A 50,125-nucleotide genomic window follows, 5' to 3' on the forward strand; every position below is an offset into this window, starting at 1 on the left:
ATAGGCGCGGACGATCTATCGCCGAACGCTTACGGCACACAAGCCCGCGCCACAGCCTGTGTCCCCTGCCCAAGCAAGCTGATCAACCCACAGGGCAGGCTCCCGCGCCATTGCAGATAGTCATGGCCGGCAGGTAACTCCACCTGTTCCACCCGGTACCCCTTGGCTTTCAACACATCGCGCAGATGGCGGTTGGTATCGAGGATCCTCGGTCCCTCGAACAGCCCCGCCTGCAGGTAGAACCGCAACGGCTGACGCGGCGCCTTGACGTACTCGCGGGTCAACCAGCCAGGCTCTTCACCGGCCATCGGCCACCAGTAGGAGCCGGACATACTCAGCACATTACCGAACAATTCCGGGTGCCTGAGGCCCATGTAGGCCGACGCCAGGCCGCCGTAACTGGACCCGGCGACCACGGTGCGCGAAGCCGGCGCCGCCAGTCCCTGGCGGCTGGCCCAGGGCATCAGCTCTTCGGCCATGAACCGGGCGAACAGTGGGTTGGGCGGCAACTCCCGCTCGCGGCTTTCACTGCTGGGGTTGGCGATGATCAGCGCCACGGTGGGCGGGATCAGGCCGTCGGCCATCAGGTTGTCGAGTATCGTCGGGGTCGGCACCTGGCGGGTGTAGGCATGGGCATCGAACAGCACCAGCAAGGCCTGGTCAGCCTTGCCCGGGCGCCAGCCCGCCGGGCGGTAGAGGTAGATATCGCGCTCGTTGCCCAGCACCTCGCTGGCCAGGCGCTTGCGCTCCAGGCTGCCACGGGCCACCCCGGCACGCTCGGCGACCCAGGGCTGGGGCGCCGCATCCGCAAGCTCCAGGCGTGAGCGCGATAACCAGGCATCGCCGCTGGCGTCGGCAAAGGTGTTGGGGTTGAGCGGGTCGCGCCGGGTGCTGGCGAGGATCACCCGACGGTCGTCGGATACCGGCACATCCGGCGCCATCTGGTAACTCAGGCGGGTGGCCGCTGGCACCTCGAAGCTGTGGAACCAGACATCGCTCGCACCCAGCCGGGACAAAGGTTCGTGATTGCCTGTGGGGGCGCCGAACATCCGCACGTTGTCCCGCGCCCCACGCCAGAGGAATGTGACCAGGCGCTTGCCGGGTTGTCCGGGGACAGCCTCGACCAAGGGCGTTCCCTCACTGGCGCGTGCCTGCCAGAACGCCTCGCTTGCGCCACCCGCTGCCAGGTGCTGCTGCAAGGCGCTCAGGGTCGGGCTGAGCAGGGGCACAGGCGTGCGGCGTTGCTCGCCGACAGGCAGGACCTGCTCCAAGCTCAGGCTGAAGCGCGCCGCCGGGCGTATCGCCAGGGGTTCGGCGCGCACCGCGTAGCGACCATCCTGCGGCGCGACGAAGAGGAACTCGCGGGGCTGGTCCAGACCGTCGATCAGCAGGCGTACCGGGCGCCCTTCAGCGTCCAGCAGGCGCAGGCTGATATCACCGTCGACCCGGCCACGCACCAGGTCCCCGGCCTTGAGCGCCAACTGCCAGGTTGGCGAATGCGCTGCGTCGACCTGGCCAGCGACCGATTTTCCAACCTCAAGATCGGCGTGCGCGGCCGCCAGGGCCGCATTCGAGCACAGTGCAGCCAGCAGCCATGCACCACTCAAGCGCTTGAATCGCTGCATGCCCACCTCAGAAGTCGACGCTGGCGGAGAGTTTGAGCGTGCGCGGTTCGCTGACGGTGGCGTAGCCGTCGTTGAACACGCCGGCCCAATAGGCGCGGTTCTCGACGTTCTCCAGACTGGCACGCAGGGTCACCTCCTTGCTCAGCACCTTGGTCGCATAGCGCGCGCCGAGGTCGTAGCGGGTCCACTGCGGGATCTTCAACTGGTTGGCGGAATCGAGGTACTGGGAGCTGCTGTGAATACCCAGGACGGTCAGGGTCAGGCCCTCGACCCCGGGCAGGTCCCACTCGGCGCCGAGGTTGGCCGACCAGGCCGGCACGCCGCGGGCGGTGTTGCCGTCCATGGCGCCATTGGCGGTCTTGCTCAGCACCGCACGGGTGTAAGTCACGCCACCGAGCAGGCGCACGCTGGGGACGACTTCGCCGAACATCGTCCACTCAACCCCTCGGTTGCGCTGCTCGCCGTCATCGTTGTAGCGATTGCTGGGCTTGTCGTAGATCATGCTGGGCTTGTCGATCTGGAACACCGCCAGCGTGTGGGTGAAGTCGCCCAGGTCCCATTTCACCCCGGCCTCCATCTGCTTGGCGACATAGGGCGCGAACTGCTCGCCGTAGTTGGCGGCCTTCTGGTCGGTGACCATGCCGCCCTGGGTCAGGCCCTCGATGTAGTTGGCATACAACGACACCGGCGCTTCCCAGGGCTTGAGCACGATGCCCACGGCCGGAGTCAGCTTGCGCTCGTCGTACGCAGGGTTGCTCATCTTCTGGCGCACGCGCTGGGAACGCACCCCGAGGGTGAGCAACACCCGCTCGTCCAGGAAGCCCAGGGTATCGGCCACGGCAAAGCTCGACAGGGTGTTGTCGCCGGTCTTGGTGCTGCTGCCGTGGTCGCCGGCGATGATCGCCTTGCCCGGGTGGTAGATGTTGGTGGGGTACTTGGCTCCGGTGACCGTTGGCGCACGGCCGATGTCCTGGTGCAGCAAGGTGGTGCTGAGCACCATCTGGTGGCTGACCGGGCCGGTCATGAAGTTGCCGCGCAGACCGGCCTCGGTAGACAGGCTGTGGGTGTAGCCGGCCTGGTTGTAGGTTTCCCCCGTAGCCGTGCCGTCGGCCTTGTTCACCACCACCCGCGTACCGTTGAGGAAACCATCGTAGCGCGTGCGCGCGCCACCGACGCTGGCGTAGGCGCTCCAGCTGTCATCGAGCTGGTACTCGCCATGCACCACCACGGCCTTGCTGATCTGCCGGGCGTGGATGCCTTCGAGGATGTTGGTGTCCGGCTTGGGTGCGCGGGTTACGTGGTTGAGGCCGCTGAAGCCGGCCATCATCGGGCTGCCGTTTTCCAGTTTCTCGTGGTTTTCGTAGGCATCCAGTTCGAGCTTGAAGTCATCGCCCCGATAGTCCAGGGCCAGCGCCGCCAGGGTACGGTCCTTGGACTGTTCGTCGACACCCGTGTCGCCGCTGCCGTAGACGCCATTGAAGCGAATGCCGAAGCGGCCATCGGCGAAGCGCCGGCCGACATCGATATGCTCGGCGACATAACCATCGGACACGTAGCTGGTGGTCAGGCGGGTCAACGGCGCATCGCCGGCGCGTTTGGGCACCAGGTTGACCACCCCGCCGACACCACCGTTGGGCGCCATGCCATTGAGCAGCGCGCCCGGTCCCTTGAGCACTTCGACGCGCTCGAGGAATTCGGTCGGCACGTGACCATCGGGCGCCAGGCCGTAGAGTCCACCCAGCGCCAGCTCGGTGGAGTCCAGGGCATAGCCACGGATCATGAAGTTCTCGTAGGCATGCCCTTCACCGGTGCTGAAGCGAATCGACGGGTCGTTGCGCAACACCGCGCCGACCGTGCCGCTCTGCTGGTTCTCGATGGTCTTGGCGGTGTAGGCGGTGACGCTGAAGGGGGTGTCCATCAGGTCACGGTTGCCCAGCATGCCGATGCGCGCGCCACGGGCCACCTGGCCACCGCTGTAGCTTTCCGGCAGGTCGCTGTTGAAGCCCGAGGCATTGACCGTGGTCGCCCCCAGGGTCAGGGCACCCTGGTCGGTCGGGCCGCGCAGGATGATCACGCCGTTTTCTTCCACCGCCACCAGGTCGCTGCCGGCCAGCAGCTGGCGCAGGGCCTGCAACACCGTGTAGCGGCCCTGCAAGGCAGGCGCGCTGCGCCCGGCCAGCACACGGCTGTCGGCGGCGATCGCCACCCCCGATTCATGGGCCAGGGCATGCACCGTGGCCTCCAGCGACTGCCCCGGCAGGTCGAGGTTCAGCGGCTGGCTATCGGCCAGGGCCAGGCCGCTGCCGCCGAGGGCGCAGGCCAGGGCCAGGCGCCGCAGGGTGCCGGGGAAGCGGGGGGTGAAAAGCGACATGATCGGTCCTTGCAGGAGGTGGGTTCACAGCTGATGACGCGGCAGCGGCGGTTTACCCCTCAAACTTTTTTGGGCGTCAGCGCGGCACGACCAGACGCTCGCCACCCTGCTCCAGCAGCCTGACCGGCAGGATCCCCGGCAACGCCTCGAGCAACACCTCGGGGCGGTCGCTCGGGAAGCTGCCCGTCAATCGCTGGTTGGCCACCCCCGGATCGACCCGAACGGTCCGCCCGACATAGGCATTGAGCTCGCCGATCACCTCGACCAGCGGCTGGTCGGTGAACGACCACCAACCCCGCTGCCAGTGCGCCAGGTCCGGGCCAAACCGGCCACCGGCACGCAAGCTGCCCAGCCGCCCCTGGCCATCCAGGCAGATGCGTTCGCCGGCCTGCAGCACCTGCTCGCCACCTTGCAGGTCGCACACCTGGACCCGCCCCCTGGCCACCGCCACCTGGACCCGGTCGCCACGGTCACTGACCGTGAAGGCGGTGCCCAGCACCTGCACCAGGCCCAGGCGCGTGCTGATCAGGAACGGTCGCCACAGCTCATGGGCGACATCGAAGAACACGTTGCCGTGCAGCAGCAGGACCTGGCGCTGGCCATGATCGAAACGCACGCGCAGGTTACTTTCGGCCGCCACCAGCAACTGGCTGCCGTCCGGCAATGCCAGCGCCTGCGGCGCTTGCGCGTGGGCCGTCTGCAGGTCCTGCTGGAACGCTGCGGTGCGCTTGTACATCCAGCCCAGCCAGCCACCGGCAGCCAGCAGCAAGGCCAGCGCGCCGCCCTGGCGCAAAACCCGCCGGCGACCGACATCGCAGGCCTGCGGCTGCAACGCGCCACGCAGCTGCGGCGCGAGGCGGTGAACCAGCTGCCAACGCTGCTCGGCTTCCAGCCAGGCGCGCTCATGCTCGGCGCTGCGCCCGCGCCAGCGCTGCGCCAAGCCGTGAGTCTTGCGCACGCGCTCCGGATCGTCCCCTTGCAGCGCCGCCAGGTAGACCAGCGCCTGTTGCACCTTGCGCGGCGCAGCCGGCTCAGTCATGAAGGCTCGCCAGGCGCAGCTCGGACAGGTCGAAGACCGCCCGGGCGATATGCAGCTCCACCGACTTGGCCGACAGCGCCAGGGCCTCGCACACCTCACGGTGACTGTGGCCGTGCAGGCGCACGCGAACGAACACCTCGCGGCGCAGCCTGGGCATGCGTTCGATGCGGGCGATCAGGTGCTGCAGCTGCTCGCGCGCGATCATGATCTCTTCCACGCTGGGGCTGAGCCAATCGGCCCGCGCCAGCCAGTCTTCCAGCGCCGCCAGTTCGGTGCTGCGCCGACGGTACTGGTCGATGCACAGGTTGCGCGCCGCCTGGAACAGCAAGGCCCGGGCATTGATCACCGGTGCGTTGAGCGCGTGGGCATAGGCCTGGGCGAAGCTGGACTGGGCGATATCGGCGGCGTCGTCAGGATTGCGCAGCCGCCCGCAGAGGTAGCGGCGCAGATCGCTGTAATGGGCGAGCAGATCATCGACGGCCGCCTTGAGGGCAGGCTGGGCGTGCCAAACGCGGGAAAGGGAGGTCATTGCGGATGTGGCGAGGGCCGTTAATAGGAATTCCTATCATTCTCACACATGCCAATCGGCCATCGCTAGTGTCCTGTCTCGGAAATACGTTCTCTTTTGGCGAGTGGCTTGGGTGTTCGGCCAAGGCGCCGCGACGAGTCATAGCAGGGCTATGGCGAGGAGTGGCAACGCCGGCCGGGCGCCCAAGACGCCGCCAAAAGTGAACAGCTTATTTCCGAGACAGGACACTAGCATCATCTTGTCGATCAGTAACCCAGCTTGCGCAGCAACTGGCCCTCGTTCTGCGGCAATGGCCGGCCGTAGAAGCGCATCAGCTCAGCGGCGCGATTGGTGAAGATGCCATCGACGCCGGCTTTCATCGCCTTGTCGAAGTCCACCGCCTCGTCGAGGGTGTACACGTGCACCAGCAGGCCCTTGGCATGGCTGGCCTGGTTCATCCAGGGCTGGATCAGGTCGGAATAACTCTGCTCGCCCAGGTGGCTGCGGACCGCCGAAGGGCCGGTGCCGATGGCGCCGCCGGCCTTGGCGTAGTCGAGCCAGCGCTCGAACTCGGCACGATCCTTCGGTTGCTGGCGGGCGTAGAAGGCCGACTTGTCCTGCTCGCCGGACTCGGCGAAGTCCTGCCCGGAGGCCGGTTCGATGCTGCCCTTGGCCACCCACAGCAAGAGGATCTTCGGCACCTGCGGCATGGCTTGGTGCAGCAGCTTGAGGCTGTTGCGGTCGAAGGTCTGCAACACCACCCGGCCCGGCTTGTCGAGCCAGCCGCGGGCTTCGAGGCGTTTCTTCAGGTCCTGTTCGATGCCAGGGAACTGGGCCGGTTCCTTGGTCTCGATGTACAGGCCGGGGTGACGCTCGGGGTTGCCTTCAGCGATGTCGATCACCTCGTCCAGGGTCAGGATGCGCTGGCCCTTGAACGCATCCCGGGCACGCTGGGGATAGGCCTTGTTGAACCAGCTGCCGGCATCCAGCGCCTTGAGCTCGGCCAGGGTGAAGGCGCTGACCGGGCTGGCCTTGCGCTCCGGGTAACGTTCGGCGACGTCGCTGGTGCGCGCCAGCACATCGTCGTGGACCACCACCAGCACGCCATCGCGGGTGCGCTGCAGGTCCATTTCCAGGTAGTCGGCGCCCAGTTCACGGGCCAGCAGGTAGGCAGGGGTGGTGGACTCGGGCGCGTCGAACGAGGCGCCGCGGTGGGCGATCACGGCCGGGTGAGGGATGTCCTGGGCGCTGGCGAGGGCCTTGCCATCAGTGGCATGGGCGGCAGTGCTCGCCAGCAGGGTGGCCAGGAGAAGGGTCTTGTACATGGGTAGTCCTTTGCAGATCGGGGCCAGCCTCTGGAAGCGCCGGCAAGGTCAACGGTGCAGTCCTTGAAGGCGCAAGCCTCGCACACTCTGCATGACATGCTAAAGTCCCCGGCGTTTTCCGCCCCACCCAACGGACCGCCCATGCCCGCACTCGACGCCCACCTGCCCTCCTGGGCCGACCTCAACCAGCGCCACCCCAGCACGGCCCTGCTGCTGGGCAACGGCGCCAGCCGCGCGCTGTGGAAACCGTTCGGCTACTTCTCGTTGTTCGAGCAAGCCCAGCAGGTGCGACACAAGGCGCTGGGCGTGAGCGACCAGGCGCTGTTCAAGGCCCTGGGCAGCGAACTGTTCGAGCCGGTGCTCAGCACCCTGAACACCACGGTACGGGCCAACGCCGCGCTGGCGATCAACTCCACCGCGCCGCTGAACCGCTACTACTCGATCAAGGAAGCGTTGATCCACGCGGTGCGCGCCGTGCACCTGCCCTGGCCGCTGTTCCCCGACGCGACACGTACGGCCATCAACCAGGCGCTGCGCCAGTACCGCACCGTCTACACCAGCAACTACGACCTGATCCTGCCCTGGGCCGTGGCCCAGGATGCGCAAGGTTTCGCCAGCCTGTTCGACGAGCAGGGTTTCTTCGATGTGCGCCGCAGCCAGGTCGAAGGCATTCGCGTGCTGCACCTGCATGGCGGCATGCACCTGCTTAAACTACCCGACGGCAGCACCCGCCAGCGCGGCGCGGAACAGGCCGAGCTGCTCGAAGGCTTCGCCGTCAACATCCCCGGCGAAGTGCCGCTGTTCGTCAACGAGAGCCGCAGCGAGGACAAGCTGCGCGCCATCCGCAACAGCGACTACCTGTCCTGGAGCCTGGGGCAACTGGCCCGCGAACAGGGTGGCCTGTGCCTGTTCGGCCAGCACCTGGATGCCAGCGACCAACACCTGCTCGAGGCCATCCGTCAGGCACGGCCCCAGCACCTGGCCATCGCCATCCGGCCATTGAGCGAGGCTTCGATCATCAACCAGAAGCAGCACTTTATCGACCGCTTCGCCGATCTTGCCCAGGTTCCCCTGCATTTCTTCGACTCAGCCAGTCACCCCCTCGGGCTGGCAGAATTGGCGATCGCCGTGCCCGTCAACCACGCTCGTCGGCGCTGAATCGATCACTTTGCAAATGTAAATAATTCTCGATAAGATCCGCACCCTTTCCTCCACGCCAGCCCGGAAAGCGTGCATGCAGCGCCCCAAGCCCGACCCTGTCGCCCACGGTTTCTATGCCGACATCCTGCATTTCCTGCGCAAGCGCATGGACAATGCCAGCGATGCCGCAGACATGACCCAGGATGTGTTCGCCCAGTGGCTGGGCTACCGGGACCGGGCCAAGGTGGAGCAGCCGCGCGCGTTCCTGTTCCAGGTGGCCCGCAACCTGCTGAGCGACCATTGGCGACGGCAGAAAGTCCGCCACGCGGTGCTGGCCGACGACACCCTGCCCGAGGCACATGACACTCCCGCCAATGACCCGCTGGACCACGCCCAGCAGCAACAGCGGCTGAATCAATTGCGCCAGGTGCTCAGCGAACTCTCGCCGCGACGCCGCGAAGCCCTTATGCTGCACCGTTTCGAAGGCCTGACCCAGGCCCAGATCGCCGAACGCATGAACATTTCCGTCAGCATGGTCGAGAAGCACATCGCCGCCGCCCTGCTGCAATGCAAGCAACGCCTGGACAGTGACAACGGCACGGAGCAGTTCCCATGACCCCCACCGACGAGCTCGACCCGCGCCCGATCGACGCCCAGGCGGCGAGCTGGTTCAGCCGCAACCGCAACCAGCCTTCGCGCCAGGAGCGCAAGGCGTTCGCGCTGTGGATGCAGACGCCCGAGCACACCCGCGCCTACCGCCAGTTCGAACAATTGTGGGATGACCTGGCCGCGCTCAAGCAGGCCAACCGCCCCGTGCCCTTGCCGGTGCGCCGCGCACCACGCTGGCGCCCGGCCCTGGCAACTGCGGCGGCCCTGCTCTGCGCGGTGCTGGCGGGCAACCTGGGGGCGGGCAGCACCGCCTTCAGCCAGCGCATCGCCGCCGGCCAGGCCTTGCAGACCCTGCAACTGCCCGACGGCAGCCAGCTCTACGTCAACGCCCAGACCCGCCTGCGCCTGGACTTCAGCGCCGAACGGCGGCTGATCCACCTCGACCGCGGCCAGTTGTACATTGAGGTCGCGCCCGACAAGGAACGCCCATTGTTCGTCGACGCCGGCAGCGGCCGGGTGCGCGTGGTCGGTACCGGCTTCGACCTGCGCCGTGGCGAGCGTGAACTGGTGGTGGCGGTCGCTCACGGCCAGGTGGCGTTCGATACGCCGGGCGAACGACAACCGCCCGTGCTGCTCGGAGCCCGTCAGGGTGCCACCTACGACCTGGCGCGCGGCAGCCTGACACGCCACGAACTCGGTGAGCAGCAAGTCGCCGACTGGCGCGAGGGCCATGTGAGCTTCCGCAACCGCGAACTGGCCAGCCTGGTCGACGAGCTCGGCCTGTATCGCCAGCACCCGGTGGTGCTGGCCGATCCGGCGCTCGGCCGCTACAAGGTGTCCGGCAACCTCGACGTGCACGACCCGGACGCCCTGCTCAATGCCCTGCCGGCGCTGTTGCCGGTCAAGACCACCTTGCTCGCCGACGGGCGCCTGCGCATCGAGCGACGCTAAAAAAATAATTTGAGAATTTTTATCATTCGCAGGTGAGGTTTTGTCGCAACGCCGCGTCTTCCTCCCCGCCTGCCGCGTGATGGCGGGCTTTTTCCGGCCTTTTGCCGTTTGGGGGAATTCATGTTGTCCGCGTTGCGTCCATTGCACTGCCTGCCTGCCCGACCCACCCTGCTGGCCCTGTGCCTGGCCATGAGCCTGGCCGCCGAAGCCGCGCCGGTGCCCTTCGACCTGCCGGCGCAACCGCTGGCCCGTTCGCTGAGCCAGCTGGCCCAGCAGGCCAAGGTCCAGCTGCTGTTCGACGAGGCCCTGCTCGGCAGCGCCCAGGCACCGGCGCTCAAGGGCGACTTCGAGGCCGAGGCGGCCATCGGGCGCCTGCTGGTGGGCAGCCGCTTCAGTGTCGTACGCATGGGCAACACCTACGTGGTGCGCCTGCGCGAGGACGCCCCGAGTGCCGACAACAGCATCCAGCTCGGCGCCTTGAGCATCGTTGGCGACGGCAAGCAGGTGGAGCCCGGCAACGTCGGACGCTCGACCCTCGACCAGGAACAGATCGACCGCTACCAGCCGAACAACATCCCCAGCGTGCTGGCCACCTTGCCAGGCGTGAACATGGGTGGCTCGGCCAAGCCCGGCGGCCAGACCATCAACATCTGGGGCCTGGGCGACGCCGAGGACGTGCCGATGACCCTCGATGGCGCGCCCAAGAGCGGCTTCGAGCGTTACCAGCAAGGCACGATCTTCATCGAGCCGGAACTGATCAAGCACATCGAGGTGGAGAAAGGCCCGCACTCGGTGAAGACCGGCAACGGCGGCTTCGGCGGCAGCGTCAACATGGAGACCAAGGACGCCGGCGACCTGCTGCAGGAAGGCCGCAACAGCGGCGCCATGCTCAAGTATGGCTATGCCAGCAACGACCATCAGCAGATCTACAGCTCGGCGCTTTTCGGCCGCAGCGATGACCGGCGCTTCGACGGCCTGGTCTATTACACCAAGCGCGACGGCGGCAACCTGAAAATGGCCGACAACCTGCCGGACCCGAACAACCAGTGGCCGGTCAACCCCAAGCGCGTGCCCTACAGCGCCCTGGACCTGGACGGCATGCTGCTCAAGGGCAACGTCCACTTCACCGACGAGCACAGCCTGGGCCTTTCCTACTCGCGCTCCGAAACCGACCGCTGGACCACCTTCGCCGCCACCGCCTACCCGGCGCCCCCCTCGGCGGCGGACATCAGGAAGTACGGCTACGAAGGCTCTCTCAAACGCTTCCTGGCCTATCGCACCACCATCGACACCACCTGGTCGGCCACCTACAAGTACCAGCCCATCGAGAATCCGTGGGTCGATTTGCAGGTGAAATACTCCGAGTCCGACACCAAGCAGACCGACGAGCGTGAAGCCACGGCGTTCTTCCAGCCGTCCACCGGTGGTCGCAAGATGGACACCGAGTACAAGGACCGCATGCTCGATGTGAAGAACACCAGCAGCTTCCTCACCGGTCCGCTGGAACACGCGCTCACCGCAGGCGTGCAGGTTCGCCGCCACGATCGCGACACGCAGATGTGGATGCCCGGCAAGACCTATGAAGTGCCCAAGTACAACTATGGCCACTACCAGCCGTACTTCATGCCCAGCGGCCAGGTCGACAGCCAGGGTTACTACCTGCAGGACGCGGTCACCCTGGGCAGCGTGACCATCACGCCGTCGTTGCGCTATGACCACGTCACCAACGAGGGCAAGCCCAACCAGGCGCCCTACTACAACAACCCGGCGGCCGGCCACGACTACAGCGACAAGACCTACAGCGGCTGGTCGCCACGCCTGTCGCTGTTCTGGAAGGCCACCGAGCAGACCGTGCTGTTCGCCGACTACAGCAAGACCTGGCGCGCCCCCGTGCTGGATGAGCAGTACGAGGTGCAAGGCGTGGGAAGCCGTACATCCACCAGCCGCAATCTCGACCCGGAACGTATCACCGGCGTGCGCGTGGGCAGCATCAGCGATTTCTCCAACGTGTTTGTCCAGGGCGACAGCGCCCAGGTACGCACGACCTTGTTCCGCAACAAGATCACCGACGAGATCTTCAAGGCCACCGGGGTCGGCTGCCAGGAGCAACTGGCCACCGGCGGCAGCATCGCCAACACCTGCGGTGGCGGCCTGATGGGCAACTACCGCAACATCGGCGACGTAGAGTACAAGGGCTTCGAGATCGAGACGTTCTACGACTCCACCTACCTGTTCGGCGCGGTGTCGTACGCCTGGATGGAAGGTCGCCACGAGGGCGCCTACACCAACCCTTGGGGCCCCGACGTGTGGGCCAAGGATGTGCCTGCGCCGAAATGGATCACCACCCTGGGGGTCAAGATTCCGTCCTGGGACGCCCGTGTCGGCTGGACCGCGCAGTTCGTCGGCGCCACCCACCACCTGCCCAGTGACAAGTACTTCGAGGGCCCGGCCAGTGCCCTGGGCGACCGCTACTACGACAACTTCGGCAATGAGAAGTACGAGATTCACGGCCTGTTCGCCAACTGGAAACCCCAGCAGCCGTACCTCAAGGGCACCGAGGTCAACCTGACCGTGGACAACCTGTTCAACAAGGCCATCCGGCCGGAGCTGTCGGGCGAGAACGCCTACACCCAGGGGCGCAATGCCAAGATCAGCGTGACCCGGTTCTTCTGATCCTGCGCAACGGCGATGATGCAATGGACTGCATCACCTGCCACTCGCCACCCGTTCCTGGGCCCTGGCGACATTCACCTGCATCGCCACGACAGCCAGTTCATGGAGCGCCTGGGCAACGGCGTGGGTACCCCGTTCCTGCATCCAGGCCAGGATGTCGGCCAGGTGCCAGAGCGAAAGGCTGCCGTCATGCACCGGGGCCGGGAAAGTGCGGTGATGCGTGAGCATGAGCTTGCGCATGTTCTGTCGGGACACCCCCACCAGCGCCGCCACATCGGTCAGGCCGACCAGGTCCGGACTGGCTTCGATCAGGCGGGCCTCCGGCAAGACCTGCCGGACATTCTCCAGGGCGCTGTGCATCGCTTCCCGCGCAGTCTTGCCCTCGCGGGCGAAGGCCAGGGCCAGGCGACCGGGCTGACCGCTACCGACCACCGCGTCATCGCAACCGGCCTCTCCCAGAAGCTCGATCAGTGCATCGACATCCACGCCGTCGTGCAATTGGTACTTGAGGGTGAATTCGTACTCCATCACTTTCGCTCCACTGGCTGATTGACGATCCCACGCATCGACGTGCAGTTGTCCACGACCCGGCGCAACTGGCGAGCGAAGGTGCCCGGATTTCTGGGTGTGCTCCACACGCTGGTGATGCAGAACTCGCCACAGCGGCATTCGCGGTCGTTGTTGGGGCAATAGATCCGCCCCCAGCAATGGCCGCCCCGCACCGTGACTTTCCAGCCCTGCGCCTCAGCGTGTGTCAGGGACTGCTCGACTTCCTTGTTTGGATGGAGAGGACGGGCCATCGATTGAGCTCCAGTATGGGCATGGGAATAAGGTTGTCAAGTGACAACCATGCGACGCCGACGGGCGTCACCACAAGCCAGACTAGGTGCCAGAGAGGCTGCAACAGGCTCAGAAAGACTCTTTCGGAAACGGCCTAACCGAAACTGGGAAGGTGCTGTAGGTTCAATCACCCAGCAATCAGACCATCCGCCTGCAGCAGGGTTTCCAGGCAATGCTCGCGTACCCCATAGAACGCCTTGAGCTCGGCGATCTTCTCCAGCAGCGCGGCATTGTCCTGGGGCTGTCGGCGCTTGACCGCAAGAATCATCTTGTTCTTGTTGGTGTGCTCGAGCGAGATGAATTCGAACACCTTGGTCTCGTAGCCACAGGCCTCAAGATAGAGCGCGCGCAGGCTGTCGGTGAGCATTTCGGCCTGCTGCCCCAGGTGCAGCCCGTATTGCAGCATCGGTTGCAACAGGCCGGGGCTGCGCAGTTGCGGACGAACCTGCTTGTGGCAGCACGGCGAGCACATGATGATCGCGGCGTTGCAGCGAATGCCGGTGTGGATGGCGTAGTCGGTGGCAATGTCGCAGGCATGCAGGGCGATCATCACGTCGATGGCCTCAGGCACCACGCTGCGCACATCACCGCATTCGAACACCAGGCCCGGATGCTCCAGGCGCGCGGCGGCGGCGTTGCACAGCTCGACCATGTCTGGACGCAACTCGACCCCGGTGACCTGCGCCTCACGCCCGAGGGTATTGCGCAGGTAGTCGTGCATGGCAAAGGTCAGGTAGCCCTTGCCCGAACCGAAGTCGGCGACTTTCAGCGCCTGCTGCGCATCCACCGGCGCACCGCTCAAGGCATGGTCGAAGACTTCGATGAACTTGTTGATCTGCTTCCACTTGCGCGACATCGACGGGATCAGCGCGCCCTGCCCATCGGTCACCCCCAGGTCGCGCAGGAACGGTCGCGACAGTTCCAGGTAGCGCTTTTTCTCGCGGTCGTGCCCGCCAGCCCCCGCCTCACGCGGCGCCGGCTGGGCCAGGTGACGGCGCAGCATCGGTTTGCCCTTCTTGCTGAACTCCAGTTGCACCTCGCCGGCGGCGGTGAACAGGTGCGCGTTGCGAAAACTCTCCGGCAGCAGCTCGGCCACCAGCGCCAGCGCCGGGTCCAGCCCCAGGTTGCGGGTGATGTCGCGGGTCTGGTGACGGTAGACCAGCGACAGACAGGCCTGGCCCTTGATCTGCACCGGCTTGGCGATGATCCGCTGCAGGGTCTGGTCGGCGCCGACATGACGGGCCAGCACCAGCTTGCTCAGGCTGCCATCAGCCAGGGCATCGGCTAGCAGGCTCAGGAACTGGGCACGCGGGTCCGGCGCGGTGGGGGCGGAAGAAGGGGACGACATGGGAACGGGTGCCTCGGAATGCGGGGGCGCGATGCGCAATGCCTGGCATTCTACGTCGATGTCAGGCCATCGCGAACCCCTGTGGGAGCGGGCTTGCCCGCGAAGCCGATAACTCGATGCATGACACCGGCTTCGCCGGTGTTCGCGGCGCAAGCCCGCTCCCACGACAACAAGCATTGATTCAGACCACGAGAATCAGTCGAGAATCACCAGGCGGTTGGGCAGCTCGTTGCGCGCATGGGTGGGCGGCACGTGTTCGCTGAGCAGCTCGCCGCAGGCCTCGATGCACTCGACGAAACCCTGCAGGGTATGGCCCTGGCGCACCTGATCGGTGAAGCGGGCGACGATCGCCTCGCGTGCCTGCTCGGGCAGGTGCCGGGCAATGCCCTCATCAACCAATATCTCGACATGACGCTCGGCTTCGCTGACGAAGATCAGCACCCCCGTGGCACCAGCGGTACGCTGCAGGTTGAGCTCGAGAAACTGCTGGCGGGCCAGGCCCGACGCACGCCGGCGCCGCAGCATCACCGGCACCACCCAGGCCGCCAGGCGCGGGTGGCGCAACAGCAGGCACAGGCTGATGAAGGTCAGCATCTGCGCCAGCAGCAGGCCATTGACGCCAATGCCGCCCAGCCACAGGTGCAACGCGCCAGGGATCAGCAAGGCCAGCAGGGCGGCCCAGAGCAGCGGCAAGTAGGGAAAGTCGTCGGCGCGGCGGGCCAGGACGGTCACCAGCTCCGCATCGGTACGCCGCTCGGCGCGGGCGATCGCCTCGGCGATCTGGCGCTGTTCGTATTCGGTCATGCCATCGTCTCTCGAGCGTTCTTATCGTTGTTATCCCGGCAATCGGGTGGGCGAGAGTGTATCTCAACAAACGCCTCATATAAGGCATAATCCGCGACTGCGCCGGATCATGGATGAATGATCCACAGAACCGCCAGCGGACGCGACAATAACAGGCGTACGAAACGTCTCGGCCAGCCGCATATCACTCGACAACGGAATTGATGATGAAACTGTCTTTGCTGGGCCTGGCCATGGGCCTTGCCAGTCAGGCGGCCCTTGCCGCCCCAACCGCCGCGCCCCTGCAAGACAAGCAGGCGTTCATCGACCATCTGGTCGGCCAGATGACCGAGGCCGAGAAGATCGGCCAACTGCGCCTGATCAGCATCGGCCCCGAGATGCCCCACGAGAAGATCCGCGAGGAAATCGCCGCCGGACGCATTGGTGGCACCTTCAACTCGCGTACGGCCCCCGAGAACCGGCCGATGCAGGACGCGGCCATGCGCAGCCGTCTGAAGATCCCGATGTTCTTCGCCTACGACACTATCCACGGCGAGCGCACCATCTTCCCGATCGGCCTGGGCCTGGCCTCGTCCTGGGACATGGACGCCATCGCCAAGGTCGGCCGCACCTCGGCCATCGAGGCCGCCGCCGATTCGCTGGACATGACCTTCGCGCCGATGGTCGACATCGCCCGCGACCCACGCTGGGGCCGCACCAGTGAAGGTTTCGGCGAGGACACCTACCTGACCTCGAAGATCGGCCAGGTGATGGTCAAGTCGTTCCAGGGCTCGAGCCCGGCCAACGCCGACAGCATCATGGCCATCGTCAAGCACTTCGCCCTGTACGGCGCGGTGGAGGGCGGGCGCGACTACAACACGGTCGATATGAGCCTGCCGAAGATGTACAACGACTACCTGCCGCCCTACCGCGCCGCGCTCGACGCCGGTGCCGGCGGGGTGATGGTGGCGCTGAACTCGATCAACGGCGTGCCGGCCACCTCCAACACCTGGCTGATGAACGACCTGCTGCGCAAGGAGTGGGGCTTCAAGGGCGTGACCATCAGCGACCACGGCGCCATCCAGGAACTGATCCGCCATGGCGTTGCCCGCGACGGCCGTGAGGCCGCCAAGCTGGCGATCAAGGCCGGCATCGACATGAGCATGAACGACACCCTCTACGGCGAGGAGCTGCCAGGGCTGCTGAAGTCCGGCGAAGTCAGCCAGGCCGAACTGGACCAGGCGGTGCGTGAAGTGCTGGGCGCCAAGTACGACATGGGGCTGTTCAAGGACCCCTATGTGCGCATTCCCAAGGCCGAAACCGACCTGAAGGACTACTACGCCGAAGACCGCCTGCACCGTGACACCGCCCGCGACGTGGCACGCCGTGGCCTGGTGCTGCTGGAGAACCGCGAGCAGACCCTGCCGCTGAAAAAGGCCGGCACCATCGCCCTGGTCGGTCCCCTGGCCGATGCGCCGATCGACATGATGGGCAGCTGGGCCGCCGACGGCAAACCGCAGCACTCGGTCACCGTGCGCGAGGGCTTGCGCCGTGCCGTGGAAGGCAAGGCCAAGCTGGTCTACGCCAAGGGTTCGAACGTGACCGGCGACAAGGCCATGTTCGACTACCTGAACTTCCTCAACTTCGACGCACCGGAAATCGTCGATGACCCACGTCCCGCCGCCGTGCTGATCGACGAAGCGGTCAAGGCCGCCAGGCAGTCGGATGTGGTGGTGGCCGTGGTCGGCGAGTCCCGCGGCATGTCACACGAATCGTCGAGCCGCACCACCCTGGAGATCCCGGCGGTGCAACGTGACCTGATCAAGGCGCTGAAGGCCACCGGCAAGCCCCTGGTGCTGGTACTGATGAACGGCCGTCCGCTGTCGATTGCCTGGGAGCGCGAGCAGGCCGACGCCATCCTCGAGACCTGGTTCAGCGGCACCGAAGGCGGCAACGCCATCGCCGACGTGCTGTTCGGCGACTACAACCCGTCCGGTCGCCTGGCCATCACCTTCCCACGCTCGGTCGGGCAGATCCCGATGTACTACAACCACATGCGCATCGGCCGTCCGTTCACCCCGGGCAAGCCGGGCAACTACACCTCGCAGTACTTCGAGGAGCCCAACGGCCCGCTGTACCCGTTCGGCTACGGCCTGAGCTACACCAGCTTCGAGCTGTCGGGGCTGGCGCTGTCGCAGAAGGAACTCAAGCGTGGCGGCACCCTGCAGGCCAAGGTTACGGTGAAGAACACCGGCAAGCGTGACGGCGAGACCGTGGTGCAGCTGTATATCCAGGACCAGAGTGCGTCAATGAGCCGCCCGGTCAAGGAACTGAAGAACTTCCAGAAAGTCATGCTCAAGGCCGGCGAAGCGCGAACCTTGACCTTCGACATCAGTGAGCAGGACCTGAAGTTCTACAATGGCCAACTGCAGCACGTCGCCGAAGCTGGCCAGTTCAATGTGCAGATCGGCCTCGACTCGCAGGCGGTGCAGCAGCAGAGCTTCGAGCTGCGTTAAGCAGGTTCGGCCCCTTCGCGGGGCAAGCCCGCTCCCACAGGAACATCTGCAATCCTGTGGGAGCGGGCTTGCCCCGCGATGAGGCCGGCACAGACAACCGAGATCCCGGATCCGCCCCATGCCCTCATCCTTCCGCGCCCTGCGCCTGGGTTTGATCATCCTGCTGATCCTGGTCGGCACCACCCTCAGCGCCGGCTGGGCCATGCACCAGGCCAAGCGCCAGGCCATGGAAACCGACGCCCGCCGGGCCAGCGAGCAACTGGGCCTGTATGCCAACGCCCTGCACACCCTGATCGAGCGCTATCGCGCCCTGCCTGCGGTGCTGGCGCTGGATCCGGAGCTGATCGCGGCCCTGCGCGGTCCGATCACCGAGCCGGTGCAGGACGCCCTGAACCGCAAGCTCGAACGCATCAACGGCGCCGCCAACTCCTCCACCCTGGAGCTGCTCGACCGCACGGGCCTGGCCATCGCCGCCAGCAACTGGCGCCTGCCGACCACCTATGTCGGCTCCAACTACGGCTTTCGCCCCTATTTCAAGCAGACCCGCAGCCAGGGCAGCGGCCGGTTCTATGCCGTCGGCGTGACCAGCGGCGTGCCGGGCTACTTCCTGTCCAGCGCGGTAAACGACGAACATGGCCGCTTCCTCGGCGCCATGGTCGTCAAACTTGAGTTCCCGGAGCTGGAACGCGAGTGGCGCCAGGGCAGCGATATCCTGCTGGTCAGCGATGCCCGCGGCATCACCTTCATCGCCAATCAGGACGGCTGGCGCTACCGCGAGCTGCAACCGCTGTCCGGCGCCGACCGCGCCGAACTGGCCGAAACCCGCCAGTACGACAAGCAACCGCTGGTGCCCCTGCAGCACCAGGCCCTGACCCGCTTCACCGACACCAGCCACCTGACCCGCGTGCAAGGCCCGGATGGCACCGCCGAGTACCTGTGGGAGCGCCTGCCCCTGGAGGCCGAAGGCTGGACCCTGCACTTGCTGCGCAAGCCGCAGGTCGCCGAGGATGGCCGCAACGCCGCCCTCGCCGCTGCAGCCATCTGGCTGAGCCTGGTGTTCGCCGCGCTGTTCGTCAGCCAGCGCCTGCGCCTGGCCCGCCTACGCCAACGCAGCCGCGAAGAGCTCAAGCGCCTGGTCGAGGAGCGCACCCGTGAGCTGCATACCGCCCAGGAAGGCCTGGTGCAATCGGCCAAGCTGGCGGCGCTGGGGCAGATGTCGGCAGCCCTGGCCCACGAAATCAACCAGCCGCTGACCACCCAGCGCATGCAGTTGGAAACCCTGCGCCTGCTGCTCGACCATGGCCGCCATGACGAAGCCCGCCAGGCCCTGGAGCCGCTGGAGCAGATGCTGACCCGCATGGCCGCGCTCACCGGCCACCTGAAGACCTTCGCCCGCAACAGCCCCGGCGGCCTGCGCGAACGTCTGGACCTGGCCACGGTGGTCGACCAGGCGCTGCACCTGCTGGATACCCGCATCCGCGCCGAAGGCGTCGAAGTGGCGCTGTACCTGGCCCGCCCGGCCTGGGTCCGCGGCGACGCGATCCGCCTCGAGCAGGTGCTGATCAACCTGCTGCGCAACGCCATCGACGCCATGGCCGACAAACGTTACAAACGCCTGGAGATCCGCATCGAGGCAGACGATGGGCAATGGCGCCTGAGCGTGCTCGATTCCGGTGGTGGCATCCTCGACTGCGACCTGGACCGGGTCTTCGATCCGTTCTTCACCACCAAGCCGGTCGGTGAAGGGCTGGGCCTGGGCCTGGCCATCTCCTATGGCATCGTCATCGACGCCGGTGGCCGCCTGCAGGTCGAGAACCTGCCGGGCGGTGCCCGCTTCAGCCTCACCCTGCCCCGCGACCTGGAGCCTGTATGTTGAATTCGGTGATTGTCGTCGACGACGAAGCGAGCATCCGCACCGCGGTGGAACAGTGGCTGAGCCTGTCGGGCTTCAGCGTGCAACTGTTCGCCCGCGCCGAAGACTGTCTGGACAGGCTCGAGCCGCACTTCCCCGGGGTGATCCTCAGCGACGTACGCATGCCCGGCATGTCCGGCCTGCAACTGCTCGAACAGCTGCAGGCGAACGACCCCGACCTGCCGGTGATCCTGCTCACCGGCCATGGCGATGTGCCCATGGCCGTGGAAGCGATGCGCAATGGCGCCTATGACTTCCTGGAAAAGCCGTTCACACCACAGCACCTGATGGGCAGCCTGCGCCGGGCCCTGGAAAAGCGCCAGCTGGTCCTGGAGAACCGCCACCTGCATGAGCAGGCCGACCTCAAGGCGCAGCTGGAGAACACCCTGCTGGGCATGTCCCAGGGCTTGCAGCAACTGCGCCGCCAGGTGCTGGAGCTGGCCGGCCTGCCGGTCAACGTGCTGATCCGCGGTGAAACCGGCAGCGGCAAGGAGCGCGTGGCGCGCTGCCTGCACGACTTCGGCCCGCGCGCCGACAAACCCTTCGTCGCCCTCAACTGCGCGGCCATTCCCGAAACATTGTTCGAGGCCGAGCTGTTCGGCCATGAGAGCGGCGCGTTCACCGGTGCCCAGGGCAAGCGAATCGGCAAACTGGAGTACGCCAATGGCGGTACCGTGTTCCTCGACGAAATCGAAAGCATGCCACTGGCCCAGCAGGCCAAGCTGCTGCGGGTGATCCAGGAACAGAAGCTTGAGCGGCTGGGCGCCAATCAGAGCATCAGCGTCGACCTGCGCATCATTGCCGCGACCAAGCCGGACCTGCTTGAAGAAGCCCGCGCCGGGCGTTTCCGCGAAGACCTGGCCTATCGCCTGAACGTCGCCGAACTGCGCTTGGCGCCCCTGCGCGAACGGCGTGAGGACATCCCGCTGCTGTTTGAGCATTTTGCCCGCGGCGCCGCCGAACGCCTGGGGCGCAGCGCCCCACCGCTGAGCGGCGCGCAACTGGCGCGCCTGCTGGCCCACGATTGGCCGGGCAATGTGCGCGAGCTGGCCAATGCCGCCGAACGGCATGCCTTGGGGTTGGGCTCGCCGGCTTTGGAGGTCGCGTCCGGCGGGCAATCCCTGGTCGAGCAGATGGAAGCGTTCGAGGCCCAGTGTCTGCGCGCTGCATTGCGTCAGCACAAGGGTGAGATCAAGGGCGTGATGGAGGCACTGCAACTGCCGCGGCGCACACTCAATGAAAAGATGCAGCGGCATGGGTTGGCGAGAGAGGACTTTCTTGAGCGCGAATGAGCGGATTCTTGCCTATCCATTGGCGAGAACAAGCGAAATTCCGCTCACTCACTGATCCTCCGAGGCACTTCTTCGCGGGGCAAGCCCGCTCCTACAAGGATATGCATTACCCGCAGGTTACAGGGGTTGCGTGGGAGCGGACCGGCTCACGATGCACCCAAACGGATCACTGCGCCCCCACCTGGCACACCTCCTGCAAAACCCTTCTCAAGCTGCGCCTCGAGCGCGCTCCACAAAAACAACGAGAAGGTATCCCTGATGGATAACGCCAGCACTCTGCCCACCGGGGCGGCCGTTGCGCCCGCCGCGCAAAAGTCCACCGCCAGTCGCCTCAAATCGATCTTCAGTGGTTCCATCGGCAACATGGTCGAATGGTACGACTGGTATGTCTACGCCGCATTCTCGCTGTACTTCGCCAAGGCCTTCTTCCCCGCCGGCGACACCACCGCCCAACTGCTCAACACCGCCGCGATCTTCGCCGTGGGCTTCCTCATGCGCCCGATCGGTGGCTGGCTGATGGGCCTGTACGCCGACCGCAAGGGCCGCAAGGCGGCACTGATGGCTTCGGTGCTGCTGATGTGCGCAGGCTCCCTGGTCATCGCCCTGACCCCGGGCTACGAGACCATCGGCGTCGCTGCGCCAGTCCTGCTGGTCATCGCCCGCCTGATGCAGGGCTTGTCGGTGGGTGGCGAATACGGTACCTCCGCCACTTATCTGAGCGAGATGGCCAGCAAGGAACGCCGTGGCTTCTTCTCCAGCTTCCAGTACGTCACCCTGATCTCGGGTCAGCTCATCGCCCTGGCGGTGCTGATCGTCCTGCAGAACACCCTGACCACCGAGGAGCTGTATGCCTGGGGCTGGCGCGTGCCGTTCGTGATCGGCGCGCTGTGCGCGGTGGTCGCCCTGTACCTGCGTCGCGGTATGGAAGAAACCGCGTCCTTCACCAAGAAGGAAAAATCCAAGGAAAACCTGATGCGCACCCTGCTGCGCCATCCCAAGGAGCTGATGACCGTGGTCGGCCTGACCATGGGCGGAACCCTGGCCTTCTACACCTACACCACCTACATGCAGAAGTATCTGGTCAACACCGTGGGCATGAGCATCAGCGACTCGACCACCATTTCGGCGGCCACGCTGTTCCTGTTCATGTGCCTGCAACCAGTGATCGGCGGGCTGTCCGACAAGATCGGTCGACGCCCTATCCTGATCGCCTTCGGCGTGCTCGGCACCCTGTTCACCGTGCCGATCCTCAGCACCCTGCACACCATCCAGACCTGGTGGGGCGCGTTCTTCCTGATCATGGCCGCGCTGATCATCGTCAGCGGCTACACCTCGATCAACGCCGTGGTCAAGGCCGAACTGTTCCCGACCGAGATCCGCGCCCTGGGCGTCGGCCTGCCGTACGCGCTGACCGTGTCGATCTTCGGCGGCACCGCCGAGTACGTGGCCCTGTGGTTCAAGAGCGCCGGCATGGAGACTGGCTACTACTGGTACGTCACCGCCTGCATCGCCTGTTCGTTGCTGGTGTACGCGACTATGAAGGACACCAAGCAGCATTCGCGGATCACCACCGACTGATCCCTCCTCGCAGAACTGAAAAGGGGCGCTCCGGATGACCGGGCGCCCCTTTTTTAATGGATTGTGAGCCAAATAATAGCGTCATTCGGCTCACATCATGAGCCGAATGACGCTATTATTTGGCTCATGAACCCAAAAGCGCACACGGCTGCAGACACCGTCTGGGTCTGGCAGCAGGCCGACTGGCCCGACGTTCGTTGGGACGCGTCGCAACTGGCAACCTTGCTCAGGGACTGCGTCCAGGCGCAAGGCTGCCTGCTTGGCAGAGCGGGGGCGGTGACCGAGGCCAATGCCAACCTCGATACACTCGATACCCTGCTGCAGAACATTGTCACGTCCTCGGCCATCGAGGGTGAGCAGCTCAATGTGGAGTCCGTGCGCTCTTCCCTGGCCCGCCGGCTCGGGATTGCCGAGCCAGGAACGACCACGACACGCAGCGAGGGCCTGGCCGAGTTGATGGTGGATGCGACCATGGGCTATGTTCGGCCACTGGATCAGCAGCGCCTGTTCCTGTGGCATCGCTGGCTGTTCCCCGAGCATGACACTACGCTCGCACCGCCCATGCCAGTCGGCGCATGGCGCGACGATGCCCCGATGCAGGTGGTGTCGGGTCGTATCGACAAACCCAGGGTGCATTTCGAAGCACCGCCGCGTGCCGGCCTGGAGCAGCAGGTGCAGCAGTTCCTCGACTGGTTCGAGAGAAGCCGCAGTGATCGGCAACTCGACCCCCTGCTACGCGCGGGGCTCGCCCATTTCTGGTTCGTCACCTTGCACCCCTTCGCCGATGGCAATGGCCGCCTGGCCCGCGCCATCACAGACCTGGCATTGGCCCAGGGCGAGCAGCGGGCGGTCCGTTTCTACGCCATGTCCAGCAGCATCCTGGAAGACCGGGCCGGCTACTACGCAGTCCTTGAAAGCAGCCAGCGCGGCGGCCTGGACGTCACACAATGGTTGGCCTGGTTCCTTGCCACCTTGCTGCGCAGCCTCCAGCAAGCGCTGGCGCGCATCGACCGGGTGCTGGCAAAGGCACGCTTCTGGCTGATCCATCGCGGCGACGGCTTGTTGCCCGAACAGGTCAAAGTGCTCAATCGCCTGCTCGACGGTGGCCCTCGCGGCTTCGAGGCGGGTATCAGCGCCAGCCAGTATCAGGCTGTGGCCAAGGTCTCCAAGGCCACAGCCACCCGGCACCTTGCCGACCTGCTGGACAAGCACTGCCTGGTTCGTCTGCCCGGCGGCGGACGAAGCACCCGCTACAGGGTGAATACCCAGGAGACATGAGCGGGGCTGCTCAACGAGCACTCTGAAAAGCTCGACCGCTCGCTGAACCTCGCATCACGGGTAACAGGCCTCCCTCTCGTGAAAAGCCGCCTCCTCCCTTAATTCCCAATTAACTGCCTGGGCTCATTCTGAAATGGCCCTGCCACCGCCTGGCCCTCCCGAAAACCGATGGGAGCGGTGCTGGGCGGCGGCCGGGGCGCCAATGGCAACTTCCTGCAGTTACCCGCGCCAAAAACAATCGACTTAATCGATTCTTATACGTGGTTTTTTGCGCTTTTTAATCAAATTAATAGGCGTAGCATTAAACCCATAGAAACAACAACCCCAAGCAATCCACCGGAGCAACGGCCATGAAAAACCAACTGATCCTCACCCTCGCCCTCTCTGTTCTGTCCACGGGTGCCTTCGCCGAAGACGGTTTCGACCGTACCGGCGCCCACACCTTCGCTGCCGTGCAGAGTCAGTCGGCTATCTACGCAGAAGATGGCTTCGATCGTACCGGTGGGCAGCGCTTCGCCGAAGACGGCTTCGACCGCACCGGCGGCCAACGCTTCGCCGAAGACGGCTTCGACCGCACCGGCGGCCAACGCTTCGCCGAAGACGGCTTCGATCGCACAGGCGGCCAACGCTTCGCCGAAGACGGCTTTGATCGCACCGGCGGCCAACGCTTCGCCGAAGATGGCTTCGACCGCACCAACGGCCACCGCATCAGCTGATCGCTGATGCGCGCAACCAGCCCGGCTTCGGCCGGGCTTGATCATTTGCAGCCGGGCCAAGCCTTGGCACACTAGGCGCCTTGTCTCCCACCAGGAAGGGCCTCGCGGCCTTGCGCAGATGTACTACTACGAACCCGCCAAAGGCCACGGCCTGCCCCACGACCCGTTCAACGCCATCGTCGGCCCACGGCCCATCGGCTGGATCTCCAGCCACGACCGCGAAGGCCGCCTGAACCTGGCGCCCTACAGCTTCTTCAACGCCTTCAACTACATCCCTCCGATCATCGGTTTCTGCAGCGTCGGGCGCAAAGACAGCCTGAACAACATCGAGCAGACCGGTGAGTTCGTCTGGAACCTGGCCACCCGTCCGCTGGCGCAGCAGATGAACCAGAGCTGCGCCGCCGTGGCGGCGGATGTCGACGAGTTCACACTCAGCGGCCTCACCCCGACCGCCTCGAATGTGGTCAAGGTGCCGCGCGTGGGCGAAAGCCCGGTGAGCTTCGAATGCAAGGTCAGCCAGATCGTCCAGCTCAAGCGCGCCGACCAGGAAGTGGTTCCCAGCTGGCTGATCCTCGGTGAGGTGGTGGCGGTGCACATTGCCGAGCACCTGCTCAAGGACGGCATCTACGACACCGCCGCAGCCGAGCCGATCCTGCGTGGCGGCGGCCCGGCCGACTACTTCGCGCTGGGCGAGCTGTTCAAGATGGCTCGCCCACAGGTCTGATCAAAAGACCAGTTCACCTTCCTCGCTCACGCCCTGCAGGCGTTCGAGTTCGGCACAAGCGGCCTGGTCGGCCGCGATCGCCGACTGGAACACCTGCCCGTCCAGCACTTTGTGAAAGCGCGGCGCGCCGCCCATGACCAGGGCCTTCACGGCGATCGCCGCGTGGTAGCCGCCGCCTTGCACCGGAACCATTGCCGAAACCGCTTCGAAGTGGGGGAATTCTCTACGTGCCATGTCGCTTTGCGCCTGTGTGATCGAGGGGCGGCATTCTACACGTTAGGCGAAGGTATGCAGGTCCAGGCTGCTGACCACCTGCTCCTGCACCAGCTCCCCGAACACGTCGAGGGTGGGCGAAGCGAAATAGCCACTCATCGCCTGCTGGTCGCACCAGCTGCCGCTGAGCAGCCACAGGTCGGCATCGACCTGCGAGCGCTGCACGCTGAAGCTCAGGCAGCCCGGCGCACGTCGCGACGGCTCGAGCAAGTCGCGCAGGCGCACGCCGAGTTCTGCGGATCGACCGTTGCTGGCGCGGATGAAAGCCAGGTGTGTGACCGGTTGTTGCTGGGTCATGAACGATCTCCTTGAAGCGCTACGGACGGGAAAACCAGGCTGCCAAGGTTAGAGGTTCGCCCGCGCGGGACGTTAGGCCATTACTGCCGGCCGATTGCCTGATCCTGCAACGCGGCAGGATCAGGCAATCGATCTGCAGCTTTCGACTAGCGCCTGCCATTGCCCAAACCTATGCTGCGTCGGTCAGCAGAGGAATCCCGCCATGAGTTCATCCACGCCCCTCGATCCGCTTCTGGAACAGCAACGCCAGGAGCTGGCCGGGCTGATCCGACGTCACGCCAACGGCCCCTATGGCGCGGTGTCGGCCATCGAAGACCTGTACCTGACTCGCTATGAAGAAGATGTGCGCGGCATGCCGGCCCTGGCGCAACCGGCCTTGTGCATCCTGGCCCAGGGCAGCAAGACATTGTTCCTGGGCGACGAGCGCTATACCTACGACCCGCTGCACTACATGGTGGTCTCGGTAACGCTGCCCATCACCGGCGCCCTGCTCGAAGCCAGCCCCGAGAACCCCTGCCTGGGTTTGCGCCTGGACATCGACCCGGCGCAGATCAGCCAGCTGATCGCCGAGAGCGGGCCGATACTGGTCCCCGGCCAATCCTCCGGCCGAGGGCTGTTCGTGGAGAAAAGCGATCCGCAGTTGCTCGACACGCTGCTGCGCCTGGTCCGCCTGCTCGACAGCCCACGAGATATTGCCGTGCTCGCCCCACTGGTGCGCCGCGAGCTGATGTATCGCGTGCTGCGTGGCCCCCAGGGCTGGCGGCTGTGCGAGATCGCCCTGTCCAGCAGCCAGACCCACCGGGTATGCCAGGCCATCGCCTGGCTCAATCGGCATTACCAGGAGCCCTTGCGCATCGAGGACCTGGCGCGCGAGGTCAACCTCAGCACCTCGACCCTGCACCACCGTTTCAAGGCCGTGACCTCAATGAGCCCGTTGCAGTACCAGAAGCAGCTGCGCCTGCAGGAGGCGCGGCGACTGATGCTCAACGACGGGCTGGAGGCCGCGGTGGCTGGCTACCGGGTAGGTTATGAAAGCCCGTCGCAGTTCAGCCGCGAGTACAGCCGCCTGTACGGCGCGCCGCCGATTCGCGACGTGGCGCGCCTGCGCGCCAGCGCCAGCTGAAAAGAGACAAACATCGGGCGACTGTAGGAGCGGGCTTGCCCCGCGATCGAGGGCAAAGCCCTCGCTGCAGCTTCAGCCCTGAACCGCCCGCTGCCACTGACCTTGATCCACCTGGATCAAGGTCGGCCCCCTGCGCTCCACCGCCCTGCCCAACGCTGCCTGCAGTTGCGCCACATCACCCACGTCCTCTGCCTCGGCCCCCAACGCCCGCGCCACGCCAATGAAGTCCGGGGTATGGATGTCCACGCCGACCGGCTCGATCGCCCGGTTGACCATGTACTTCTTGATCTCCTCGTACCCCTGGTTGTTCCACAGCAGCACGATCAATGGCACCTGCGCCTCGACCGCGCTGGCAAGCTCAGGCAGGGTGAACTGCAGCCCGCCGTCACCGATCAGGCACACCGCCGGCGCGCGTACGGCGGGCGACTCGGCGCTGCCCAGCCAGGCGCCCATGGCGGCCGGCAACGCGTATCCCAGCGTGCCGTAACCAGTGGAGGCATTGAACCAGCGACGCGGCCTGGCCATGTCCAGAGTCAGGTTGCCGGTATAGACCGGCTGGGTCGAGTCGCCCACCAGGATGGCGTCCGGCAGGGTCTGCAGGATGCTGGTCAGCAGACGGGTCTGGCTCAGGGTCGGCTGGTCCCAGCTGGCCGCGTTGTCCTGGCGCAGACGGGCGGCCCGCGCCGCTCCCCAATCGCTTTCGCGCGGCGGTTGCGCCTGCAGGTTCAGGGCCACCAACAGCGCTTCAATAGCCTGGGCGGCATCCGCTACCAGGGCAAGTTCGGGCAGGTAGTTGCGCACCGTCTGGTCCGGGTCGATATCGATCCGCAGCAGGCTGCCGGGGATCTCGAAACCGCCCTTGAAGGTCACGTCGTAGTCGGTTTCGGCCAGTTCGGTGCCGATGGCCAGCACCACGTCGGCCTCGGCCACCAGCGCACGGGTGGCCGGCAGGGTCTGGGTCGAGCCGATCTGCAGCGGATGGTTCGCGGGCAACAACCCCTTGGCGTTGATGGTCAGCGCCACCGGCGCCTGCAGGTGCTCGGCCAGCCGCGCCAGCCCGGCGCCCGCCTCCAGCGCACCGCCACCGGCCAGGATCAGCGGACGCCGCGCCTTGGCCAGGCGCACGGCCATGCGTTGCACGGTCTGTGGCGCGGCGCCGGCCCGGGTGGTGCGCACCACGCGGCCCGGCAACAGGTGATCGGCGGGTTCCACCAGCACATCCAGCGGGATCTCGATATGCACCGGGCGAGGTCGGGCGCCATCGAACACGGCGAAGGCGCGGGCCAGCACCTCGGGCAGGTCATCGGCGCTCATCAGCGTGTGCGAGAACGCCGCCACCCCCGCGACCAGGCCAGCCTGGTTGGGCAGCTCGTGCAGCTTGCCGCGTCCACCGCCCAGCTGGCTACGCGATTGCACGCTGGAAATCACCAGCATCGGGATCGAGTCGGCATAGGCCTGGCCCATGGCGGTGGTGATGTTGGTCATGCCCGGGCCGGTGATGATGAAGCACACCCCAGGCTTGCCCCGGGTACGCGAGTAGCCGTCGGCCATGAACCCGGCCCCCTGCTCGTGGCGCGGGGTGATGTGACGGATCGAGGAGGCGGCCAGGCCGCGGTAGAGTTCCACGGTATGCACGCCGGGAATGCCGAAGACATGATCGACGCCATAGCCTTCGAGGAGTTTGACCAGCACTTCACCACAGGTTGCCATCATCGAGTACCCGATTCTTGTTGAGACCTGTGCTCATGGAACCAAGCGCCGACTACCGCCACAATGCAAAAAAACACATACTAGCCATGACCTCACATCATGGCTTGTCACAATGAAACGCCTGCCGCCCCTCCCCGCCCTGCACACCTTCCTGGTGACCGCCCGGCACTGCAACTTCACCCGCGCCGCGCAACAGCTGCACATCACCCAGGGCGCGGTCAGCCGGCAGATCGCCGGGCTCGAGGAGCACCTGGGCTACGCGTTGTTCCAGCGCCAGGCCCGGGGCCTGGCGCTGACCCGCGAAGGGCAGGACTGGCTGCCCCGGGTGCAGCAGATCTTTGCCCTGATCGAGCAAGGCGTGCGCGAGGTCGGCGGGCGTAGCGCGACACTGCAGCTAAAGGCGCCGACCTGCGTGATGCGCTGGCTGCTGCCACGCTTGCTGGAATGGCAGGCACTGCGCCCGGACGTGCCGGTGGAGTTGACCACCACGGTGCAGCACGGCGTGGATTTTCGCCGCGAGGGCTTCGATGCGGCCGTGGTGTATGGCGCGGCGCCGAACCATGGGCTGCAGGTACGCAAGCTGTTCGATGAACAACTGACGCCGGTCTGCGCGCCATCGGTATCAAGCGACCTCTTGCAGTTGCAGGACCTGGCGCGGCAGATGCTGCTGCACCCCTCGCGGGACGAACACGACTGGCAGCTGTGGTTGCAGGCGGCCAACGCCGGGTTCGAGCCCCAGGGGCCGAAGCAGCACTTCGAGACGTTGGACATGGCAATGGCCATGGCCTCCCAGGGGACGGGGATCGCCATCGGCGATTTCTCGCTGATCGGCGACGACCTGCGCACAGGCCGGTTGTGCATGCCGTTCGAGCTGAAGGTGACGACCGGGAAGGGCTATTACCTGGTGAGCCCGTCGAAGACCATGCCCACGGGGCTGGTCGAGTTGGTGGAGTGGCTGCAGACGCGCGCCTCAAGCCTTGCGCAACCTTTGTAGGAGCGGCCTTGTGCCGCGAAAGGGCCGCATAGCGGCCCCGGCGATATCTGATTTGTCGCTGAAAGCCTGGGGCTGCTGTGCAGCCCTTTCGCGGCACGAGGCCGCTCCTACAGGGTACCGCGCGACTCAGTAGCCGACCGTGAACCGCGCCCGCGAGTGCGCCGGTTTCTCCAGCTCGTCGAGCATGGCGATGGCGTAATCGGCAAAGGTGATCCAGCTCTTGCCATCAGCGCCGATCAGCAGGTGGTCCTTGCCCAGGGTGTAGTGCCCGCTGCGCTCACCTTCGACGAACTCCGCCGACGGCGACAGGAAGGTCCAGTCCAGGGTCGGCTCGCGGCGCAGCGTTTCGAGGAAGCGCACCCCGGCACTGGCCTCGGCCTTGTAGGCCTCCGGGAAGTCCGGGCTGTCGATCACCCGGTGCCCGGACGGCAGCAGCAGGCTGCCGGCACCACCCACCACCAGCAGGCGCTTGACCCCGGCACGCTTGACCGGCTCGATGATCGCGCCAGGCTCGAGGGTGGAGAAATGCGCCGCGCTCAACACCGCATCGCAGCCAGTCACGGCCGTCTGCAGGGCGGCGCTGTCCTTGGCATCCAGCGCCTTGACCGTCACGCCGTCACGGCCTTGCAGCTTGCCCGGATCCCGAGCGATGGCCACCACACTGTGGCCACGACGCAGGGCCTCTTCCAGCAACTGGCTGCCGGCGCGCCCGGTGGCGCCGATGATTGCGATCTTGCTCATGGGAAACACTCCAACAGGTTGAAAGGGATTACCACTTCATCTCGCCCTTGGCGACCTTGGCCCCCAGTTCCAGGGAGCTCTCGTCGGCAAGGTTCGGGTAGCGTTGCTTCATCGCCGCGATCAGCGCGGTGGAATCGGCGGCCTTGGCGGCTTCGGTATCGAAGTCACGAATGTAGCCGGTGGTGAAGCGCACTGCGTCCAGCGAGCGGCTGCTGTCGCCCAGGTAATGCCCGGGGATCACCGTGCGCGGGGCCAGCTGCTCGATCTTCGTCAGGGTGCTCAGCCAGTCGGCGTGGGATTGCGCGGTCTGGGTGTCGGCCATCCACACGTGGATATGTTCGGAAACCACCACGCCACCGACCACTGCCTTGATCGAGGGAATCCAGACGAAGCTGCGGTCCGGCTGTGGACCGTCCAGGCCGACAACCTCCAGTGCCTGGCCTTCAAGCTCCAGGCGATTGCCCTCGAGGACCTGCGGCACCACCAGGCGTGCCGGCTTGTCCGCGCCCATCTGCGGGCCCCAGTAGGCCAGCTTGGCGTCCATGGTCTTGCGGATGTGCTCGACCGTGGCGGCCGAGGCGACCACCCGGGCCTTGGGAAACGCCTGGGTGATGGTGTCCAGGCCGAAGTAGTAGTCGGGGTCGCCATGGCTGACATAGATGGTGGTCAGCTGCTTGCCGCTGGCACGCAGGCGTTCGACCACCTGCTCGGCCTGGCCTTTGCCGAACTGGGCGTCGACCAGGATGGCGTCGTGGGCGCCGCTGACGATCACCGAACTGACCGGGAAGATCGCCGCGTGGCCAGGGTTGTAGGCTTCGAGCTTGAGCGGTTCGCCGGCCATGGCCTGGCCGCCGAGGGTTATACAGGCCAGCAGCAGGCCGCGCAGGGGGGTGAGGAGAGACATCGCAAGATCCTGTGAGTGGGACGATGCAGGCAAGCTTAGTTGCCCGAACCAATACAAAAAATGCGATGCTTCGACATAGTTTGTTTCTGAAATCGGACAGATCATGGATCGCCTCAATGCCATGCGCGTATTTGTCACCGTCGTCGACCTGGGCAGCCAGTCCGCCGCGGCGGATCATCTGGAGCTTTCCAGGCCCGTGGTCTCACGCTACCTGGCGGAGCTGGAGGACTGGGTCGGCGCGCGCCTGATGCAACGTACCACGCGCAAGCTCAGCCTGACGGCCGCAGGCCTCGAGACCCTGCCCCGCTGTCGCCAGCTGCTGGAGCTGGCCGGCGACCTGCAGAACGCCGTGCGCCAGCCGGACGACGCGCCCCGTGGTGAACTGCGCATCAGTGTCAGCACCTCATTCGGCCAGGCCCAGCTGGTGGATGCGCTGGCCGCCTATGTCAAACGCTACCCCGGGGTGAAGGTGGAACTGCAGATGCTCGACCGCACCGTCAACCTGGTGGACGAGCGCATCGACCTGGCCATCCGCACCAGCAACGACGTCGACCCCAACCTCATCGCCCGACGCCTGAGCGTGTGCCGCTCGGTGGTCTGCGCCAGCCCCGCCTACCTGCGCGAGCACGGCACGCCGCGCCAGGTCGAGGAACTGAGCCGGCACAACTGCCTGACCCATGCCTACTTCGGTCACAGCCTGTGGCATTTCGAGGTGGACGGGCAGAACGTCGCCGTGCCGGTGCAGGGCAATATCAGCGCCAACGAGGCCATGACCCTGCAGAAAGCCGCCCTGGCCCACGCCGGCATCGCCATGCTGCCCACCTACCAGGCGGCTGCTGCGTTGCGCAATGGCGACCTGGTGCGGTTGCTGCCGTACGCCAAACCACGAGAGTTGACGCTCAACGCTGTGTACACCTCGCGCAAGCACATGCCGGCGACACTGCGCAGCATGCTGGACTTCCTGGCGCAGCGGTTCGGCGACGAGCCGGAGTGGGACAAGGGATTGAGCTGAGTCCAGGCCATGCAGATCCGCGCACAAGGCCTATGCTTGAAGGTATCACCTGTTGCACCAACAGGAGGTCCGCACCATGAGCATCAAATCCAGGCGTTGCGCCCTCGTCTTTGCCCTGGTCGCGGTGGCCGGGCTCTACGGCTCGGCCTGCTGGCGGGTCGAGCTGCTGCGCAGCCAGCCCAACGCGGCCGCCAGCTGCGTCCACGAGCACTGCGTCCCTCATAGCGCCACGCTGAGCGCCGTCAGGTAGAGAGGATCACTCCTCGACGCTCATGTACTCTTTCGCCCAGCGGATGTAGTCCTCGGGCTGGGTGTAGGTGTGCGAAAGCTCGGTGGCGCCGAGGTTGTCCGATTTGTGCTGCTGGCCGCGCTGCTGGCGCAGGCAGTCGTAGGTGGCCTTGATCGCGGCGAAGTAGGCGGCATGGCCATCGACCACGATGCGCACGCCCAGGCGCGCCAGGCGCTCGTCGTCACGCAGGTTCGGGTTGGCGTAGGTGACCAGCATCAGCGGCACGCTCAGGTGCTCGGCGATCTGCTCCAACTGCTCGAAGTCCTTCACCCCCACCATGCAGATGCCATCGGCGCCGGCCTTCTGGTAGCTCTGGGTGCGGACGATGATTTCCTCGGTGGTGAGCACGCCGGCATTGGTCCGGGCGATGATCGCCAGCGCCGAATCGACACGCGCCTCCAGCGCCGCACGAATCTTGCCCACGCCCTCCTCCACCGAGATCAGGTCGGTGGACTTGCGACCGAACTGGGCCGGCAGCAAGGTATCCTCGATGGTCAGCGCGGCCACGCCGGCGCGCTCCAGTTCGATGACCGTGCGCATCACGTTGAGCGCATTGCCATAGCCATGGTCGGCATCGGCCAGTACCGGCAACTGGGCGACGCGACCGATGCGGGTGGCCTGCTCGACGAACTCGCTGAGGGTGATCAGGGCGAAGTCCGGCGCGGCCAGGACCTGCAACGAGGCGACCGAGCCGCCGAGGATGCCGACTTCGAAGCCCAGGTCCGCGGCGATACGGGCGGACATCGGGTCGAAGACCGAAGCGGTGTGATAGCACGAACCTGAAGCAAGCAGTTCGCGGAAGGCAAAACGCAGATCGTGGTGGGAAGCCTTGGGCATGATCACTCCGCTTGTAATGAAATTTGTGAACGGCTGACAACCGACCCCTGAATCGGGTCTACCTGACTGTTCCAACCGTCGCCATCTGGGCGGTCATGCTCGACATGCAGGCAGAGGAATAGAAGGTGTGGACATACAGCGACGCGAAATCCTGCGGCAAATGGCTGCACCATGCTGGTGCAGGCCCCGGATTTCAGCCTCTGCGGCCTAGCCACGATATCACGCGGCCATGCAGCACTGGATGAATGCGCCAATGCCGATCTTGCATAGGGGATGCACGGAGTACATAGGTAGCTATGTAACTCAGGGTACAATTGTCTCGCTGGTGGCAGTGGGATTGCCCCGCGATGGCCACACCGCACTGCATGGCACCGGCTTGGCCGGTGTTCGCGGGACAAGCCCGCTCCTACAAGAAAAAGGAACCGAACGTGACCGCCGCCCTGCCCCCCACCGTCCTGCGCAGCGTCCTGACCGCCCTGATGCTGGCGATCTTCCTCGGCGCCCTCGACCAGACCATCGTCGCCGTGTCCATGCCGGCGATTTCCGCGCAATTCAATGATGTCGGGCTGCTGGCCTGGGTCATCTCCGGCTACATGGTGGCCATGACCATCGCCGTGCCGATCTACGGCAAGCTCGGCGACCTGTATGGCCGGCGGCGCATGATCCTCACCGGCACTGCCCTGTTCACCCTGGCCTCGGTGGCCTGCGGCCTGGCCCAGGACATGCCGCAGCTGGTGCTGGCGCGGGTGCTCCAGGGCATCGGCGCTGGCGGCATGGTGTCGGTGAGCCAGGCGATCATCGGCGACTACGTGCCGCCCCGCGAGCGCGGCCGCTACCAGGGTTATTTCAGCAGCATGTATGCCCTGGCCAGTGTCGCCGGGCCGGTGCTCGGCGGCTGGCTGACCGAGTATCTTTCCTGGCGCTGGGTGTTCTGGATCAACCTGCCGCTGGGGCTGGTGGCGCTCTGGGTGATCCACCGGGCGTTGGACGGTTTGTCGGTCAAGCGCCGCGAGGCCCGGGTGGACTACCTGGGCGCGGTGTTGATGATCCTCGGCCTGGGCAGCCTGCTGCTGGGCATCACCCTGGTCGGCCAGGGGCATGCCTGGCTGTCGCCGCAGGTGCTGGCGCTGCTGGGCTGCGCGCTGCTCGGGCTGCTGGCATTCATCGCCCACGAGCGCCGTTGCCGTGAGCCGCTGCTGCCGCTGGGCCTGTTCGGCAACCGGGTCGCGGTGCTGTGCTGGTGCGTGATTTCCTTCGCCAGTTTCCAATCGATCTCGCTGACCATGCTCATGCCCCTGCGCTACCAGGGCATCACCGGGGCCGGCGCTGACAGCGCGGCACTGCACCTGCTGCCGCTGGCCATGGGTCTGCCCATCGGTGCCTTCACCGGCGGGCGCATGACCAGCCGCACCGGCCGCTTCAAGCCGCAGATCCTCACCGGTGCGCTGCTGATGCCGCTGGCCATCGCCGCCATGGCGCTGACGCCGCCGCAATCGGGGTTGCTCAGCGCACTGTTCATGCTACTGACCGGGATCGCCTGCGGCCTGCAGTTCCCCACCTCGCTGGTGGGCACGCAAAGCGCGGTGGACAGCCGGGACATCGGCGTGGCGACCAGCACCACCAACCTGTTCCGCTCGCTCGGCGGGGCGATGGGCGTGGCGTGCATGTCCAGCCTGCTGCTGGCGCTGCTGCATCAGGGCGGCTTGGAGATGCTGGGCAACCCATTGCTGGGCAGCCTCAAGGCGGGCGAGGCGGATCCGCAGACCCAGCTGCGCTTGCTGGAAACCTTCCGCGACCTGTTGCTGGTCAGTGCCGGGGCTTCGCTGATCGGACTGCTGGCGGCGCTGGCACTGCCGGACCCGCAGTTGCGTGGGCGCTGAGGATTGTGGGCTTGCCCCGCGATAGGTCCGCCCTGGCGACATCATGGCCTGAGAGGGCTCATCGCGGGGCAAGTCGCATCGGCGCACCGCCGCTCCCACGTTATTAATTCTGCGTTAATAGGATGGGAGTAACACTTCCTCACAATCCTTAACAAAGTGTCATTTGCGCAAGCCCGGGCTCAAGCGCAGCATATCCAGCCCGGTATCGACCCATTTTTCGACATCGGCCAACAGATCGAAGCTGTCCGGCAGCAGCAGCCAGCGGCCGATCAGGCCATCCACATAGGCAAACATGGCCACGGCAGCCCGATCGATATCGAGCTCCCCGGGCAACTGGCCACGACGTACGGCATTGCCCAGGGCCAAGGCGATGCTCTGATGGCAGTCCAGCACCGCGCCCTGGCGTTGCTGGCGAATCTCACACATGTCGTCGGTGAACTCGCACTTGTGATGCAGGATTTCATTGATACGCCGGGTACGGGCATCGAGCACCAGCTCGTTGAACACTTGCAGCAACAGCTTGCGCATGCAGCCGAGCGGGTCGAGTTCGTCCTCGCTTTCACTGGCCCGGGCCAGGTGGTCATGGGTCTCGTGCAGGCTGTCGAGCAGCGCCTGCACCAGCTCCGCCTTGTTGCTGAAATGCCAGTAGATTGCCCCGCGGGTCACCCCCGCGAGCTCGGCGATGTCGGCCAGGGTGGTGCGCGCGACCCCGCGCTTGTAGAAGGCCTTTTCCGCCGCCTCGATGATCTGGGCACGGGTTTCCTGGGCTTCTTCTTTGGTTCGACGGACCATGGCAGTACAACCTCATCAGGCCCCGCCTGCGCATCCGGCGGGCGGGAATCAGGCCGGGGCAGGCGCTACATGGGCCGCTCCCGGGTGCATGTGGACGATCCGCGGCGACTCACCGACGGTATTTACAAACAACCATGAATGTAAGTATATTCCTTAGCAAGCTATTTATCCACCGGATAGCGTTTTTCTCATAAGACACTTCCACTATATTCTTGAGCTCCCTTGCTCCTGCGACCCGAGGATCCTCATGCAATTCAAGCCAGCCGTAACCGCCCTGGTTTCCGCCGTGGCCCTGGCAACCCTGCTCAGTGGCTGTAAGAAAGAGGAAGCCGCGCCAGCGCCCCAGGCTCCTCAGGTCGGCGTCGTGACCGTGCAACCGCAAGCCTTCACCCTGACCTCGGAACTGCCGGGGCGCACCAGCGCCTACCGTGTGGCCGAGGTTCGTCCGCAGGTGAACGGCATCATTCTCAAGCGCCTGTTCAAGGAAGGCACCGACGTCAAGGAAGGGCAGCAGCTCTACCAGATCGACCCGGCCGTCTACGAGGCGACCCTGGCCAACGCCCAGGCCAACCTGCAGGCTACCCGCTCGCTGGCCGAACGCTACAAGCAACTGATCGACGAGCAGGCCGTCTCCAAGCAGGAATACGACGACGCCAACGCCAAACGATTGCAGGCCGAGGCCTCGCTCAAGAGCGCCCAGATCGACCTGCGCTACACCAAGGTGCTGGCGCCGATCAGTGGCCGCATCGGTCGCTCCTCGGTCACCGAAGGCGCCCTGGTGAACAACGGCCAGACCAACGCCATGGCCACCATCCAGCAGCTCGACCCGATCTACGTCGACGTCACCCAGTCCACCGCCGAGCTGCTCAAGCTGCGCCGTGACCTGGAAGGCGGCCAACTGCAGAAGGCCGGCGACAACGCCGCCCAGGTGCAGCTGGTGCTGGAAGACGGCAGCCTGTTCAAGCAGCAGGGTCGCCTGGAGTTCTCCGAAGTCGCGGTCGACGAGACCACCGGTTCCGTCACCCTGCGCGCGATCTTCCCCAACCCCGACCACACCCTGCTGCCCGGCATGTTCGTCCATGCGCGGCTCAAGGCCGGGGTCAACGCCAACGCCATCCTGGCCCCGCAACAGGGCGTGACCCGCGACCTCAAGGGCGCGCCGACCGCGCTGGTGGTCAACCAGGAGAACAAGGTCGAACTGCGCCAGCTCAAGGCCAGCCGCACCCTGGGTAGCGACTGGCTGATCGAGGAAGGCCTGAACCCGGGCGACCGTCTGATCACCGAAGGGCTGCAATTCGTGCGACCGGGCGTCGAGGTCAAGGTCAGCGAAGCCACCAACGTCAAGAAGCCGGCCGGCCCTGCTCAGGCCAACACGGCCAAAGCCGACGCCAAAGCGGAGTAAACCATGTCGAAGTTCTTTATCGATCGCCCGATCTTCGCCTGGGTGATCGCCCTGGTGATCATGCTGGTCGGCGCCCTGTCGATCCTGAAGCTGCCGATCAACCAGTATCCGAGCATCGCCCCGCCGGCCATCGCCATCTCCGTGACCTACCCGGGCGCCTCGGCGCAGACGGTGCAGGACACCGTGGTGCAGGTGATCGAGCAGCAGCTCAACGGTATCGACAACCTGCGTTATGTGTCGTCGGAAAGTAACTCCGACGGCAGCATGACCATCACCGCCACCTTCGAGCAGGGCACCAACTCCGACACCGCGCAGGTCCAGGTCCAGAACAAGCTGAACCTGGCCACCCCGCTGTTGCCGCAGGAAGTGCAGCAGCAAGGTATCCGCGTCACCAAGGCAGTGAAGAACTTCCTGCTGGTGATCGGCCTGGTGTCCGAAGACGGCAGCATGAGCAAGGACGACCTGGCCAACTACATCGTCTCCAACATGCAGGACCCGATCTCGCGGACCGCGGGCGTCGGTGACTTCCAGGTGTTCGGTGCGCAGTACGCCATGCGCATCTGGCTGGATCCGGCCAAGCTGAACAAGTTCCAGCTGACCCCGGTCGACGTGCGCACCGCCGTGGCCGCGCAGAACGTCCAGGTCTCGTCCGGCCAGCTCGGCGGCCTGCCGGCACTGCCGGGTACCCAGCTCAACGCCACCATCATCGGCAAGACCCGCCTGCAGACCGCCGAGCAGTTCGAGAAGATCCTGCTCAAGGTCAACAACGACGGTTCCCAGGTCCGCCTGGGGGATGTCGCCACGGTCGGCCTGGGCGGCGAGAACTACGCCATCAGTGCCCAGTACAACGGCATGCCGGCCTCGGGCCTGGCGGTCAAGCTGGCCACCGGCGCCAACGCCCTGGACACCGCAAAGGCGCTGCGCACCACCATCAGCGACCTGGAGCCGTTCTTCCCGCCGGGCGTGAAGGCCGTGTTCCCGTATGACACCACCCCGGTGGTCACCGAATCGATCAGCGGGGTGATCCACACCCTGATCGAGGCCGTGGTCCTGGTGTTCCTGGTGATGTACCTGTTCCTGCAGAACTTCCGCGCCACCATCATCACCACCATGACCGTGCCGGTGGTGTTGCTGGGTACGTTCGGCATCCTTGCCGCCGCCGGCTTCAGCATCAACACCCTGACCATGTTCGCCATGGTCCTGGCCATCGGCCTGCTGGTGGACGATGCCATCGTCGTGGTGGAGAACGTCGAGCGGGTGATGTCCGAGGAAGGGTTGCCGCCCAAGGAGGCGACCAAGCGCTCCATGGAGCAGATCCAGGGCGCCCTGGTGGGTATCGCCCTGGTGCTGTCGGCGGTACTGCTGCCAATGGCGTTCTTCGGCGGTTCCACCGGTGTGATCTATCGCCAGTTCTCCATCACCATCGTCTCGGCCATGGGCCTGTCGGTGCTGGTGGCGCTGATCTTCACCCCGGCCCTGTGCGCCACCATGCTCAAGCCGCTGAAGAAGGGCGAGCACCATGTGGCCAAGCGCGGCTTCTTCGGCTGGTTCAACCGCAACTTCGACCGCAGCGTCGTCGGCTACGAACGCAGCGTCGGCACCATCCTGCGCAACAAGATCCCGTTCCTGCTGGCCTACGCCCTGATCGTGGTCGGCATGATCTGGTTGTTCGCGCGCATCCCCACCGCGTTCCTGCCCGAGGAAGACCAGGGCGTGCTGTTCGCCCAGGTGCAGACCCCGGCCGGCTCCAGTGCCGAGCGCACCCAGGTGGTGGTCGACCAGATGCGCGAGTATCTGCTCGACAAGGAAGCCGATACCGTGGCATCGGTGTTCACCGTCAACGGCTTCAACTTCGCCGGTCGTGGCCAGAGCTCGGGCATGGCGTTCATCATGCTCAAGCCGTGGGACGAGCGCTCGAAGGAGAACAGCGTGTTCGCCCTCGCCCAGCGCGCGCAGATGCACTTCTTCAGCTTCCGCGACGCGATGGTGTTCGCCTTCGCCCCGCCGGCGGTGCTCGAACTGGGTAACGCCACCGGCTTCGACGTGTTCCTCCAGGACCGCGCCGGCGTCGGCCACGCGAAACTGATGGAAGCGCGCAACCAGTTCCTGGCCAAGGCCGCGCAGAGCAAGATCCTCAGCGCCGTGCGTCCGAACGGGCTGAACGACGAGCCGCAGTACCAACTGACCATCGACGACGAACGCGCCAGTGCCCTGGGCGTGACCATCGCCGACATCAACAACACCCTGTCGATCGCCCTGGGCGGTAGCTACGTCAACGACTTCATCGACCGTGGCCGGGTCAAGAAGGTCTACATCCAGGGCGAGCCAAACTCGCGGATGAGCCCGGAAGACCTGCAGAAGTGGTACGTGCGCAACGGCAAGGGCGAGATGGTGCCGTTCTCCTCCTTCGCCAAGGGCGAATGGAGCTATGGCTCGCCGAAGCTGTCGCGCTACAACGGCGTTGAGGCGGTCGAGATCCTCGGTACCCCGGCACCGGGCTACAGTACCGGTGAGGCCATGGCCGAAGTCGAGCGCATCGCCGGCGAACTGCCAACCGGCATCGGCTTCTCCTGGACCGGCATGTCCTACGAGGAAAAACTCTCCGGCTCGCAGATGCCGGCGCTGTTCGCCCTCTCGGTGCTGTTCGTGTTCCTGTGCCTGGCAGCGTTGTACGAAAGCTGGTCGATCCCGATCGCGGTGGTGCTGGTCGTGCCGCTGGGCATCATCGGTGCACTGCTCGCCACCAGCCTGCGCGGGTTGTCCAACGACGTGTACTTCCTGGTCGGCCTGCTGACCACCATCGGCCTGGCGGCGAAGAACGCCATCCTGATCGTCGAATTCGCCAAGGAACTGCACGAACAGGGCAAAAGCCTGTACGACGCGGCCATCGAGGCCTGCCGTATGCGTCTGCGCCCGATCATCATGACCTCCCTGGCGTTCATCCTCGGCGTGGTACCGTTGACCATCGCCAGCGGCGCCGGCGCCGGCAGCCAGCACGCCATCGGTACCGGTGTGATCGGCGGCATGATCAGTGCGACCGTGCTGGCGATCTTCTGGGTACCGCTATTCTTCGTCGCAGTGTCGTCGCTGTTCGGCAGCAAAGAGCCGAAAGAACACGCCACCCCTGAAACTCCACGTTATGAGGCTGGGCAATGACCAAGTCTTTGTTGTCCCTGGCGGTAACCGCCTTCATCCTCGGCGGCTGCTCGCTGATCCCCGACTACCAGACGCCTGAGGCGCCGGTGGCGGCGCAGTGGCCGCAAGGCCCTGCGTACTCGCCGACCGAGTCGGCCAACGTCGCCGCGGCCGAGCAAGGCTGGCGCCAGTTCTTCCACGACCCGGCGCTGCAGCAGCTGATCCAGACCTCGCTGGAAAACAACCGCGACCTGCGCGTCGCGGCGTTGAACATCGACGCCTACCGCGCCCAGTACCGTATCCAGCGCGCCGACCTGCTGCCGGCCGTGACGGCCAATGGCAGCGGCAGCCGCCAGCGGATGCCGGCCAACATGTCGCAGACCGGCGAATCCACCATCAGCAGCCAGTACTCGGCCACCCTCGGTGTCAGCGCCTATGAGCTGGACCTGTTCGGCCGTGTGCGCAGCCTGACCCAGCAGGCCCTGGAAACCTACCTGTCCAGCGAGCAGGCGCGCCGCTCCACGCAGATCAGCCTGGTGGCCAGCGTGGCCAACGCCTACTACACCTGGCAGGCCGACCAGGCGCTGCTGAAGCTGACCGAAGAAACGCTCAAGACGTACGAAGAGAGCTACAACCTGACCCGCCGCAGCAATGAGGTGGGCGTGGCTTCGGCGCTGGACCTGAGCCAGGCCCGCACCGCCGTCGAAGGCGCGCGGGTCAAGCTGTCGCAGTACCAGCGCCTGGTCGCCCAGGACCTGAACAGCCTCACCGTGCTGGTGGGCACCGGCGTGCCGGCCACCCTGCCCAAGCCGCTGGAGCTCAATGCCGACCAGCTGGCCGAAGTGCCGGCCGGCCTGCCGTCCGACATCCTGCAACGTCGTCCGGACATCCAGGAAGCCGAGCACCTGCTCAAGGCCGCCAACGCCAACATCGGCGCCGCCCGCGCCGCGTTCTTCCCGAGCATCAGCCTGACCGCCAACGCCGGTACCCTGAGCCCGGACATGGGCGGGCTGTTCAAGGGTGGCTCGGGCACCTGGCTGTTCCAGCCGCAGATCAACCTGCCGATCTTCAATGCCGGTAGCCTCAAGGCCAGCCTGGACTACTCGAAGATCCAGAAGGACATCAACGTCGCCAAGTACGAGAAGACCATCCAGACCGCCTTCCAGGAAGTCGCCGATGGCCTGGCCGCACGCAAGACGTTCGAAGAGCAGTTGCAGGCGCAACGCGACCTGGTGGCGGCGAACCAGGACTACTACCGCCTGGCCGAGCGTCGCTACCGCATCGGCATCGACAGCAACCTGACCTTCCTCGACGCCCAGCGCAACCTGTTCAGCGCCCAGCAGTCGCTGATCGGCGATCGCCTGTCGCAGCTGGTCAGCGAGGTCAACCTGTACAAGGCCCTCGGTGGCGGCTGGTACGAACAGACCCAGCAGCAGGCCTCGATCCAGACGCCGAAAGGCTGATTGGAGCGGTAACGGCATCAAGCCCACCCTTGCGGTGGGCTTTTTGTTGCCCGCACGGGCCTCATCGCGGGGCAAGCCCGCTCCCACGTTGCTCTTCAACCTGAGGTATCGCAACGTGGGAGCGGGCTTGCCCCGCGATGCCGGTCGGCCAACATTACGTTCGATAATCGCCCCATTCCGCGTTCCGCGAATTGCCTCGCCCCCACCCTCCCCCGCACCATCGCCCACGCAACGTTGCACAAGCTCTCTCTAAAGACGCCCGACCCTGCGGCCCGCACCCGCAGCGCACCGGCTCGCCCAATAAAAACAAGAGATCCACGACAGATGAGCACTTTGCAACCCGCACGCCAGCTGCTGCCGGGCCTGTTGGCCCTGTCCTGCGCCTTGCCCGCCGTCGCCGCCGAAAGCGGTTTTCTGGAAGACGCCAAGGCCAGCCTCAACCTGCGCAACTTCTACATCAACCGCAACTTCGTCGACCCGGCCAACCCCCAGGGCAAAGCCGAGGAATGGACCCAGAGCTTCATCCTCGACGCCCGTTCCGGCTTCACCCAGGGCACCGTTGGCTTCGGTGTGGACGTGCTGGGCCTGTACTCGGTCAAGCTCGATGGCGGCAAGGGCACGGCTGGCACCCACCTGCTGCCGGTGCATGACGATGGCCGCCCGGCCGATGATTTCGGCCGCCTGGGCGTGGCCTTGAAAACGCGCCTGTCGCAGACCGAGCTCAAGGTCGGCGAGTGGATGCCGGTGCTGCCGATCCTGCGCTCGGACGATGGCCGCTCGTTGCCGCAGACCTTCCGCGGCGGCCAGTTCACCTCCAAGGAGCTCGACGGCCTGACTCTGTATGCCGGCCAGTTCCGTGGCAACAGCCCACGCAACGACGCGAGCATGGAAGACATGTTCATGCAGGGGCGCGCCGGCATCACCTCCGACCGCTTCAACTTCGCCGGTGGCGAATACAGTTTCAACGACAAGCGCACGATGGTCGGCCTGTGGGACGCCCGCCTCAAGGACATCTACCGCCAGCAGTACCTGAACCTGCTGCACAGCCAGCCCCTGGGCGACTGGACCCTGGGCGCCAACCTGGGCTACTTCCTCGGCAAGGAAGACGGCAGCGCCCGCGCCGGCGATCTCGACAACCGCACTGCCTCGGCCATGCTCTCGGCGCGCTACCAGGGCCACACCTTCTACGTCGGCCTGCAGAAGGTCAGCGGCGACGACGCCTGGATGCGGGTCAACGGCACCAGCGGCGGTACCCTGGCCAACGACAGCTACAACGCCAGCTTCGATAATGCCAAGGAGCGCTCCTGGCAGGTGCGCCATGACTTCAACTTCGTCACCGTGGGCATCCCCGGGCTGACCCTGATGAACCGCTACATCAAGGGTGACAACGTGCATACCGGCGGGGTGGACGATGGCAAGGAGTGGGCCCGCGAGACCGAGCTGGCCTATGTGGTGCAGGCCGGGACGTTCAAGGACCTGTCGGTGAAATGGCGAAACTCGACCATGCGCAGGGACTTCAGCAGCAATGCGTTCGACGAGAACCGGTTGATCGTCAGTTATCCGCTGAACCTGCTTTAGCAGGTCTGGCCTCTTCGCGGGTAAACCCGCTCCCACAGGGACAGCACAGCCTTGGAGTCCAGTGTTATACCTGTGGGAGCGGGTTTACCCGCGAAGAGGCCGGTGGCCACACTAAAGAATCTAAAGGAATATATAAATCAAATAACATTCTTTGACGTTATATATGGCAACCCGCTAAAACCGAGCCCTGATCCCCGCACCAGAGCCCGAGCATGGACCTCCGTCAACTGCGCTATTTCATCGCCCTCACCGAATACCGCAGTTTCGTCCGCGCCGCCGAAGCCATGGGCATCACCCAACCTGCCTTCAGCCGCGCCATCCAGAACCTCGAGCAGACCTTCGGCTGCGCCCTGGTCGATCGCGCCAACAAGTCACTGCCCCCTACCCCCGAGGGGCAGGTGGTACTGCAACACGCCCGCCGCCTGGTGCAAGGCGCGGCGCAGTTGAACAACGACGTGCTGCAGATGACCAAGCTCGATGCCGGCGAACTGCATTTCGGCAGTGGCCCGGCCCTGGCCGTGCGCCTGGTGCCCCAGGCCCTGCAACAGTTCATCGATCGCCACCCAGGCATCCGCACCGCGCTGCTGGTGGACAACGCCGAACGCCTGAGCCAGGCGCTGCGGCGAGAGCAAATCGAGTTCTTCGTCGATGACGTGCGCCCCTTCGAGGCCGATCCGAACTTCCACACCGAAGCGCTGACCCCGCGCCCCGGCCTGTTCTTCTGCCGCCCGGGTCACCCATTGCTGGCCAAGGACAGCCTGTCGACCAACGACCTGTTCGCCTACCCACTGGCCAGTGCGCTGCTGGCGCCGGGCGTGCGCAAGCGCCTGGCCAACCTCAGCGGACGCAGCGACTTCACCCCCCACCTGCAGACCGAGCACCTGGCGGTGCTGCGCAGCGTGGTGCTGGCCAGCGACGCCATCGGCACGGCCAGCGAGGAGGCGGTGGCCGAGGACCTGGCCACCGGCGATCTGGTGCGCCTGCACTGGCGCAACCTGCCGCCGGGCCTGGAGGTCCTCAGCGTGCGCTGCGGGGTGATCAGCCGCAGCGGCTATCGCCTGTCACCGGCGGCGCGGGCGATGATCGACACCCTGGTCAGCCTGGATGCTGCCCCATCGCCCGCAGACGCCGGGCATCGACAATCTCCACCTCGCCATAGCCCAGGCGCACCACGCCGGACTGCTCGAAGCTCCTGAGGATCTGGTTGATGGTCTGGCGCGACAGCGACAACATCAGCGCCAGCTGTTCCTGGGACACCTGCAACCGCCACTGGGCGACATCGCGCTCGCCATAGCCTTCGGCCATCTGCAGCAGGCGCTGGGCCACCCGCGGCGCGGCGGCCAGCAGGCTCTGCTGCTCCAGGGCAACGAACACCCAGCGCAACTTGTGGCTCATCAGCAAGGCCAGGTCGCGCCAATGCACAGGCTCGCGCGCCAACCACTCGAGCAGCGGCGCCTGGGGGATCCACAGCAGGCGCGTCGACCCTTCGGCATAGGCGTCGTGGGTACGCGGCTGGCCGTCGAACAGGCTGATCTCGCCAAACCAGTGGGGCGACTCGACCAGCGTCAACAGTGCCTCCTTGCCCTCGCTGCTGACCGCGCCGACCCGCATCGCCCCCTCCAGCACCGCATACAGGCCACAGGGCGCATCGCCACGCTGGAACAGGCATTGCCCCGGCGCCAGCTCGCGCGCACGGCCCAGGGCCAACAGGCTATCCTGAACGGTAGTGGGCAATTGCCGGAACCACTGACCATGCAGCAGCTGGGTACGCGGATCGTGCATGGTGCCTCGCAAAACGAACTCTGTCGGCCAGGCGACAGACGACGGTGACTGAACAGGGGCAAGCTGCGCTCACCCCTGATGGAGGAACAACAATGAAAAACCTCGTCGAGCACCTGAGTCAATACGCGGCCTACCACCGCGATCCACGCAACATCGCCACCCACTTCATCGGCATTCCGTTGATCGTGCTGGCGGTGACCATCCTGCTGTCGCGCCCCGGCTGGGACCTGGCCGGCGTCTGGCTGTCGCCGGCGCTGTTGCTGGCGGGCTGGTCGGTGTGGTTCTACCTGCGCCTGGACCTGCGCTTCGGGCTGGTGATGGGCCTGCTGCTGGGGCTGTGCCTGTGGGCCGGCCAGGCACTGGCCGTGCAGAGCACCGGGCTGTGGCTGAGTGCCGGGCTGGGTGCGTTCGTGGTGGGCTGGATCATCCAGTTCGTCGGACACTGGTATGAAGGACGCAAGCCGGCGTTCGTCGATGACCTGAGCGGACTGATCATCGGGCCACTGTTCGTGGTGGCGGAGCTGGCGTTCATGGCCGGGCTGTGCCCTGAGCTGAAAAAGGCCGTGGAGGCCAATGCCGGGCCGGTGGCCATCCGCCAGAAGAAAGCGGCGATCTGACCCCACCTCGAGGCCTGTAGGAGCGGCCTTGTGCCGCGAAAGGGCCGCAAAGCGGCCCAGCAGTTTCAGCGCCCCCCGCGATGGGGCTGCTACGCAGCCCATTCGCGGCACAAGGCCGCTCCTACAGGGAAGCGCGCAAGCCTACAGCCGCGACTCCACCCCCAGCTCATCCCACACCGACTCGGCCAGGTGGAACGTGGCGTTGGCCGCCGGGATCCCGCAGTAGATCGCGCTCTGCATGATCACTTCCTTGATCTCTTCGCGCGTCACGCCATTGTTGCCGGCGGCGCGCAGGTGCAGCTTGAGTTCGTCGTTGCGGTTCATGCCGATCAGCATGGCGATGGTGATCAGGCTGCGGGTATGCCGCGCCAGGCCGGGGCGCGTCCAGATATCGCCCCAGGCATGCCGGGTGATCATCTCCTGGAACTCGCCGTTGAAGTCGTTGAGCTTCTCCAGGCTGCGGTCGACATGGGCGTCGCCCAGCACCGCACGGCGTACCTGCATGCCCGCCTCGTAGCGTTGTTTCTCGTCCACGGTGTACTCCTCAGCGGCTCGACAGGAAGTCGAGCATACGGCGGCTGAACGGCGCGCCGATCTCGACATTGGACAGGTGCGCCGCCGCAAACTCCACGTACTCGGCGCCGAGGATGCCGGCCTGCATGAAGCGACCGTGCTCGGGGGTGGTCACCGCATCGGCGCTACCGGCGACAATCAGGGTCGGCACCTGGATCTGGTTGAGCTGGTCACGGAAATCGGCATCGCGCACCGCGGCGCAATTGGCCGCGTAGCCCTCCGGCGAGGTCTGCGCCAGCATCTGGCAGATGCGCAGGGTACGCTCCGGTTCGGCGGCGGCGAACGCCGGGGTGAACCAGCGGGCGATGGAGGCATCGCGCAAGTCGGCCATGGCCTGCCGGCCCCCCGCGAGCACGGTGTCGATGCGGGTGTTCCACACTTCGTCACTGGCGATCTTCGCCGCCGTGTTGCACAGCGCCAGGCTGAGCAGGCGGTTACCCGCGTTGATGCCCAGCCACTGACCGATCAGACCACCCATGGACAGGCCGATGAAATGGGCCTTCTCGATATCCAGGGCGTCGAGCAGGGCCAGCACGTCGCCACCGAGTTGCTCGATGCTGTAGGGGCCCTCGGTGACCAGCGAACCGCCATGCCCCCGGGTGTCGTAGCGCAGCACACGGAAATGTTCGGCCCAGGCCGGGATCTGCGCATCCCACATGTGCAGGTCGGTGCCCAGCGAGTTGGACAGGACCAGCACCGGCGCATCGTCCGGACCGTCGAGTTGGTAATGCAATGCGCCATCGGCCAGTTGCAGGTGCGCCACAGCGGTCTCCTTTCAGGCAGTGAATCGTTGATGTTCGGCCACGGCGCGTGCCACCCAGACACGCGCCTGGCCGAGGTAATGGGCAGGGTCGAGCAGACGGTCGAGCTCCTCAGCGGACAGTTCGGCGCTGACCTGCGGTTCGTCGCCCAGCACGGCACGCAGGTGGCGCCCCTCGGCCACGGCGCGCTGGCAGCATTGCTCCAGCAGGTGATGGGCACGCTCGCGCCCCAGGCGCTGGGCGAGCACGATACTGACCGCCTCGGCCAGCACCAGGCCCTGGGTCAGGTCCAGGTTGCGACGCATGCGGGCGGCGTCCACCTCCATGCCCTCGGCTATCAGCTGCGCCTGGCGCAGGGCGCCGGAGACCAGGCAGCAGATTTCCGGCAGGGTTTCCCATTCGGCATGCCACAGGCCGAGGCTGCGCTCGTGCTCCTGGGGCATCGCGGTGAACAGGGTCGAGACCAGCCCCGGCACGCGGGTGGCGGCACCGATCAGCACCGCCGCGCCCACCGGGTTGCGCTTGTGCGGCATGGTCGAGGACCCGCCCTTGCCCGGCGCGCCGGGCTCGAACAACTCACCCGCCTCGGTCTGCATCAGCAGGCTGACATCCCGGCCGAACTTGCCCAGGCTGCCGGCGACCAGGCCCAGTACCGAGGCGAACTCCACCAGGCGGTCCCGCTGGGTGTGCCACGGCTGTTCGGGCAAGGACAGTTTCAACTGAGCGGCCAGGGCCTCGGCCACCGGCAAGGCCTTGCTGCCCAGCGCCGCCAGGCTGCCGGAGGCGCCGCCGAACTGCAGCACCAGCAGGCGCGGGCGCAGTTCCTTGAGGCGCTGGCGATGACGGGTCAGGGCGCCAAGTACACCGGCCAGCTTCATCCCCAGTGTCACTGGCGTCGCATGCTGCAGCCAGGTGCGCCCCACCAGCGGCGTGTCGGCATGCTGCAGCGCCTGGCGGGCCAGGGTGTCGGCCAGCTTGCCGAGGTCGCGGTCGATCAGCGCCAGGGCGTCACGCAGTTGCAGCACCAGGCCGCTGTCCATCGCATCCTGACTGGTTGCGCCCAGGTGCACGTAGCGCTCGGCCTCGGGCACGCCGCTGGCGACCACCTTGCCCAGGGCCTTGACCAGCGGAATCGCCGAGTTGCCGGCAATGGCGATGGCATCGGCCAAGGCACGCACGTCATAGCGCTCGGCCTTGCAGGCCGCCTCGATGGCGCTCACCGCGGTGTGCGGCACCAGTCCGGCACCCGCCTCGGCACGGGCCAGGGCGGCCTCGAAATCGAGCATGCCCTGCAGCCGGCCACGGTCGGAGAAGATCTCGCGCATGGCCGGCGCGGTGAAGTAGGCATCGAACAGTTGGTTGCTCATGCAACGTCCTTAGTGATCATGGTGCAGGTACGCCGCTTGCTTGGGCAGGCGCAGGCTGAACAGGAAGGCCACCGCCATCATCGCGGTCACGTACCAGTAGAAGGTGTTCTCCATCCCTAAGGTTTTCAAGCCCAGTGCCACGTATTCGGCGGAACCGCCGAACACCGCGTTGGCCACGGCATAGGCCAGCCCTACCCCCAGCGCACGGACCTGCGGGGGGAACATCTCGGCCTTCACCAGGCCGCTGATGGAGGTGTAGAAGCTGACGATGCACAGCGCCAGGGTCACCAGCACGAAGGCCATGAACGGGCTGCTCACGGTCTTCAGCGCCATCAGCAACGGCACGGTGAAGATCGTCCCCAGGGCGCCGAACAGCAGCATCGAATTGCGTCGGCCAATGCGGTCGGAGAGCATGCCGAACACCGGCTGCAGGATCATGAACACGAACAGCGCGCCGGTCATGACGAAACTGGCGCTCTTGGCGTTCATGCCGGCGGTGTTGACCAGGTACTTCTGCATGTAGGTGGTGAAGGTGTAGAAGATCAGCGAGCCACCGGCGGTGTATCCCAGCACTGTGATGAAGGCGGCGGCATGGTTGCGAAACAACCCGCTGATGGTGCCGGCGTCCTTGTCCTGGCGGGTCTCGGCGCTGCTGGTCTCCTTCAGCGAGCGACGCAGCATCAGCGAGATCAGCGCGGCGATGGCGCCGACCACGAACGGGATGCGCCAGCCATAAGCGCGCAGCTCATCCTCGCTGAGCAGTTGTTGCAGGATCACCACCACCAGCACCGCCAGCAATTGGCCGCCGATCAGGGTGACGTACTGAAACGAGGCGAAGAAGCCGCGCTGGCCGCGCAAGGCCACTTCGCTCATGTAAGTGGCGGTGGTGCCGTACTCGCCGCCCACCGACAGGCCCTGGATCAGCCGTGCCAGGAGCAGCAGCGCCGGTGCCCAGGCGCCGATGCTGGCGTAGGTGGGCAGGCAGGCGATGATCAGCGAGCCGCCGCACATCATCAGCACCGAGATCATCAGCGAATTCTTGCGCCCGTGACGGTCGGCCAGGCGGCCGAAGATCCAGCCACCGATGGGGCGCATCAGGAAGCCTGCGGCGAACACACCGGCGGTGTTGAGCAACTGCACCGTGGGGTCGTCGGAGGGGAAGAAGGCCGGGGCGAAGTAGATCGCGCAGAAGGCATAGACATAGAAGTCGAACCATTCGACCAGGTTGCCCGACGAGGCGCCGACGATGGCGAAGATCCGCTTGCTGCGTTCTTCGCCGGTGTAATAGCTGGAAGTCATGGTGTTTTTACTCCTGGGAGGTCACTGCAAAGTCTAGACATACCCAGTAACAATCTCGTTCCCTGCCG

General features: G+C 65.7%; 43 protein-coding genes. 22 read left to right on the forward strand and 21 right to left on the reverse strand.

From position 1 onward, the window contains the following. Nucleotides 1-29 precede the first annotated feature (29 nt). From POF53_RS20675 to POF53_RS20695, 5 genes are all read right to left on the reverse strand, one after another. Nucleotides 30-1,625, reverse strand: a complete 1,596-nt coding sequence (locus POF53_RS20675) for an alpha/beta hydrolase (protein WP_498969217.1) — start codon at nucleotides 1,623-1,625, stop codon at nucleotides 30-32. A 7-nt stretch (nucleotides 1,626-1,632) separates the two neighbouring features. Continuing rightward, nucleotides 1,633-3,996 carry a TonB-dependent siderophore receptor gene (locus POF53_RS20680; protein WP_498969219.1) on the reverse strand — a complete coding sequence of 788 codons (2,364 nt, stop codon included), beginning with the start codon at nucleotides 3,994-3,996 and terminating at the stop codon, nucleotides 1,633-1,635. A gap of 76 nt (nucleotides 3,997-4,072) precedes the next feature. Next, a complete protein-coding gene (locus tag POF53_RS20685; RefSeq protein WP_498969220.1) occupies nucleotides 4,073-5,035 on the reverse strand; it encodes a FecR family protein in 963 nt (320 codons plus the stop codon). After that, on the reverse strand, nucleotides 5,028-5,564 hold the full coding sequence (locus tag POF53_RS20690; protein ID WP_203647828.1) for an RNA polymerase sigma factor: 537 nt from the start codon (nucleotides 5,562-5,564) through the stop codon (nucleotides 5,028-5,030). The genes POF53_RS20685 and POF53_RS20690 overlap by 8 nt, the downstream gene beginning before the upstream one ends. A 245-nt stretch (nucleotides 5,565-5,809) precedes the next feature. Further along, nucleotides 5,810-6,868 carry a glycerophosphodiester phosphodiesterase family protein gene (locus tag POF53_RS20695; RefSeq protein ID WP_475860894.1) on the reverse strand — a complete coding sequence of 353 codons (1,059 nt, stop codon included), beginning with the start codon at nucleotides 6,866-6,868 and terminating at the stop codon, nucleotides 5,810-5,812. A gap of 141 nt (nucleotides 6,869-7,009) precedes the next feature. On the opposite strand from POF53_RS20695, the gene POF53_RS20700 reads away from it, so the two are divergent. The 4 genes from POF53_RS20700 to POF53_RS20715 all read left to right on the forward strand — a co-directional run bounded on the left by POF53_RS20700 (nucleotide 7,010) and on the right by POF53_RS20715 (nucleotide 12,241). Further along, entirely contained in the window at nucleotides 7,010-8,026 is a 1,017-nt protein-coding gene (locus POF53_RS20700) for a DUF4917 family protein (protein WP_203647830.1), read from the forward strand. Nucleotides 8,027-8,102: 76 nt separating this feature from the next. Then, on the forward strand, nucleotides 8,103-8,624 hold the full coding sequence (locus POF53_RS20705) for an RNA polymerase sigma factor (protein ID WP_203647831.1): 522 nt from the start codon (nucleotides 8,103-8,105) through the stop codon (nucleotides 8,622-8,624). Next, nucleotides 8,621-9,568 carry a FecR family protein gene (locus POF53_RS20710; RefSeq protein WP_203647832.1) on the forward strand — a complete coding sequence of 316 codons (948 nt, stop codon included), beginning with the start codon at nucleotides 8,621-8,623 and terminating at the stop codon, nucleotides 9,566-9,568. Before POF53_RS20705 ends, POF53_RS20710 begins: the two co-directional genes overlap by 4 nt. Nucleotides 9,569-9,688: 120 nt before the next feature. Further along, nucleotides 9,689-12,241, forward strand: a complete 2,553-nt coding sequence (locus POF53_RS20715; protein ID WP_232854624.1) for a TonB-dependent receptor — start codon at nucleotides 9,689-9,691, stop codon at nucleotides 12,239-12,241. 33 nt (nucleotides 12,242-12,274) lie between these two features. Here the strand turns inward: POF53_RS20715 and POF53_RS20720 are convergent, their stop codons facing one another. The 4 genes from POF53_RS20720 to POF53_RS20735 form a co-directional block, all read right to left on the reverse strand. Continuing rightward, a complete protein-coding gene (locus tag POF53_RS20720) occupies nucleotides 12,275-12,769 on the reverse strand; it encodes a helix-turn-helix transcriptional regulator (RefSeq protein ID WP_062572979.1) in 495 nt (164 codons plus the stop codon). Continuing rightward, the gene (locus POF53_RS20725; RefSeq protein WP_232854625.1) at nucleotides 12,769-13,041 is read right to left on the reverse strand and encodes a hypothetical protein; all 273 of its coding nucleotides are present in this window, start codon (nucleotides 13,039-13,041) and stop codon (nucleotides 12,769-12,771) included. Before POF53_RS20725 ends, POF53_RS20720 begins: the two co-directional genes overlap by 1 nt. A 167-nt stretch (nucleotides 13,042-13,208) precedes the next feature. Further along, nucleotides 13,209-14,429 carry a class I SAM-dependent methyltransferase gene (locus POF53_RS20730; protein WP_203647834.1) on the reverse strand — a complete coding sequence of 407 codons (1,221 nt, stop codon included), beginning with the start codon at nucleotides 14,427-14,429 and terminating at the stop codon, nucleotides 13,209-13,211. 195 nt (nucleotides 14,430-14,624) lie between these two features. Beyond that, nucleotides 14,625-15,233 carry a TPM domain-containing protein gene (locus POF53_RS20735; RefSeq protein ID WP_232854626.1) on the reverse strand — a complete coding sequence of 203 codons (609 nt, stop codon included), beginning with the start codon at nucleotides 15,231-15,233 and terminating at the stop codon, nucleotides 14,625-14,627. 203 nt (nucleotides 15,234-15,436) lie between these two features. Here POF53_RS20735 and bglX point away from each other — a divergent pair, with 203 nt between their 5' ends. The 7 genes from bglX (at nucleotide 15,437) to POF53_RS20770 (ending at nucleotide 25,228) form a co-directional block, all read left to right on the forward strand. Beyond that, nucleotides 15,437-17,728 carry a beta-glucosidase BglX gene (bglX, locus tag POF53_RS20740; RefSeq protein WP_232854627.1) on the forward strand — a complete coding sequence of 764 codons (2,292 nt, stop codon included), beginning with the start codon at nucleotides 15,437-15,439 and terminating at the stop codon, nucleotides 17,726-17,728. A 118-nt stretch (nucleotides 17,729-17,846) separates the two neighbouring features. Next, nucleotides 17,847-19,604 (forward strand): sensor histidine kinase, encoded by a 1,758-nt coding sequence (locus POF53_RS20745; protein WP_203647835.1) that lies wholly within the window; start codon nucleotides 17,847-17,849, stop codon nucleotides 19,602-19,604. Beyond that, on the forward strand, nucleotides 19,598-20,932 hold the full coding sequence (locus tag POF53_RS20750) for a sigma-54-dependent transcriptional regulator (protein WP_232854628.1): 1,335 nt from the start codon (nucleotides 19,598-19,600) through the stop codon (nucleotides 20,930-20,932). Before POF53_RS20745 ends, POF53_RS20750 begins: the two co-directional genes overlap by 7 nt. A gap of 258 nt (nucleotides 20,933-21,190) precedes the next feature. Beyond that, the gene (locus tag POF53_RS20755; protein ID WP_420713634.1) at nucleotides 21,191-22,510 is read left to right on the forward strand and encodes an MFS transporter; all 1,320 of its coding nucleotides are present in this window, start codon (nucleotides 21,191-21,193) and stop codon (nucleotides 22,508-22,510) included. Nucleotides 22,511-22,636: 126 nt separating this feature from the next. After that, on the forward strand, nucleotides 22,637-23,788 hold the full coding sequence (locus tag POF53_RS20760; RefSeq protein ID WP_498969228.1) for a Fic family protein: 1,152 nt from the start codon (nucleotides 22,637-22,639) through the stop codon (nucleotides 23,786-23,788). Nucleotides 23,789-24,138: 350 nt separating this feature from the next. Further along, complete coding sequence (locus POF53_RS20765) at nucleotides 24,139-24,504, forward strand: hypothetical protein (RefSeq protein ID WP_498969231.1); 366 nt, start codon at nucleotides 24,139-24,141, stop codon at nucleotides 24,502-24,504. A gap of 118 nt (nucleotides 24,505-24,622) precedes the next feature. Then, nucleotides 24,623-25,228, forward strand: a complete 606-nt coding sequence (locus POF53_RS20770; protein ID WP_203647840.1) for a flavin reductase family protein — start codon at nucleotides 24,623-24,625, stop codon at nucleotides 25,226-25,228. On the opposite strand, the gene POF53_RS20775 is transcribed toward POF53_RS20770, so the two are convergent. Together POF53_RS20775 and POF53_RS20780 are read right to left on the reverse strand one after the other, a co-directional pair. After that, nucleotides 25,229-25,462: a hypothetical protein gene (locus POF53_RS20775; protein ID WP_232854631.1), complete on the reverse strand. Its 234-nt coding sequence runs from the start codon at nucleotides 25,460-25,462 to the stop codon at nucleotides 25,229-25,231. It abuts the gene before it with no gap. Between the two features lie 42 nt (nucleotides 25,463-25,504). After that, entirely contained in the window at nucleotides 25,505-25,798 is a 294-nt protein-coding gene (locus tag POF53_RS20780; RefSeq protein WP_050703928.1) for a putative quinol monooxygenase, read from the reverse strand. Nucleotides 25,799-26,000: 202 nt separating this feature from the next. On the opposite strand from POF53_RS20780, the gene POF53_RS20785 reads away from it, so the two are divergent. Next, complete coding sequence (locus POF53_RS20785; RefSeq protein ID WP_110737424.1) at nucleotides 26,001-26,921, forward strand: AraC family transcriptional regulator; 921 nt, start codon at nucleotides 26,001-26,003, stop codon at nucleotides 26,919-26,921. A 72-nt stretch (nucleotides 26,922-26,993) separates the two neighbouring features. Here POF53_RS20785 and POF53_RS20790 read toward each other — a convergent pair whose 3' ends face one another. Continuing rightward, on the reverse strand, nucleotides 26,994-28,634 hold the full coding sequence (locus POF53_RS20790) for a 5-guanidino-2-oxopentanoate decarboxylase (RefSeq protein ID WP_498969234.1): 1,641 nt from the start codon (nucleotides 28,632-28,634) through the stop codon (nucleotides 26,994-26,996). Between the two features lie 109 nt (nucleotides 28,635-28,743). Between POF53_RS20790 and POF53_RS20795 the strand changes: the two genes are divergently transcribed. Beyond that, nucleotides 28,744-29,625: a LysR substrate-binding domain-containing protein gene (locus POF53_RS20795; RefSeq protein ID WP_203647842.1), complete on the forward strand. Its 882-nt coding sequence runs from the start codon at nucleotides 28,744-28,746 to the stop codon at nucleotides 29,623-29,625. Nucleotides 29,626-29,751: 126 nt separating this feature from the next. Here the strand turns inward: POF53_RS20795 and POF53_RS20800 are convergent, their stop codons facing one another. Next, complete coding sequence (locus tag POF53_RS20800; RefSeq protein ID WP_254464225.1) at nucleotides 29,752-30,366, reverse strand: NAD(P)-dependent oxidoreductase; 615 nt, start codon at nucleotides 30,364-30,366, stop codon at nucleotides 29,752-29,754. Nucleotides 30,367-30,394: 28 nt separating this feature from the next. After that, nucleotides 30,395-31,270: an MBL fold metallo-hydrolase gene (locus tag POF53_RS20805; RefSeq protein ID WP_254464226.1), complete on the reverse strand. Its 876-nt coding sequence runs from the start codon at nucleotides 31,268-31,270 to the stop codon at nucleotides 30,395-30,397. 103 nt (nucleotides 31,271-31,373) lie between these two features. Between POF53_RS20805 and POF53_RS20810 the strand changes: the two genes are divergently transcribed. Beyond that, nucleotides 31,374-32,282, forward strand: a complete 909-nt coding sequence (locus POF53_RS20810) for a LysR family transcriptional regulator (protein WP_110737414.1) — start codon at nucleotides 31,374-31,376, stop codon at nucleotides 32,280-32,282. Between the two features lie 76 nt (nucleotides 32,283-32,358). After that, entirely contained in the window at nucleotides 32,359-32,532 is a 174-nt protein-coding gene (locus POF53_RS20815; protein WP_177330819.1) for a hypothetical protein, read from the forward strand. Nucleotides 32,533-32,538: 6 nt separating this feature from the next. On the opposite strand, the gene POF53_RS20820 is transcribed toward POF53_RS20815, so the two are convergent. Continuing rightward, nucleotides 32,539-33,408, reverse strand: coding sequence for an isocitrate lyase/PEP mutase family protein (locus tag POF53_RS20820; RefSeq protein WP_197866695.1), 870 nt, complete (start codon nucleotides 33,406-33,408; stop codon nucleotides 32,539-32,541). 428 nt (nucleotides 33,409-33,836) lie between these two features. Here POF53_RS20820 and POF53_RS20825 point away from each other — a divergent pair, with 428 nt between their 5' ends. Then, entirely contained in the window at nucleotides 33,837-35,288 is a 1,452-nt protein-coding gene (locus POF53_RS20825; protein WP_254464227.1) for an MDR family MFS transporter, read from the forward strand. Nucleotides 35,289-35,447: 159 nt separating this feature from the next. On the opposite strand, the gene ttgR is transcribed toward POF53_RS20825, so the two are convergent. Further along, nucleotides 35,448-36,080: an efflux transport transcriptional regulator TtgR gene (gene ttgR / locus POF53_RS20830; RefSeq protein WP_028690203.1), complete on the reverse strand. Its 633-nt coding sequence runs from the start codon at nucleotides 36,078-36,080 to the stop codon at nucleotides 35,448-35,450. Between the two features lie 247 nt (nucleotides 36,081-36,327). Between ttgR and ttgA the strand changes: the two genes are divergently transcribed. The 5 genes from ttgA to POF53_RS20855 all read left to right on the forward strand — a co-directional run bounded on the left by ttgA (nucleotide 36,328) and on the right by POF53_RS20855 (nucleotide 44,854). Then, entirely contained in the window at nucleotides 36,328-37,482 is a 1,155-nt protein-coding gene (gene ttgA, locus POF53_RS20835; RefSeq protein WP_011535416.1) for a toluene efflux RND transporter periplasmic adaptor subunit TtgA, read from the forward strand. A 3-nt stretch (nucleotides 37,483-37,485) separates the two neighbouring features. Beyond that, the gene (ttgB, locus tag POF53_RS20840) at nucleotides 37,486-40,638 is read left to right on the forward strand and encodes an efflux RND transporter permease subunit (protein WP_203647847.1); all 3,153 of its coding nucleotides are present in this window, start codon (nucleotides 37,486-37,488) and stop codon (nucleotides 40,636-40,638) included. Next, nucleotides 40,635-42,080: an AdeC/AdeK/OprM family multidrug efflux complex outer membrane factor gene (locus tag POF53_RS20845; protein WP_232854635.1), complete on the forward strand. Its 1,446-nt coding sequence runs from the start codon at nucleotides 40,635-40,637 to the stop codon at nucleotides 42,078-42,080. Before ttgB ends, POF53_RS20845 begins: the two co-directional genes overlap by 4 nt. A gap of 324 nt (nucleotides 42,081-42,404) precedes the next feature. Continuing rightward, nucleotides 42,405-43,658 (forward strand): OprD family porin, encoded by a 1,254-nt coding sequence (locus tag POF53_RS20850; RefSeq protein WP_498969238.1) that lies wholly within the window; start codon nucleotides 42,405-42,407, stop codon nucleotides 43,656-43,658. Between the two features lie 212 nt (nucleotides 43,659-43,870). After that, nucleotides 43,871-44,854: a LysR family transcriptional regulator gene (locus POF53_RS20855; RefSeq protein ID WP_232854637.1), complete on the forward strand. Its 984-nt coding sequence runs from the start codon at nucleotides 43,871-43,873 to the stop codon at nucleotides 44,852-44,854. Here POF53_RS20855 and POF53_RS20860 read toward each other — a convergent pair. Further along, on the reverse strand, nucleotides 44,754-45,440 hold the full coding sequence (locus POF53_RS20860) for a Crp/Fnr family transcriptional regulator (RefSeq protein WP_498969241.1): 687 nt from the start codon (nucleotides 45,438-45,440) through the stop codon (nucleotides 44,754-44,756). The two genes, POF53_RS20855 and POF53_RS20860, sit on opposite strands and share 101 nt — an antisense overlap. A 92-nt stretch (nucleotides 45,441-45,532) precedes the next feature. On the opposite strand from POF53_RS20860, the gene POF53_RS20865 reads away from it, so the two are divergent. Next, nucleotides 45,533-46,057 (forward strand): Mpo1 family 2-hydroxy fatty acid dioxygenase, encoded by a 525-nt coding sequence (locus POF53_RS20865; protein WP_203647851.1) that lies wholly within the window; start codon nucleotides 45,533-45,535, stop codon nucleotides 46,055-46,057. A 141-nt stretch (nucleotides 46,058-46,198) separates the two neighbouring features. On the opposite strand, the gene pcaC is transcribed toward POF53_RS20865, so the two are convergent. The 4 genes from pcaC to POF53_RS20885 are packed head-to-tail and all read right to left on the reverse strand — an operon-like array spanning nucleotide 46,199 to nucleotide 50,057. Continuing rightward, the gene (gene pcaC / locus POF53_RS20870) at nucleotides 46,199-46,591 is read right to left on the reverse strand and encodes a 4-carboxymuconolactone decarboxylase (RefSeq protein WP_203647852.1); all 393 of its coding nucleotides are present in this window, start codon (nucleotides 46,589-46,591) and stop codon (nucleotides 46,199-46,201) included. 10 nt (nucleotides 46,592-46,601) lie between these two features. Further along, complete coding sequence (gene pcaD / locus POF53_RS20875) at nucleotides 46,602-47,393, reverse strand: 3-oxoadipate enol-lactonase (protein ID WP_232854639.1); 792 nt, start codon at nucleotides 47,391-47,393, stop codon at nucleotides 46,602-46,604. Between the two features lie 12 nt (nucleotides 47,394-47,405). After that, nucleotides 47,406-48,758 carry a 3-carboxy-cis,cis-muconate cycloisomerase gene (locus tag POF53_RS20880; RefSeq protein ID WP_232854640.1) on the reverse strand — a complete coding sequence of 451 codons (1,353 nt, stop codon included), beginning with the start codon at nucleotides 48,756-48,758 and terminating at the stop codon, nucleotides 47,406-47,408. A 9-nt stretch (nucleotides 48,759-48,767) separates the two neighbouring features. Beyond that, nucleotides 48,768-50,057 (reverse strand): MFS family transporter, encoded by a 1,290-nt coding sequence (locus tag POF53_RS20885; RefSeq protein ID WP_203647854.1) that lies wholly within the window; start codon nucleotides 50,055-50,057, stop codon nucleotides 48,768-48,770. Nucleotides 50,058-50,125: the final 68 nt, after the last annotated feature.

The sequence above is a fragment of the Mitsuaria sp. RG genome, from assembly GCF_028369275.1.
Taxonomy (GTDB): domain Bacteria; phylum Pseudomonadota; class Gammaproteobacteria; order Pseudomonadales; family Pseudomonadaceae; genus Aquipseudomonas; species Aquipseudomonas peradeniyensis.

Excerpts from the sequence above, each read along its gene's own strand:
- POF53_RS20675 (WP_498969217.1), bottom strand. The coding sequence starts at position 1,625 with ATGCAGCGATTCAAGCGCTTGAGTGGTGCATGGCTGCTGGCTGCACTG.
- POF53_RS20680 (WP_498969219.1), bottom strand. The coding sequence starts at position 3,996 with ATGTCGCTTTTCACCCCCCGCTTCCCCGGCACCCTGCGGCGCCTGGCC.
- POF53_RS20685 (WP_498969220.1), bottom strand. The coding sequence starts at position 5,035 with ATGACTGAGCCGGCTGCGCCGCGCAAGGTGCAACAGGCGCTGGTCTAC.
- POF53_RS20690 (WP_203647828.1), bottom strand. The coding sequence starts at position 5,564 with ATGACCTCCCTTTCCCGCGTTTGGCACGCCCAGCCTGCCCTCAAGGCG.
- POF53_RS20695 (WP_475860894.1), bottom strand. The coding sequence starts at position 6,868 with ATGTACAAGACCCTTCTCCTGGCCACCCTGCTGGCGAGCACTGCCGCC.
- POF53_RS20700 (WP_203647830.1), top strand. The coding sequence starts at position 7,010 with ATGCCCGCACTCGACGCCCACCTGCCCTCCTGGGCCGACCTCAACCAG.
- POF53_RS20705 (WP_203647831.1), top strand. The coding sequence starts at position 8,103 with ATGCAGCGCCCCAAGCCCGACCCTGTCGCCCACGGTTTCTATGCCGAC.
- POF53_RS20710 (WP_203647832.1), top strand. The coding sequence starts at position 8,621 with ATGACCCCCACCGACGAGCTCGACCCGCGCCCGATCGACGCCCAGGCG.
- POF53_RS20715 (WP_232854624.1), top strand. The coding sequence starts at position 9,689 with ATGTTGTCCGCGTTGCGTCCATTGCACTGCCTGCCTGCCCGACCCACC.
- POF53_RS20720 (WP_062572979.1), bottom strand. The coding sequence starts at position 12,769 with ATGGAGTACGAATTCACCCTCAAGTACCAATTGCACGACGGCGTGGAT.
- POF53_RS20725 (WP_232854625.1), bottom strand. The coding sequence starts at position 13,041 with ATGGCCCGTCCTCTCCATCCAAACAAGGAAGTCGAGCAGTCCCTGACA.
- POF53_RS20730 (WP_203647834.1), bottom strand. The coding sequence starts at position 14,429 with ATGTCGTCCCCTTCTTCCGCCCCCACCGCGCCGGACCCGCGTGCCCAG.
- POF53_RS20735 (WP_232854626.1), bottom strand. The coding sequence starts at position 15,233 with ATGACCGAATACGAACAGCGCCAGATCGCCGAGGCGATCGCCCGCGCC.
- bglX (WP_232854627.1), top strand. The coding sequence starts at position 15,437 with ATGATGAAACTGTCTTTGCTGGGCCTGGCCATGGGCCTTGCCAGTCAG.
- POF53_RS20745 (WP_203647835.1), top strand. The coding sequence starts at position 17,847 with ATGCCCTCATCCTTCCGCGCCCTGCGCCTGGGTTTGATCATCCTGCTG.
- POF53_RS20750 (WP_232854628.1), top strand. The coding sequence starts at position 19,598 with ATGTTGAATTCGGTGATTGTCGTCGACGACGAAGCGAGCATCCGCACC.
- POF53_RS20755 (WP_420713634.1), top strand. The coding sequence starts at position 21,191 with ATGGATAACGCCAGCACTCTGCCCACCGGGGCGGCCGTTGCGCCCGCC.
- POF53_RS20760 (WP_498969228.1), top strand. The coding sequence starts at position 22,637 with ATGAACCCAAAAGCGCACACGGCTGCAGACACCGTCTGGGTCTGGCAG.
- POF53_RS20765 (WP_498969231.1), top strand. The coding sequence starts at position 24,139 with ATGAAAAACCAACTGATCCTCACCCTCGCCCTCTCTGTTCTGTCCACG.
- POF53_RS20770 (WP_203647840.1), top strand. The coding sequence starts at position 24,623 with ATGTACTACTACGAACCCGCCAAAGGCCACGGCCTGCCCCACGACCCG.
- POF53_RS20775 (WP_232854631.1), bottom strand. The coding sequence starts at position 25,462 with ATGGCACGTAGAGAATTCCCCCACTTCGAAGCGGTTTCGGCAATGGTT.
- POF53_RS20780 (WP_050703928.1), bottom strand. The coding sequence starts at position 25,798 with ATGACCCAGCAACAACCGGTCACACACCTGGCTTTCATCCGCGCCAGC.
- POF53_RS20785 (WP_110737424.1), top strand. The coding sequence starts at position 26,001 with ATGAGTTCATCCACGCCCCTCGATCCGCTTCTGGAACAGCAACGCCAG.
- POF53_RS20790 (WP_498969234.1), bottom strand. The coding sequence starts at position 28,634 with ATGATGGCAACCTGTGGTGAAGTGCTGGTCAAACTCCTCGAAGGCTAT.
- POF53_RS20795 (WP_203647842.1), top strand. The coding sequence starts at position 28,744 with ATGAAACGCCTGCCGCCCCTCCCCGCCCTGCACACCTTCCTGGTGACC.
- POF53_RS20800 (WP_254464225.1), bottom strand. The coding sequence starts at position 30,366 with ATGAGCAAGATCGCAATCATCGGCGCCACCGGGCGCGCCGGCAGCCAG.
- POF53_RS20805 (WP_254464226.1), bottom strand. The coding sequence starts at position 31,270 with ATGTCTCTCCTCACCCCCCTGCGCGGCCTGCTGCTGGCCTGTATAACC.
- POF53_RS20810 (WP_110737414.1), top strand. The coding sequence starts at position 31,374 with ATGGATCGCCTCAATGCCATGCGCGTATTTGTCACCGTCGTCGACCTG.
- POF53_RS20815 (WP_177330819.1), top strand. The coding sequence starts at position 32,359 with ATGAGCATCAAATCCAGGCGTTGCGCCCTCGTCTTTGCCCTGGTCGCG.
- POF53_RS20820 (WP_197866695.1), bottom strand. The coding sequence starts at position 33,408 with ATGCCCAAGGCTTCCCACCACGATCTGCGTTTTGCCTTCCGCGAACTG.
- ttgR (WP_028690203.1), bottom strand. The coding sequence starts at position 36,080 with ATGGTCCGTCGAACCAAAGAAGAAGCCCAGGAAACCCGTGCCCAGATC.
- ttgA (WP_011535416.1), top strand. The coding sequence starts at position 36,328 with ATGCAATTCAAGCCAGCCGTAACCGCCCTGGTTTCCGCCGTGGCCCTG.
- ttgB (WP_203647847.1), top strand. The coding sequence starts at position 37,486 with ATGTCGAAGTTCTTTATCGATCGCCCGATCTTCGCCTGGGTGATCGCC.
- POF53_RS20845 (WP_232854635.1), top strand. The coding sequence starts at position 40,635 with ATGACCAAGTCTTTGTTGTCCCTGGCGGTAACCGCCTTCATCCTCGGC.
- POF53_RS20850 (WP_498969238.1), top strand. The coding sequence starts at position 42,405 with ATGAGCACTTTGCAACCCGCACGCCAGCTGCTGCCGGGCCTGTTGGCC.
- POF53_RS20855 (WP_232854637.1), top strand. The coding sequence starts at position 43,871 with ATGGACCTCCGTCAACTGCGCTATTTCATCGCCCTCACCGAATACCGC.
- POF53_RS20860 (WP_498969241.1), bottom strand. The coding sequence starts at position 45,440 with ATGCACGATCCGCGTACCCAGCTGCTGCATGGTCAGTGGTTCCGGCAA.
- POF53_RS20865 (WP_203647851.1), top strand. The coding sequence starts at position 45,533 with ATGAAAAACCTCGTCGAGCACCTGAGTCAATACGCGGCCTACCACCGC.
- POF53_RS20880 (WP_232854640.1), bottom strand. The coding sequence starts at position 48,758 with ATGAGCAACCAACTGTTCGATGCCTACTTCACCGCGCCGGCCATGCGC.
- POF53_RS20885 (WP_203647854.1), bottom strand. The coding sequence starts at position 50,057 with ATGACTTCCAGCTATTACACCGGCGAAGAACGCAGCAAGCGGATCTTC.